At 37.3% G+C, this 57,671-nt stretch carries 48 protein-coding genes and 1 other annotated feature (2 of these 49 cut by a window edge); of the genes, 16 read left to right on the top strand and 32 right to left on the bottom strand.

Features of this window, described 5'->3' with window-relative positions; all coding sequences use genetic code 11:
- Positions 1-1,257, bottom strand: the 5' portion of a protein-coding gene (gene acsA, locus C9J29_RS15080; protein ID WP_371861904.1) for an acetate--CoA ligase. Its footprint begins 471 nt before the window's first position; only the first 1,257 of its 1,728 coding nucleotides appear in the window; its start codon is at positions 1,255-1,257; the stop codon falls past the left edge of the window.
- A 329-nt stretch (positions 1,258-1,586) separates the two neighbouring features.
- Between acsA and C9J29_RS15075 the strand changes: the two genes are divergently transcribed.
- From C9J29_RS15075 to C9J29_RS15065, 3 genes are read left to right on the top strand one after another with little or no spacing between them, the layout of a single operon-like run.
- Positions 1,587-2,219: a GNAT family N-acetyltransferase gene (locus tag C9J29_RS15075; protein ID WP_008176754.1), complete on the top strand. Its 633-nt coding sequence runs from the start codon at positions 1,587-1,589 to the stop codon at positions 2,217-2,219.
- Positions 2,220-2,243: 24 nt separating this feature from the next.
- On the top strand, positions 2,244-2,891 hold the full coding sequence (locus C9J29_RS15070) for an acetoin utilization AcuB family protein (protein WP_043990206.1): 648 nt from the start codon (positions 2,244-2,246) through the stop codon (positions 2,889-2,891).
- Positions 2,891-4,051 carry an acetoin utilization protein AcuC gene (locus C9J29_RS15065; protein ID WP_008176750.1) on the top strand — a complete coding sequence of 387 codons (1,161 nt, stop codon included), beginning with the start codon at positions 2,891-2,893 and terminating at the stop codon, positions 4,049-4,051. The genes C9J29_RS15070 and C9J29_RS15065 overlap by 1 nt, the downstream gene beginning before the upstream one ends.
- A 118-nt stretch (positions 4,052-4,169) precedes the next feature.
- On the opposite strand, the gene ccpA is transcribed toward C9J29_RS15065, so the two are convergent.
- Positions 4,170-5,174, bottom strand: coding sequence for a catabolite control protein A (gene ccpA, locus C9J29_RS15060; protein ID WP_008176748.1), 1,005 nt, complete (start codon positions 5,172-5,174; stop codon positions 4,170-4,172).
- 174 nt (positions 5,175-5,348) lie between these two features.
- Positions 5,349-6,434: a bifunctional 3-deoxy-7-phosphoheptulonate synthase/chorismate mutase gene (locus tag C9J29_RS15055; protein ID WP_025116991.1), complete on the bottom strand. Its 1,086-nt coding sequence runs from the start codon at positions 6,432-6,434 to the stop codon at positions 5,349-5,351.
- A 174-nt stretch (positions 6,435-6,608) separates the two neighbouring features.
- On the opposite strand from C9J29_RS15055, the gene pilM reads away from it, so the two are divergent.
- The gene (gene pilM / locus C9J29_RS15050; protein ID WP_008176744.1) at positions 6,609-8,762 is read left to right on the top strand and encodes a pilus assembly protein PilM; all 2,154 of its coding nucleotides are present in this window, start codon (positions 6,609-6,611) and stop codon (positions 8,760-8,762) included.
- Positions 8,763-8,815: 53 nt separating this feature from the next.
- On the opposite strand, the gene C9J29_RS15045 is transcribed toward pilM, so the two are convergent.
- The 9 genes from C9J29_RS15045 to C9J29_RS15005 form a co-directional block, all read right to left on the bottom strand.
- Positions 8,816-9,307 carry a YtxH domain-containing protein gene (locus C9J29_RS15045; protein WP_089985654.1) on the bottom strand — a complete coding sequence of 164 codons (492 nt, stop codon included), beginning with the start codon at positions 9,305-9,307 and terminating at the stop codon, positions 8,816-8,818.
- Positions 9,308-9,444: 137 nt separating this feature from the next.
- Positions 9,445-9,942, bottom strand: a complete 498-nt coding sequence (locus C9J29_RS15040; protein WP_043990204.1) for a DUF948 domain-containing protein — start codon at positions 9,940-9,942, stop codon at positions 9,445-9,447.
- Positions 9,943-10,050: 108 nt separating this feature from the next.
- Positions 10,051-11,364: a UDP-N-acetylmuramate--L-alanine ligase gene (gene murC / locus C9J29_RS15035; protein WP_008176739.1), complete on the bottom strand. Its 1,314-nt coding sequence runs from the start codon at positions 11,362-11,364 to the stop codon at positions 10,051-10,053.
- 229 nt (positions 11,365-11,593) lie between these two features.
- Positions 11,594-14,731 carry a DNA translocase FtsK gene (locus tag C9J29_RS15030; protein WP_107922386.1) on the bottom strand — a complete coding sequence of 1,046 codons (3,138 nt, stop codon included), beginning with the start codon at positions 14,729-14,731 and terminating at the stop codon, positions 11,594-11,596.
- Positions 14,732-14,992: 261 nt separating this feature from the next.
- Positions 14,993-15,607, bottom strand: coding sequence for a YtpR family tRNA-binding protein (gene ytpR, locus C9J29_RS15025; RefSeq protein ID WP_008176735.1), 615 nt, complete (start codon positions 15,605-15,607; stop codon positions 14,993-14,995).
- Positions 15,604-16,428, bottom strand: a complete 825-nt coding sequence (locus C9J29_RS15020; protein ID WP_089985647.1) for a DUF1444 domain-containing protein — start codon at positions 16,426-16,428, stop codon at positions 15,604-15,606. Before C9J29_RS15020 ends, ytpR begins: the two co-directional genes overlap by 4 nt.
- A 72-nt stretch (positions 16,429-16,500) precedes the next feature.
- Positions 16,501-17,019 carry a hypothetical protein gene (locus C9J29_RS15015; protein WP_008176731.1) on the bottom strand — a complete coding sequence of 173 codons (519 nt, stop codon included), beginning with the start codon at positions 17,017-17,019 and terminating at the stop codon, positions 16,501-16,503.
- Between the two features lie 105 nt (positions 17,020-17,124).
- Entirely contained in the window at positions 17,125-17,646 is a 522-nt protein-coding gene (locus C9J29_RS15010) for a DUF84 family protein (RefSeq protein WP_089985645.1), read from the bottom strand.
- A gap of 60 nt (positions 17,647-17,706) precedes the next feature.
- Positions 17,707-18,783, bottom strand: coding sequence for a M42 family metallopeptidase (locus C9J29_RS15005; RefSeq protein ID WP_025116982.1), 1,077 nt, complete (start codon positions 18,781-18,783; stop codon positions 17,707-17,709).
- A 164-nt stretch (positions 18,784-18,947) separates the two neighbouring features.
- Here C9J29_RS15005 and C9J29_RS15000 point away from each other — a divergent pair, with 164 nt between their 5' ends.
- Complete coding sequence (locus C9J29_RS15000) at positions 18,948-19,262, top strand: hypothetical protein (protein WP_008176726.1); 315 nt, start codon at positions 18,948-18,950, stop codon at positions 19,260-19,262.
- A gap of 59 nt (positions 19,263-19,321) precedes the next feature.
- On the opposite strand, the gene C9J29_RS14995 is transcribed toward C9J29_RS15000, so the two are convergent.
- The 7 genes from C9J29_RS14995 to pepV all read right to left on the bottom strand — a co-directional run bounded on the left by C9J29_RS14995 (position 19,322) and on the right by pepV (position 26,748).
- Complete coding sequence (locus C9J29_RS14995) at positions 19,322-20,548, bottom strand: carboxylate--amine ligase (protein ID WP_008176723.1); 1,227 nt, start codon at positions 20,546-20,548, stop codon at positions 19,322-19,324.
- Positions 20,549-20,665: 117 nt separating this feature from the next.
- Complete coding sequence (locus tag C9J29_RS14990) at positions 20,666-21,529, bottom strand: YtnP family quorum-quenching lactonase (protein WP_107922385.1); 864 nt, start codon at positions 21,527-21,529, stop codon at positions 20,666-20,668.
- A gap of 11 nt (positions 21,530-21,540) precedes the next feature.
- Positions 21,541-22,191 (bottom strand): tRNA (guanosine(46)-N7)-methyltransferase TrmB, encoded by a 651-nt coding sequence (gene trmB / locus C9J29_RS14985; protein ID WP_008176719.1) that lies wholly within the window; start codon positions 22,189-22,191, stop codon positions 21,541-21,543.
- 97 nt (positions 22,192-22,288) lie between these two features.
- On the bottom strand, positions 22,289-23,224 hold the full coding sequence (locus C9J29_RS14980) for a diacylglycerol/lipid kinase family protein (RefSeq protein WP_107922384.1): 936 nt from the start codon (positions 23,222-23,224) through the stop codon (positions 22,289-22,291).
- Between the two features lie 2 nt (positions 23,225-23,226).
- Positions 23,227-24,231 (bottom strand): NERD domain-containing protein, encoded by a 1,005-nt coding sequence (locus C9J29_RS14975; RefSeq protein WP_008176716.1) that lies wholly within the window; start codon positions 24,229-24,231, stop codon positions 23,227-23,229.
- A 228-nt stretch (positions 24,232-24,459) separates the two neighbouring features.
- The gene (gene dat / locus C9J29_RS14970; RefSeq protein ID WP_107922383.1) at positions 24,460-25,314 is read right to left on the bottom strand and encodes a D-amino-acid transaminase; all 855 of its coding nucleotides are present in this window, start codon (positions 25,312-25,314) and stop codon (positions 24,460-24,462) included.
- A 27-nt stretch (positions 25,315-25,341) separates the two neighbouring features.
- Positions 25,342-26,748 carry a dipeptidase PepV gene (gene pepV, locus C9J29_RS14965; RefSeq protein ID WP_107922382.1) on the bottom strand — a complete coding sequence of 469 codons (1,407 nt, stop codon included), beginning with the start codon at positions 26,746-26,748 and terminating at the stop codon, positions 25,342-25,344.
- Between the two features lie 357 nt (positions 26,749-27,105).
- On the opposite strand from pepV, the gene C9J29_RS14960 reads away from it, so the two are divergent.
- Positions 27,106-27,327, top strand: a complete 222-nt coding sequence (locus C9J29_RS14960; RefSeq protein ID WP_004226074.1) for a DeoR family transcriptional regulator — start codon at positions 27,106-27,108, stop codon at positions 27,325-27,327.
- 327 nt (positions 27,328-27,654) lie between these two features.
- Positions 27,655-28,824: an MDR family MFS transporter gene (locus C9J29_RS14955; protein WP_008176697.1), complete on the top strand. Its 1,170-nt coding sequence runs from the start codon at positions 27,655-27,657 to the stop codon at positions 28,822-28,824.
- 57 nt (positions 28,825-28,881) lie between these two features.
- On the opposite strand, the gene C9J29_RS14950 is transcribed toward C9J29_RS14955, so the two are convergent.
- The 4 genes from C9J29_RS14950 to asnB all read right to left on the bottom strand — a co-directional run bounded on the left by C9J29_RS14950 (position 28,882) and on the right by asnB (position 35,016).
- Entirely contained in the window at positions 28,882-30,399 is a 1,518-nt protein-coding gene (locus tag C9J29_RS14950; RefSeq protein WP_089985633.1) for a GGDEF domain-containing protein, read from the bottom strand.
- A 161-nt stretch (positions 30,400-30,560) separates the two neighbouring features.
- Positions 30,561-31,274: a pseudouridine synthase gene (locus C9J29_RS14945; protein WP_008176694.1), complete on the bottom strand. Its 714-nt coding sequence runs from the start codon at positions 31,272-31,274 to the stop codon at positions 30,561-30,563.
- A 10-nt stretch (positions 31,275-31,284) separates the two neighbouring features.
- A complete protein-coding gene (locus C9J29_RS14940) occupies positions 31,285-32,898 on the bottom strand; it encodes a putative polysaccharide biosynthesis protein (RefSeq protein ID WP_025117504.1) in 1,614 nt (537 codons plus the stop codon).
- A 270-nt stretch (positions 32,899-33,168) separates the two neighbouring features.
- Positions 33,169-35,016 (bottom strand): asparagine synthase (glutamine-hydrolyzing), encoded by a 1,848-nt coding sequence (asnB, locus tag C9J29_RS14935; RefSeq protein WP_089985632.1) that lies wholly within the window; start codon positions 35,014-35,016, stop codon positions 33,169-33,171.
- Between the two features lie 287 nt (positions 35,017-35,303).
- Between asnB and C9J29_RS14930 the strand changes: the two genes are divergently transcribed.
- A complete protein-coding gene (locus tag C9J29_RS14930; protein ID WP_008176688.1) occupies positions 35,304-36,554 on the top strand; it encodes a BaiN/RdsA family NAD(P)/FAD-dependent oxidoreductase in 1,251 nt (416 codons plus the stop codon).
- A 43-nt stretch (positions 36,555-36,597) separates the two neighbouring features.
- Here the strand turns inward: C9J29_RS14930 and C9J29_RS14925 are convergent, their stop codons facing one another.
- The 6 genes from C9J29_RS14925 to C9J29_RS14900 all read right to left on the bottom strand — a co-directional run bounded on the left by C9J29_RS14925 (position 36,598) and on the right by C9J29_RS14900 (position 44,724).
- The gene (locus C9J29_RS14925; RefSeq protein WP_008176687.1) at positions 36,598-37,290 is read right to left on the bottom strand and encodes an AIM24 family protein; all 693 of its coding nucleotides are present in this window, start codon (positions 37,288-37,290) and stop codon (positions 36,598-36,600) included.
- A gap of 268 nt (positions 37,291-37,558) precedes the next feature.
- The gene (locus C9J29_RS14920) at positions 37,559-38,827 is read right to left on the bottom strand and encodes an L-lactate MFS transporter (RefSeq protein ID WP_008176685.1); all 1,269 of its coding nucleotides are present in this window, start codon (positions 38,825-38,827) and stop codon (positions 37,559-37,561) included.
- A gap of 762 nt (positions 38,828-39,589) precedes the next feature.
- Positions 39,590-40,495: a DMT family transporter gene (locus C9J29_RS14915; RefSeq protein ID WP_107922381.1), complete on the bottom strand. Its 906-nt coding sequence runs from the start codon at positions 40,493-40,495 to the stop codon at positions 39,590-39,592.
- A gap of 168 nt (positions 40,496-40,663) precedes the next feature.
- Entirely contained in the window at positions 40,664-41,875 is a 1,212-nt protein-coding gene (locus C9J29_RS14910) for an amidohydrolase (RefSeq protein ID WP_107922380.1), read from the bottom strand.
- A complete protein-coding gene (locus C9J29_RS14905; protein WP_043990197.1) occupies positions 41,872-43,122 on the bottom strand; it encodes an amidohydrolase family protein in 1,251 nt (416 codons plus the stop codon). The genes C9J29_RS14910 and C9J29_RS14905 overlap by 4 nt, the downstream gene beginning before the upstream one ends.
- A 42-nt stretch (positions 43,123-43,164) precedes the next feature.
- Complete coding sequence (locus C9J29_RS14900) at positions 43,165-44,724, bottom strand: glutathione ABC transporter substrate-binding protein (protein WP_107922379.1); 1,560 nt, start codon at positions 44,722-44,724, stop codon at positions 43,165-43,167.
- A 181-nt stretch (positions 44,725-44,905) separates the two neighbouring features.
- Between C9J29_RS14900 and C9J29_RS14895 the strand changes: the two genes are divergently transcribed.
- From C9J29_RS14895 to C9J29_RS14865, 7 genes are read left to right on the top strand one after another with little or no spacing between them, the layout of a single operon-like run.
- Entirely contained in the window at positions 44,906-45,808 is a 903-nt protein-coding gene (locus C9J29_RS14895) for an ABC transporter permease (protein WP_008176675.1), read from the top strand.
- A 14-nt stretch (positions 45,809-45,822) separates the two neighbouring features.
- On the top strand, positions 45,823-46,743 hold the full coding sequence (gene nikB, locus C9J29_RS14890; protein WP_107922378.1) for a nickel ABC transporter permease: 921 nt from the start codon (positions 45,823-45,825) through the stop codon (positions 46,741-46,743).
- 15 nt (positions 46,744-46,758) lie between these two features.
- The gene (locus C9J29_RS14885; RefSeq protein WP_107922377.1) at positions 46,759-47,772 is read left to right on the top strand and encodes an ABC transporter ATP-binding protein; all 1,014 of its coding nucleotides are present in this window, start codon (positions 46,759-46,761) and stop codon (positions 47,770-47,772) included.
- Positions 47,769-48,761 (top strand): ABC transporter ATP-binding protein, encoded by a 993-nt coding sequence (locus C9J29_RS14880; protein ID WP_107922376.1) that lies wholly within the window; start codon positions 47,769-47,771, stop codon positions 48,759-48,761. The genes C9J29_RS14885 and C9J29_RS14880 overlap by 4 nt, the downstream gene beginning before the upstream one ends.
- 37 nt (positions 48,762-48,798) lie before the next feature.
- Entirely contained in the window at positions 48,799-49,551 is a 753-nt protein-coding gene (locus C9J29_RS14875; RefSeq protein WP_008176667.1) for a sensor histidine kinase, read from the top strand.
- Positions 49,552-49,589: 38 nt separating this feature from the next.
- Positions 49,590-50,288: a response regulator transcription factor gene (locus C9J29_RS14870; protein WP_008176665.1), complete on the top strand. Its 699-nt coding sequence runs from the start codon at positions 49,590-49,592 to the stop codon at positions 50,286-50,288.
- A 4-nt stretch (positions 50,289-50,292) separates the two neighbouring features.
- A complete protein-coding gene (locus C9J29_RS14865) occupies positions 50,293-51,549 on the top strand; it encodes a permease (protein WP_107922375.1) in 1,257 nt (418 codons plus the stop codon).
- On the opposite strand, the gene C9J29_RS14860 is transcribed toward C9J29_RS14865, so the two are convergent.
- A complete protein-coding gene (locus C9J29_RS14860) occupies positions 51,507-51,767 on the bottom strand; it encodes a sigma factor (RefSeq protein ID WP_237068849.1) in 261 nt (86 codons plus the stop codon). The genes C9J29_RS14865 and C9J29_RS14860 overlap by 43 nt on opposite strands.
- A 491-nt stretch (positions 51,768-52,258) precedes the next feature.
- On the opposite strand from C9J29_RS14860, the gene C9J29_RS14855 reads away from it, so the two are divergent.
- Positions 52,259-53,440 carry a NupC/NupG family nucleoside CNT transporter gene (locus tag C9J29_RS14855; protein ID WP_043990191.1) on the top strand — a complete coding sequence of 394 codons (1,182 nt, stop codon included), beginning with the start codon at positions 52,259-52,261 and terminating at the stop codon, positions 53,438-53,440.
- A 450-nt stretch (positions 53,441-53,890) separates the two neighbouring features.
- Here the strand turns inward: C9J29_RS14855 and leuS are convergent, their stop codons facing one another.
- Positions 53,891-56,308, bottom strand: coding sequence for a leucine--tRNA ligase (gene leuS, locus C9J29_RS14850; RefSeq protein ID WP_107922374.1), 2,418 nt, complete (start codon positions 56,306-56,308; stop codon positions 53,891-53,893).
- An 86-nt stretch (positions 56,309-56,394) separates the two neighbouring features.
- Positions 56,395-56,605: a binding site (T-box leader), on the bottom strand.
- Positions 56,606-56,670: 65 nt separating this feature from the next.
- A protein-coding gene (locus C9J29_RS14845) for a SulP family inorganic anion transporter (RefSeq protein WP_107922373.1) crosses the window boundary here: on the bottom strand, positions 56,671-57,671 show its 3' portion. It continues 742 nt past the right edge of the window; 1,001 of the gene's 1,743 nt are visible here — the last part of the coding sequence; its start codon lies beyond the right edge, outside the window; it ends in the stop codon at positions 56,671-56,673.

Below are 57,671 nucleotides of genomic sequence, written 5' to 3'. Positions count from 1 at the left end.
CATCATAGCTGGCCAACCCCGTTGAATAGCTAAATTCCCCATTGTAAACGGCGGTACTTCGTTACCAGCATCATCTACAATCGTCGCATGAATACCTGGAAGTGGTTTTCCCATTGATCCTGGCTTAATATCCATCGAAGGGTAATTACAAATCATATGTGCTCCTGTTTCTGTCATCCACCATGTATCATGGATTCGATGACCTAATTCTTCTACTCCCCAACGAATCACTTCCGGGTTCAATGGTTCACCGACAGATAGCACATGACGTAAAGATGATAGGTCATAGCTTTCAAGCAAGCCGCTCCCTGCCCCCATCAGCATCCTGAATGCAGTTGGTGCACTATACCATACCGTAACACCATAATCTTCAATGGCTTGATACCATGCTTGCGGTGAGAATCTTCCTCCAACAATCACCATTGTCACCCCATTTAGCCAAGGACCAAAAATACCATAGGCTGTTCCTGTCACCCATCCTGGATCAGCAGTACACCAATAAATATCATCCTCACGTAAATCAAGAACCCATTGCGTAGATTGGTATTGTTGAAGCATTGCATTATGAACATGTAGCACTCCTTTTGGAGCACCAGTTGATCCAGAGGTATAGTGAAGAATCATCCCATCTTCTCGATCTACCCATTCCATATCAAACTGAGCTGAAGCTTCTTTCAATCGTTGATTAAAGTCTAGAATTTGGGATGTTTCTTCAATATTTTCCCCTATTAAAAAGATATGCTCGAGATGCGGTAATTTAGCGATAGGTACACGTTCAAGTAATGCCGGTGTAGTAACTAATACTTTCGCCTCACTATCTGCTAACCGATCATACACAGCGGCTTCCATAAATGCTTCAAATAATGGTCCAACAATAACCCCCATTTTCAACGCACCTAATAATGAAAAATAAAGCTCAGGAGATCGTGGCATAAAAATAAATAAACGATCACCTTTTTGTAGACTAGTAGCTGTTTTAAGAACGTTGGCAGCCTTGTTCGTTAACCTTTTCATTTCATTAAATGAATACGCCTCTTTACGTTTTCCATCATTAAAATAAAGGGCAACTTTATTTTTACGATGTGTATCTGTATGGCGATCAATTGCCTCATACGCCATATTCACTAAACCTGTTTCGTACCAGCTAAATGCTTTTTCCGTATCAGCCCAATTATGAGACTTTGCCACTTCTTCATAATTCATTAAATGGTGCTGACCAGCAAAAGCCGTTAACTTCTCCTTCATTTTCATCCCCATGAAACTACCCCTTTCTTTGCTTTCACTTGAAACTGTTCATTTGCTATTTTCAACAATCCCCTCTGCTGAAATAATAAATTTACGTTCTAAGTAAAATATAGATGAGCTTTTGTTATATAACAGTTTATTACATTACAAATGATAGAATTCTTAATTACACTACTTTTATCTGTTAAATAACAGAAGCAATATATTATATTTTACACGAATTTAAAGAGATTGTCTTAATATTTTCACTTTTCCGAAAATACAGGTATATTTTGCAAAAATAAGCGTTTTTACGCATGAAATCAGCTATAATGGAATTATTAAACTCAGGTGGTGGCATTATGGAACATAAAAAAACTTTTTTTTCTGTCAAAAGGGAAACTAAGCATGGTACTGTGTATGTGGAAGGACCTGTTCCTCCAGAAAAATTAGCTACATATTCTTTCCATGAGGGCTTGGTTGCCTTTAGACCTCCAAAACAGCAACAACAAGCTATTATTGAAATTGCGGGGCTTCCTGAAGGGCGTATTGTTATTATTCGAAACGAAGATATCGTTGTAGGCTATGTGACCTATCTTTATCCTGATCCACTTGAACGGTGGGCAGAGGACCGAATTGATGACATGATTGAATTAGGTGCCATTGAAGTGATTCCCGACTATCGGGGAACCGGTTCAGGAAAGGCATTACTAGCCGTTTCATTTATGGGTGATGAAATGGAGGATTATCTGGTGATAACTACCGAATATTATTGGCATTGGGATTTAAAGGGGACTGGCTTAAATGTTTGGGACTATCGTAAAATGATGGAGAAGATGATGAGCTCTGTCGGATTCGAATATTTTGCTACGGATGATCCAGAAATTACATCACACCCAGCAAATTGTTTAATGGCGCGTGAAGGTAAACGCGTGCCTCCTGAAACAATTGAAAGATTCGATAGGCTTCGTTTTAGAAATCGTTTCATGTATTAAAACCAATACAAAGGGGATATGTATATGATCGTAGAAGAAATTATGAATGAGGAACCTTACACATTAGCTCCTACCAATACCGTGTTGGAAGCACTAAAGCTAATGCGTGACAAAAAAGTTCGCCATTTACCAGTTATAGATGAGGAACGTCACGTTCTAGGAGTGATAACAGAACGGGACATTAAAGAAGTTTTGCCATCATCTTTACAAGATGAACCCAATTCTCCTGTTTTTCAAGCAAAAGTAGAAGAAATAATGGTTAAGGATCCGCTTGTTGGTCATCCACTTGATTTTGTTGAAGAGGTCGCTCTTACCTTCTATGAATCTAAAGTAGGTTGTTTACCTATAGTCTCTGGAGAAAAATTAGTAGGAATAGTTACTACAACGGATTTACTCTATACATATATAGAGCTAACCGGTGCTACGGAACCTGGCTCAAAAATTGAAATTCGAGTAGCTGACACGCCAGGTGTTTTATTTGAAATAACAAAGATATTTCATCATCATCATGCCAATGTTCAAAGCGTCTTAGTGTATCCTGATTCTGAAAATACGCAAAATAAAATTTTAAGTGTCCGAGTAAAAACACTGAATCCTTTAGCTATGATTAAAGACCTTCGCAAAGAAGGCTTTGATGTACTATGGCCCAATTTACCAGGTGTTTCATTATAATGAAAAAGGCAGTATTCGTTTACTCGCCAGAACAACTCGGATATAAATTTTCAGATACACATCCATTTAATCATAAACGCTTGACGCTAACGATGGATTTACTAAAAAATATAGATGCTCTCAATGATGTAGATATTATTCCAGCACGTGTTGCAACAGAAGAGGAGCTACTGCTTGCCCATGACCCTAAGTATATTGATATCGTGAAGAGGGCAGGACATGGTGAATTATCGGTAGCCCAATGTGAAAGCTATGGTATCGGCACAGAAGACACACCGATTTTTGAAAATATGCATGAAGCAAGTGCCCAATTAGTCGGCGGAACATTAACGGCCGTTGATTATGTAATGGAAGGTAAGGCTGAGCATGCCCTCAATCTTGGAGGAGGGCTACACCACGGTTTTCGTGGTCGCGCATCAGGATTTTGTATTTACAATGATAGTACGGTTGCCATTCGGTACTTACAGGAAAAATATAACGCCCGTGTACTATATGTCGATACAGACGCACATCATGGAGACGGTGTACAATGGAGCTTTTATGAGGACCCGAATGTTTGTACATTGTCTATTCACGAAACAGGGCGCTACCTATTTCCTGGAACAGGCAATATTACTGAGCGAGGCAACGGACAAGGGTATGGTACCTCCTTTAATTTCCCTATGGATGCTTTTACAGAGGATGAAAGTTTCCTAGAAATCTATGAACGATCTATGAGAGAGGTTTTCGAATATTTCAAGCCAGATGTTGTGCTCACACAAAATGGAGCAGATGCCCATTATTTTGATCCTTTGACACATCTTCATGGCACTATGAATATATATCGGGAAATTCCAAAGCTCGCACACCAATTAGCCCATGAATATTGCGATGGTAAGTGGATTGCGGTGGGTGGAGGTGGCTATGATATATGGCGAGTTGTTCCACGTGCTTGGTCCATGCTCTGGTTAGAAATGACTGATCAAGCGTTACCAACGGGACCTCTTCCACAGGCATGGCTTGACCGCTGGCAACCTGAAGCTCCCGTTCCTTTTATTCCAACTTGGGAGGACCCAAATCCTTTATATGAACCCATTCCACGTAAGACAGAAATAGAAGAAAAAAATGCTCAAATGTTAGCAAAAGCACTACACCTTATTCGCAATGAAAAACGAGATTAACACCTTTCCTCACGATTTTTCGTGGGGTTTTTTTCATTGGTTTAAAGCCACATTCCCTGCACTCCATTTTAAATAAAAAACACGCAAATCCTCGATAAGATTTACGTGTTCCTGAATATTATTTACTTTTGACTGATTGTCGATGTTCAATACGATGGGGTAAAATTACCGCCTCATCCTCGACTGGCTCCTTACTCATCAATTTAGTAAGTAAGCGCATAGCAACAGCACCAATGTCGTACAGCGGTAATGCAACACTTGTTAGTTGCGGACGAACCATTCGTGCTAGCTTAGAGTTCTCAAAGCTAATCACTTCGATATCCTCTGGAACATTTTTACCGGCGTCTTGTGCACCATGAATTAAACCAATTGCCAATTCATCACTGCCCGCAAAATAGGCTGTAGGTGGCTGTTCAAGCGCTGATAAAATCTCCCAAGCTTCTAAGCCCATGTCATAGCTAGATTCCTCAGCAGCAATTAATGCTTCATCTATTGGCAAGCCAGCATCCTGTAATGCTTTCTTATAGGCTGCTAGCTTGAATTTTCCGTTAATTGTATACGAAAGTGGGCCCGTTACGAAACCAATGCGTGTATGTCCATTTTGAATCAGTAAAGATATCGCTTCATAAGCCGCTTGGAAATAGTCAATATTGACAGTAGCTATTGTTTGCGATTCATCTACAGAGCCTGCTAATACAATTGGGACCGGTGAATGATCCATTGTTTGTTGCATCTTTTCTGTTACTTCATCACTCATCATCACAATACCATCTACTTGTTTGCCAAGCATAGTATCAAGTAACTGTAACTCTTTATCTTCATGTTGATCTGAGTTGGCTAAAATAATATTATAACGGTACATTGTGGCTATATCCTCTACACCACGAGCCAGCTCTGCATAAACATTGTTTGCAATATCTGGGATAATCACGCCAACTGTTGTTGTTTTCTTACTTGCTAATCCACGCGCTACTGCGTTTGGACGGTATTCTAATCGTTCAATTACTTCTAGTACTTTTTTTCGTGTTGCTGGTTTTACGTTTTGATTACCATTGACTACACGAGAGACCGTTGCCATAGAAACATTTGCTTCTCTTGCAACATCATAAATTGTAACAGTCATCGTACGTGCCTCCCTTTTTTCCTATTATAGCCTTATCATACGATAATTTTCATATTATTTTCAAGAAGAACTACGTAAAAACCAAGTACTAATAGTCCTATTCTAGACATTATTTTGTCACGATATAACAAACACCGCCTGCCAAAGTAAGCAAGCGGTGTTAGCTGTTAACAATTAAGCATGGATTTCATGATTTTTCATGAATTTTTGTAGTGTTTCATAGAATGCGTCGAATGTTGGGATGTCCATTTGTTGTTGTGAATCAGAAAGTGCTACAGATGGATCTGGATGCACTTCTGCCATAACACCATCAGCACCGATTGCAATGGCTGCTTTGGCACATGGTAACAATAAGTCACGACGTCCTGTTGAGTGTGTAACATCTACAAATACTGGTAAATGCGTTTCTTGTTTTAACACGGGTACGGCAGAAATATCTAATGTATTACGAGTTGCTTTTTCATAAGTACGAATACCACGCTCACAAAGGATAATATTTTCATTTCCTTTAGACATAATGTATTCCGCTGCATGGATGAACTCATCAATCGTTGCAGCTAAGCCTCGTTTTAGTAGGACAGGTTTATTAGTTGCACCTGCTGCTTTTAATAATTCAAAGTTTTGCATATTTCGTGCACCGATTTGAATCACATCAATATAATCTAATGCTTCCTCTAAATGACCTGGCGTCACAATTTCAGTAATAACACCTAAACCATATTCCTCAGACACACGTTTTAAGATTTTTAAACCTTCTAATCCAAGACCTTGGAAGTCGTATGGAGAAGTACGTGGCTTATAAGCACCACCACGGATTAGCTTTTCACCTTTTGCCTTAATAGAAGCAGCTACTGCAGCTACTTGCTCATAAGATTCAACGGCACAAGGACCAAATACGAAAGATGGCTTCCCTTGTCCAATTAATTCACCATTAATATTAATGACTGTATCTTCGGATTTTTTCTTACGAGATACAAGTAATTCTTTCTTCTTATCAGCTTCAAGTTGTTTTAAAGCTGTTTTAAAGATTTGTTTAAATATATAATCTACCGTCATTTGGTTTAATGGACCTTGGTTGTTTTCTTTAATAAGATCAAGCATGTGTCTTTCACGCAGTGGGTCATAGCGATTTACACCTTGTTTTTCTTTAATTTTACCGATTTCATCAACTACAGCTGCACGTTCGTTAATAAGACGAAGAATTTCTAAGTTTAATCCGTCGATTTGACTACGTAAGCTTTCTAAATCTTTTTGGCTCATGCTTTCTTGCTCCTCTCCTCATGACAGACACTTTCAGAACTCTGAAATGTATGTTACATTTTTAGATAATAGCAATATTATAATCAATGTTGTTCAGAATGTCACGCATTTTTAATTTAGCGCTTCAACTCGCTAAATTGAAATTGAGATATAACGCGAAAGGAAGCGATTACATTGAGTTCTAAATTATTTGCACTTGATATTGGTACACGCTCAGTGGTCGGCATTATTCTTCAAGAAGAAAATGACCATTATCATGTAGAAGATATTGTAGTGAAAGAGCATAAAGAACGTGCCATGGTGGATGGTCAAATACATAATGTCATGTATGTGGCAGAATTAATTAATACAATAAAATATGAACTTGAAGAGAAACACGGTCCTCTGACGAAAGTAAGTGTTGCAGCAGCGGGCCGATCCTTGAAAACTGAACAAGCTAGCGTGACGATCAATATACGTAATCGTCCTATTTTTACAGAAGAAGATATAAGTCGCTTAGAGCTCCAAGCAGTTCAACAAGCCCAACAGCAACTTTTACAACATAAAGAAGATGCCAAAATAAGCCATTATTACTGCGTAGGCTACTCAGTCCTCTACTATCGCTTGGATGGTGAAGAAATTGGCAGCCTCTTGGATCAACAAGGAGACGAGGCACAAATCGAAGTCATTGCTACGTTCCTACCTCGTGTTGTAGTCGAATCACTAATTGCCGCTTTAAAACGAGCTGATTTAGAAATGGAAGCATTGACATTAGAACCTATTGCAGCTATTAATGTCCTTATCCCTTCAACGATGCGTCGTTTAAATGTGGCTCTTGTCGATATAGGCGCGGGTACTTCTGATATTGCCATAACCGATAAAAGTACTGTTGTAGCCTATGGTATGGTTCCAACAGCAGGCGATGAAATAACAGAGGCTTTAAGTGACCATTATTTACTAGACTTTCCTGTTGCCGAAATAGCAAAGCGTCAGCTTCAAACGGCAGAAGAAATATTAATTCAAGACATTCTTGGTTTTGATCAGTATTACCCAAAAGCTGAAGTTTTATTAGCAATTGAACCTGCTGTCAAGCAGCTTGCAAAGTCCATTGGAGAAGAAATTTTACGACTCAATAACCGTGTGGCTCCAAAGGCTGTTATGCTAGTTGGCGGAGGTAGCTTAACACCTAACTTAACAACAGAACTTGGACTAGTCCTTGATTTACCAGCAAACCGTATAGCTGTTCGAGGCATTGATGCTATTCAAAACCTTACTAAGGAAGAGCATATCAAAGCATCGCCAGAGTTAGTTACACCAATCGGTATTGCCATAGCAGCGAAAAAAATGCCTATCCAATATATGAGTTTAACGGTAAATAATCAGGTGGTTCGTCTTTTTGAGCTAAAAGAAATGACGGTTGCAGATGCTTTTTTAGCGGCTAATATCCGTGCTAAACAATTGTATGGAAAACCTGGCCACGGCTTATCTATTAGTGTTAACGGACAAGATATATTCATTCCAGGTGGTCATGGACAGCCAGCTGAAATAATAGTCAACGGACAACAAGCATCAACGAAAACACTAATTAAAACAGGCGATGAAATTCAGCTAGTGGAGGGACAAGATGGACAGCCAGCCACAGTAACGGTGAGAGATCTTATTGATGATGCTGCAATCAAAACCATTACTATCCAAAATACAAAATATGTCATTGAGCCGAAAATTTCAGTCAATCACTCCCCCGCATCGCTGGATACAGTTTTGAATGATCGGGATAGTGTCGTTTTTGAGATAGCTGAAACCATTGAGGAAATTTTTAAAGTCACAAACAACTGGCATTTATTGAAGCAATTTGAGTCTTATACAATACATGTCGATGGACAGCCATTATTTTTACCTGAGTTTTCTTCCCAATTAACGATTAATGGGAAAACTACTAAATTGAGCTATGCTGTGCAAGATGGTGACATGATTAACTTTCAGCAGCAATCATTGCCAACTGTTCAGCGCATTGCAGACCAAATGAATCTTTTGCTGGAAGATAAAATCATCATTCATTTCCAAAATGAAGTAGTGGAGCTTTCCAAAACAGTACATGAAGCACTGGTCAATCAAATGATTGTAGCTCCTCTTTCAACTGTGCCCAATGGAGCCACTGTATTATTTACAGAGAAGGATCGCAGTCGTTGGATTTATCAAGATGTATTTCGCTTTTCTAATTGGCAGCTCCCAAGCACATTCAAAGGAAATTTCACGATTTTAAGAAACGGCCAACCTGCAAGTTTTGATATGGAAATTTTCGGTGGCGATCGACTTGAAATATTATTAGCTGAAACCCCTATCGCATAAAAAAAGGGATACGTTACACGATGATCATGTAACGTATCCCTTTTCGTTATGCATTATGCACGTACTTCTTCATTGGAGCCTTTTGTTTCGTCTTTTTTCTCTTCTGCTTTTACTTCTTCGTTAGGAATAAAATCCTCAAGTGGTTCTTCACCCTCAAAGGAAACCGTCCCATCATCAAAAACTGTAGGAGCCTTTGCTGTTTTTAAAGTTTTTACTTTCTCCACTAATTGTGTAGATTGTTCTTGAATTTGTTTAGAAAGTTGAACCGTTTTATCTTTTGCAGTTGTCGAGAAGTCTGCACTCTTATCTTTTAAATGAACAGCTTGTACAGCCACATCACTACGTAAATCTTTTCCTGATTTTGGAGCCAACAGTAGACCTGCTGCAGCACCTACAATTCCACCTACTAATGCGCCAATCACAAAATCTTTCATGTTTACACGCTCCTCTTCATAAATCGAATCTTGCGAATGATAAAGCTGAGGCAATGAACTTTCAAGCTGTTTTTCCTTTACTTCATTAAAATTTGGCTTTTGAGTTGTCATGCAACAATTCCTCCCCATCATATTATCAAATTTGTCTAGACAGGTTGTCCATCTACTTTTTACAGATGCATGTTCAACTTATGTCCAAGACTTTATATTTATTCAGACCGTACCATGTACTTACTGAATAATTTTTACTATTTACGACCCCATTTTCTTTTCGGCTTTTCTACTTGAACTGTTTCAAAGCCATACACATCCTCAGATACAGTTTCTTGCTCTATGATTTTGCGCTTTTTCCATTTATCAGCAATGCCCATTGCAACATTGCTCCACTGTACTACTTGCGCAATTTTTTCCTCATTTTGTTCTACACTTTTAGAAACAGAAGAAGTAATTTGCTGTACAGAATTATTTAAACCATTGACAGAATCTCCAATACCTTTAACAGCTTGAACCACTGAATTTAACTGTTCAGATTTATGTTGAATATCCTCTGCTAAGCTATTTGTTTTGGATAATAAAGAAGTTGTTTCTCGTGTGACCCCTTCCATTTGTCCCTCAATACCTGATAAAGTGCCAGATAAACTGCTTAAGATGGACTTGAGCGAGAATAATGTCATTCCTACACTCACGCATAAAATTAAAAACCCGATTGCAGCGATAATGGCTGCAATATACAAAATCACTTCCATAAGTTGACCTCCTGCTAGTAAATTCTCTTTACTATTACTTTCCCTATCTTCGACAAAAAAAACGGAATTCCTGCTCAAATTTTAAAAAAACAGCTTAACCCCTACGGACTAAGCTGTTTCATCGTTTTTAAGCACGGCTTCAAAAGCATCTTGGAATTTAGGAACATCTCCAGCACCCATAAATAAGAATACTGCGCCTTGATGTTTTGTTAGTATATCAATTCCTTCAGTGGTAATCACTGCACTGCCCTCGATTAATGACGCCAAATCTTGAATAGAAAGTGCGCCTTGCGTTTCTCTTGCAGAGCCAAAAATATCACATAAATAGGCTGTATCTGCAAGGCTTAGACTATCTGCGAAATCTTGTAAAAAAGCTTGTGTACGTGTAAATGTATGTGGTTGGAATATAGCAACTAGCTCACGATCTGGGAACTTTTGGCGCGCTGATTGAATGGTAGCACGAATTTCCGTTGGATGGTGGGCATAGTCATCTATTAATACATTATCCCCTATATCTGTTTCAGTAAAACGTCTTTTTACACCTTTATACGTGTGCAAACGATCCTGAATAATATCAGGTGAAATTCCTTCATATTCGCATAGAGTAATGACCGCTAATGTATTCAAAATGGCATGATCCCCAAATAATGGAATGAAGAAAGTGCTATAAAATTCATTACGAACAAAAACATCGAATTTTGTACCTTCTGTCGTTTTTTCAACATTACGAGCTTCAAAATCATTCTCAGATCCAAATCCATAATAAACAACCGGAACCTTTGCTTGGATACGTTGAAGCTGTTCATCATCACCACATGCAATAATAGCTTTCTTTACTTGTAAAGCTAATGATTGAAAAGCAGAATAGACATCATCTATATTTGCAAAGTAGTCTGGGTGATCAAAATCAATATTTGTCATCACCGCATAGTCAGGATTATATGCTAAAAAGTGTCGGCGGTATTCACACGCTTCCATCACAAAGAAGTCAGCATTTGCATGACCAGCACCAGTACCATCACCAATTAAATAGGATGTTGGTTTATAACCACCTACCACATGTGCCATTAAACCTGTAGTTGAAGTTTTACCATGTGCACCTGTTATGGCAATGGATATATAGTTACCAATATATTCTCCTAAAAATTTATGGTAACGAATAATCTCTACGCCGATTTCTCGGGCACGAATTAATTCTGGATGATCATCAGGAAAAGCATTACCTGCAATTACAGTCATGCCTTCTTTAATATTATCTGCATTAAATGTAAAAATTGGAATATTACGTTCACGTAACGGCTGCTCCGTGAAGAAATATTTATCGACATCTGAGCCCTGTACTTGTTCACCAGCATCAAATAAGATTTGAGCAAGTGAACTCATGCCAGAACCTTTAATGCCTGTGAAATGAAAAACTGTCATTAATTAAACCCCCCGGGAATTTCAATATCCCATCTATCATCTATTAGGTGTAACGTATTATTTCACGATTGATTAGGTATTAATACCTTCACAAGTATTAAAAAATACGTACTATTCAACACATCTTGTCTATTATAGCACTTTTTATGCATAAGGATAGATGTGTAACTTTTCTAAAAAAACTAATTTCGACGTAAATTAGATAATGTAGACGAAAACAAGGCAATTCTTATTCAAACATAGTAATTAAATCTTCTTCCGTAATGAAACTTTCACGCGGCTTACTACCTCTTGCCTCTGAGATAAAGCCATGTGATTCCAACATATCAATTAAACGAGCAGCACGATTATAGCCAATATGATATTTTCGTTGAATCAAGGACGTAGAAGCTCCACCTTGTTCAAAAACAAAACGGCAAACATCTTCAAACAAATCATCCTGTTCTGCGGATACCTCTGTTTTCTTCAATAGCTCCTCTTGATCAAAAATATAATCAGGCTCTCCTTGTTCACGAACATGCTCGATGATCGCTTCAATTTCATCATCTGTAACAAATGTACCTTGGAGACGTACTGGCGCTGACATACCGTTACCTAAATATAGCATATCGCCTCTTCCAAGTAACCTTTCTGCTCCCTGCCCATCCAAAATTGTACGAGAATCAATTTGTGAAGATACTGCAAAGGCAATACGTGTAGGAATATTGGATTTAATTAATCCTGTTATAACGTCTACAGATGGTCTTTGTGTTGCAACAATTAAATGGATTCCACATGCACGTGCCTTTTGAGCAATACGGCAAATTGCCTCCTCTACATCTGCTGGAGACATCATCATTAAATCGGCTAACTCATCAATAACAATTAAAATATATGGCAATTTCAAACTATGTTCATTATTTTTATCTGCTATTGCATTATAGCGCGTAATATCCCTTGCCCCTGCATGCGCAAACAGTTGATATCGACGTTCCATTTCCTCCACTGCCCATTTAAGAGCTGCAGTTGCAGCCTTCACATCTGTGATCACAGGGCTAACTAAGTGTGGGATATGGTTAAATGGTGCCAGTTCCACCATTTTAGGGTCAATCAACATTAGTTTTAACTCATGTGGTGCAGCTTTATATAATAAACTAACCAAAATAGAATTGATACAAACGGATTTACCTGAACCTGTCGCACCAGCAATTAAACCATGAGGCATTTTTCGTAAATCCAGTGTCACAGGCTTACCTGTTAAATCAAGACCTAATGCTGCCTCTAATGGCGAATCTGATTCAAGGAATGATGCACTATTCGTCACTTCTGATAATCGTACAGCTCTTGATACGCGGTTTGGAATCTCAATACCAATCGAGCTTTTCCCAGGGATCGGTGCTTGAATACGAATATCCTTTGCTGCTAAAGCAAGCTTTAAATCATCTGCTAAATTTCTGATTTTGCTTACCTTCGTACCATGACTCACAGTAATTTCGAATTGAGTAACTGCAGGTCCCTGCATAATCGATTCGATTTGGGCAGAAACCTGGAAATAAGAAAGTGCTTCCACCAATGTATCCCCTTGTTGCTCCATCCAATCTGTATCCTGTGTTTTTTCCTCTGGTAGCTCTAAATATTCGTCAGTTGGCTTCTGATAAACGTGCACAGGTATTGCTTTTTCCTCAACTGCTAGCTCCTGTTCAGCTTCTAAAACCTGTTCTAGATTTTCCACAGGTTTTACTGGAAAATCCTCTACAATTTCAGGATGAACTTCAGTTACTGAAATGATCTCTGATTCTAGCTCTGTTGTTGCAGCAACTTCATCAGCACTAATTCTTGCAATCTCTGCTTCTTCATTCGAGGATACACGAGTCATAGTTGTAACAGGAGCCATTGTAATAACCTCTACTGGATTTTCTGATTGGGCTTCTGTAATGAGATCTTGTCTTTCATTTTCGTGCCGATTGTAATCAACATCTCCTTGAATTTGACTGAATAAAGCAGATTGTGAATCACTTTCTTCCTCTAGCTGTGGTTCAACTAGCTGTATAGCATCTGTATCTATGCTCACCGAAGGCAGGGATTGTTCCACTTCTTTAGCTTCCGTCACATCCATCAGCACATCTTCTACTGCTTCCGGATTACTTTCCACACGAATAGGCTGCGCCATTTTGATTTGTTGTTGAATCCGCCATTTTTCTTTATCCGTTTTTAACATGAGGACATTGAATGGAATACGACTTTTTTCTTCCTTTGGCATAGCATCAGATGATTGTTCATCCATACCCATCTGATAGTCCTCTTCATTACTCGAAGGCTGTACGACAGTTACCTCTCCAATATGAATGGTAGAATTTTCAATTTGAACTTGTTCCACAATCAATTCTTTCACATGAATCTCAGACTGATCTGCAGAAAGCTGCTGTAAGGTTTGATCTTGCATAGCAGCTTCCTTCACTTGATCTTCAAATGCCCTGGCAAAAGGTGTGGTTGGTGGCACCACGATATCTGTTGGCGCACTGTCAGGTACACCCTTTTCTTCATCCAACACATCCGCATTAAATGTAATAGGTTCGACAGTAGGTTCATGGAATTCTTGTTCAATTTCAACATGATGACCTGTACTAGGCGGCTCTTTTTCTTCTAGTATATTTTCATTAGCCTCATTTGTTGTCGCTTCTTTTAATGGCTGATGAATTGTCCATACATCAGAGGTTGTCCTAGCCGTTTCTTGTAGCTCATGTTCTTCTTTTCTTTTATCCAATAATTCATTGATAGGACTTGGTTTTGCAAATCCATAAACGGGTGAAGGTACATCCGTTGGGATAAAGCGTTTCCGATTTTCAAGAAAATCGCTATCTACTTTTTGAGCTTTTTGTTCTTGCCACTGTGGTTTATCTTTTGGTGCAGATGTTGTCTTAGGTATAATTGACTCTTCACGATCTTGTGCATCTCGAAAAACTAAACTCGCTCTTGAACGGTGTTCCTGTTCGACCGGCTGACTTTTCACAGTTGTTTTTCTACCAGTGCGTTTTGAACGACTCGCTAATAAATCTCGAATCCCTGATACATCTACATCATAAACGCTTGAATCAACAATATGATGATTTAAATGCTTGGGTAAGGATAAATCCTCGATTTGCCCATAATAATCATCATTCTCTACCTGATTGAACATTTCTTTTGGGGGCGCTTGTGATACAACGCCTTCCTCATCATCGTCAATCAATGGGAAACGGAAAGTTTTTTGCTTAGTCATTGGCGCATCTTGCTGAGTATGTAACTGTTCTGCTTGTTCCTCTCCGTAGTCCTCATAAAATTCTTCATACTCGTATTCATATTCATCTTTATTTAAAATTTTATTTATTTGTTTTTTAAACCAGTTCACTTCGTTTCACTCATTTCTCTTACACTTCATTTATAGCATTGTCTAGTATTGCTCAAATCAATAGCTCAATGTCTATATCAAAAGCATACCATAAAAACGCTCGCGAAACTTGCATTTAGAGGCTCATTCTACACAAAAAAATCGTTATGTTACTAGCATATTAGTAACATAACGATTTAGGGAATTTCACCTTGATACATTGGATAATATCATGATAAAATTGTTGAATTTTAATAATTTTATTATAAAAAAACGAGTTTATTATTTACTCGGCGATTCAAATGCACTACCTACGATAGCATCTTCAGGCAAAACTAAAATTCCTTTTTCAGATGGAGCATTAGGAACAGCTAGCTCACGTGCTGAACAAAGCATGCCAAATGAATCTACACCTCTTAAATTTCCTTCTTTTATAAGCATTCCTGAAGGCATAACCGCACCAATCTTTGCAACTACTACCTTTTGCCCTGCTTCTACATTAGGTGCGCCACAAACAATTTGTAAAGTCTCATCTCCAACGTTTACTGAACAGATACTTAATTTATCAGCATTTGGATGCTTTTCTTTCGTTGCTACAAAACCTACGACAAATTTCGGAGAGAAATCAACATCTAGACTAATGTTAGCACCGTTCTTTTCGATTGCTGCTGCTAATTGTTCAACTAACTCTGGAGTAACCTCAACTAATCCTCTTGCATCTGTTTGTACATATTGGCTCGCATTAAATAAATTAAATGCTTTAATTTCACCCGTTTGAGCTTCTTTTAATATAGCAATATCCCCAGCACGCTCTACTACTGTGTTAACGATAGACTCCGTTGCTAGTTGAACTAGTAATACATCTCCTACATGCTCTTTGTTGTAAAATACGTTCATTGTTTTTCTTGCTCCTTTTTCACTCTGTTTTTTGCTAAAATAAAGATCGGTTCTAATTCCCCGTCTTCATAGATAAAAGATAATGACGTGATCGGTACTGTACCGACTGCAAAGAAATGCATCGTCATCTGTGCTAATACATCATACCCTGTTTCATTCCGAATATCACCTATAATTAGCACATCTTGATGGGGCACAGATAATGTCATATCCCCCTCCACTTGCGTACGCATTTCTTTTAAAAAGCTCTCATTTAAAATTCGGCTTGCATCATAACCATCATTCATATTAACAAAATAAAAGAAGTTATTGGCGACCTCATCCTTTTTATAAGAGGTTGGTAATTGTTTAACTGAAAAACGTGCCATTTCACGAATTTGCTCTACACTTAATTGTAAAGCTTCCAGCATAGATTCATCGATAAAACGATAGGTTTTGCCTAAATCAAGCGCATAAAAGATGCGTGTTTCCGCTGTATGGTCTGTTGTAATAAACGCATGTCCCTCTTTTGATGCTTGAGGATAGGATGTCGCACGAATAATAGGATAAATTTGTCTAGCCGTTTGGAAACCCTTTTCTTTTTCTTGTTCCATCGCATTAAAAGTTTGCGTAATCGTATACACAACCTCATCAATAGCTGCTTCTTGCTTATCATTGTATTTTGCTAAAATCCCAGGTAACGAAAGCTCCATACCTTTTTCAATCGTCTTATGATTCAATCTTAATTTATCGTGCTTTTTATCGAAATGAAAATCGTATTTCTCTTCGTTTAATCGTTTTCTTAATAGCTCTACAAGCTGCTCTGATTTCAATTGCTTCATATTTTCTCACATCCTATCTTCAAAATGAAACGGCTCACATGTTTGTGAACCGTCTTGTTCAATCTTGTTTATTTACTTCATCTTAACCGAATGAACGATTTTCGTCATCTCACGCAAATTATCTTCTATATGTTTGGCCGGAGAAATCGTGGTCATTTTCACACCACCACTACTCACAATGAGCTCCATTTCATTCTCATCATCTGTTTTTAGTACGGCTGTAAAGCCAAAGCGACCATCTTTATCATAAGTAGTCTCCTCAATGATTTTATCAGCTTCATTGTCTTTTAAAAGATGATAATAAAGTTTACTATCTTGTGCTTCTTTATCGTTAATGAAGAGGATATAGCTTTCTTTTCCTTTTGAAATAACAATATTGTAAGCATCTGAACTATCTTCAACTTTAAAATTTGAAGGTAAGTATAAATTAATATTCCCAATTTCCTCGGTATGTTCTTCAGGCTCTTCTGCAAAAACCGTTTCTGTGATTTGAAGTCCGTTGGCAATTTGCTCATCGATCGATTGATTGCAGCCAGAAAGCATCAGAAGTAACAGCGTCAGGCCAATAACTTGTAGCCATTTATATGACATGTCTCTCTTCCTTTCTCTTGCACTACTAACTAACTTTTTTTCTATTTTAAAAAAATTATTAGGAAGATGCAACCTCTCCGCATGCGCATTACTAATTCCATTTAACTATTTTTCGGAAAATGTGAACAAATATTGACCAACCAATAGTGATACAATATGCTCAAACATCATTTGTCTGCTTACTAAACCTTGTGTAAAAATCCCTACTGCTCCAGTGCCCTGACGAATATCCCTGCGCTGTGTATATTGCTCCATGAGTGGACCAAGCTCTCCGCCAGATCTGATTTCCTGGGCAATTTCTTTTGGTAAAATAATTTGTGCACCTGCCGCTGTAAATATTGTCCCATCGGATGCTGTTAATGCACCCCAATTACACACATACATTTCGCCTTCTATTTCAGTTACACCACCTTCTAAACCAAAGGATAGTGATGCATCGGTTTTTATCATGGCATTTTTCGCACGGTTCATCGCACCTAATCTCGTTTCTTCATTCGACATAGGCTGATCTGATACTTTTGAAGCAGCTTTCACATAGGTAAAGGTTGTATCCTCAAAATATTTTTGAGCTACAGCTTCAACTGCTTCAGTTTTCGCTTTATTAGTTGTTCCAATTGCTATTTTCATCAAACCCCTACTTTCTTTCCATAGAAAAAGATGCCTTTTTACAGGCATCTTTCCAACTTCTTATACATTAGCGCGAATAGACTCTAAAGTCGAACGATCTGCTTTTTTCACTAATTCAACAATTAATGCTTTAGCAGCAGCGTAATCATCAATGTGAATGATAGACGCAGATGTGTGAATATAACGTGAGCAAACACCAATTACTGCACTTGGTACACCGTCGTTAGCTGTATGTACTCGTCCAGCGTCAGTTCCACCCTGTGATACAAAGTATTGGTAAGGAATATGGTTGGATTCAGCTGTATCTAAAATGAATTCTCGCATACCACGATGTGTCACCATTGTACGGTCAAGAATACGAAGTAATGTTCCTTTACCAAGCTGTCCAAATTGATCTTTTTTACCTGATGTATCATTTGCTGGTGAAGCATCTAATGCAAAGAATAAATCCGGTTTAATCATGTTTGCTGACACTTGAGCACCACGTAAACCAACCTCTTCCATTACATTTGCCCCTGAATATAAATGAGATCCAAGCTTATCATTTTTGACTTCTTTCATTAATTCAATTGCTAAACCACAGCCATAGCGGTTATCCCAAGCCTTGGCCATAATTTTTTTCGGATTGGCCATTGGTGTAAATGGACAAACAGGAATGATGGATTGTCCTGGACGAACTCCCAATGCTACCGCATCCTCCTTGCTGTCAGCGCCAATATCGATTAACATATTTTTTATATCCATAGGCTTAGAGCGTTCTGCATCCGTTAATAAATGTGGTGGGATAGATGCGATAACACCAGGAATAGCCCCATTTTTCGTATAGACTTCTACACGTTGTGCAAGCATAACCTGGTTCCACCAGCCACCTAACGTCTGAAAACGGATCATGCCATTATCAGTAATAGAAGTAACCATAAATGCTACTTCATCCATATGACCTGCAACTAAAATTTTTGGTGCATCCGCAACATCACTATGCTTTACACCAAAAATCCCCCCCAAATTGTCTTGAACGATTTCATCTGAATACTTTTCCAACTCAGATCGCATGAACGCGCGAACAGCGTGCTCATTACCAGGAGCACCTGGTAACTCTGTTAATGTTTTAAATAATTGCAATGTTTCCTCATTCATGTTGACTCTCTCCCCACGAAGTAGAATATTCTTCCTCGCCTATTGTAACATATTTATTTCCGAATTCGAAATATTGATACATTTCCTAAAACTGTTATCATGTGAACGTGCATTCACTCTATAGGCTATGCTAAAATATAGGTACAGAAAAAGGAGGAAGATGTATGAAATTACGTGATTTTTTAATTGGTGTTGCAACTGGCTTAGCTGCCGCAGTCATTATTAAAGAAGCTAGTGAAAAAGTTTCTCCGTTCGTACCTGCAGGACAAGTACTTGAAAACATAAAAAAAGAATTTAAAAAGGATGCACCGATTGACGGTTCCTGGATTTTTATGAAAACAGAAGATTATACAAATGGTATCATTACTATTCCTGTCTATCGTGGAGGCATTTCACGCATGCATGAGGGTGACATGCAAACATTTGAATTTGCAGCTGATGCACGCTCGGGCGTTGTAGTGGAATTAACAGAGGTTTAGCCCTAAAAAAGAAGCAAAAGAAGCCCTCTCATTTTTTTAATTGAGATGGCTTCTCTTTATTATTCTGATAAACCTTTATTATTAAAGTATTTTTTATATTTGCGATAATAATTTAAGTTATTGAGTGTTAGCTTCACCCAACGCTTTGTATTCATATCTTCATTATAGTAAAGGGAGTTTGTGTATTTACCTTCACTAATTAATTTTTTCGCCTCTAATTTCAGCTTTTCGTTCGATGCATATTTGAATAATACACCTTTTGGAATAACCATCCACAGATGTTTATCCTCCACATAAGTAACTTCTTGCTCGATGTTTAACATATGATCATCAGCAACGTACTTCATTAAATTATGGCCACTTGCCGTAACATAATAGCTAGAACGTCCATTACGTAAATTAATTTCAAACAGCTTGTACTGTTTATCACGAATATCGTATTTCATATCGAAATTGGCAAAGCCTGTATAGCCGATGTCCTCTAAGAAGAAACGTACTTGATCCATTAATTCTTTATCATATGTTGTTACGATTGCTGCATAACTTCCGATTCCTTCAGGTGAATGCTCTTCTAGAATAGGATTCCCTAGACACATCAGCTTCACTTTCCCATCTTTGCCCACATAAGCGTTAAGCACACGCATATATGAATCATCACCAGGGATAAATTCTTGAATAATCATTGTATCTTGATAGCTTGAGCTATAAATCGCTTTTAAAATAGCTGTTTTTTCTGCCTCATCATGCGCAACAAAAACTTTTTTCTTCCCTGGGAATTTACATGCCCAGTATTCAACAGAATTTGACGCCTTTAAAATAATTGGATACTCAAATGGAGGTGTAAAATTGTCATAATTGTCTGCTGTTACAGTCGTTGTTCCTGGATATTTAAAATCGTATTTATCACACATTTTATAGAAATTTTCTTTGAGTAAAATTTCATCCATTAGAGACTCATCGATGTAAGGTACTGTGAAATGCTCCTGTAGCGCTGGCTTATTTTTAATAATAAGCTTGGCATAATCGTCACCACACGCTAAGAGCAATAGTTTTTTATCCGCATATTGTTTTGCAACTTGTGCAAGGGCAGGAGCAAATACATCCTGTTCATTTAAACGGTCGATTTCTTGAAATTGTAAGATATGGCTATCTTGTGTAGCTGTTAAATGAGAACGTCCTAAGACAAGTGGTTTTATTCCATATGCTTCGTAAAATGCACGGGCCATCCCATATGCATTCATATCTGATCCTAGTAAAACTGGTAAAAATGGTTGTTCAGTTGCCATGTTTATTTCAACTCTCTTTTATAATTTAGTTTCGTGTTTAGTGTATCATATTTTCCATCATCATCACGAACAAAAAAGCGAGGTATCGACATTTTACATGTCACTACCTCGTCATTGTTAGAATGTAATTACAGCTTGTCTACTACGCTCGAGCTTAGCCTTGATTTCTTTCCCCGTTTCATCCCATTTAATCATACGGTAATAGGCATCATGGTAGAAAATAAAGCCATAGTTATTGGCAAGAGCTTCTTTCATAAGACGCTCTTTGGCAAAAACACTTGTCATTGGATAGTCATCATAAGCTAAAACCCATAATGGATTTTGATGAGCATGAGTAGGCATAATGTCTGCCATATGCAAAAGTACTTCACCTTGTTGAGTAAGTTTAATGACAGCATGTCCTTCACTATGACCACCTGTATGAATCATCTCGATTCCTGGTGCTACTTCCCACATATCTTCATAGGTTTCAACTAAGTGCTGCACAGGCTCCCAATTTTCTTTCCAGTACGTATTTTTCGAGCGAATATTTGGGTTACGCATCTCATCCCATTCAATTTTTGTTACAAAAATTTTAGCATTCGGGAAAGTAGGTACAAGCACATCATCTTGCCACTGAGTTAAGCCACCAGCATGATCAAAATGTAAATGTGTCATTAGCACCGCATCAATATCTGCTGTCGTTAAGCCAAGCTCTTGTAAACTATCCGCTAACGAAGATTCCTCTGTTACCCCAAAGTTTCTTAGCTGTTTTTCATTTAATTTGTTAAAGCCAACACCCGTATCAATAAGATAGTTTTTTCCCTCATATTGAATAAGAATTGGTTCTGTTGGTAATTCAATTTGGTTTTTTTCATTGACTGGATATTTACGTGACCAAAGTGGTTTCGGTACAACTCCAAACATCGCACCACCATCTAGGCACGTAACACCCCCGTTAAGCCATGATAATGACATATTGTGAAACTGTAACTGATCCATCCATATTCCCCCTACAATTTAGTGATAAATTGCGACTCTAAGCGATAAATCGGCTGTCCTTTTGCAGAAAATTTCTGCTCATATTCAGTCATCACATTATCCTCAGGCATATTTGCATGTAAGTCGAGTGATACATACTTTAGTAACATACCATATTCAGATATACTGATTAACGAAAATTCAAACAAACCACGGTTATCCGTTTTAAAATGGATTTCCCCATTATCCACCAAAATCGACTCATATAATTTCAAAAAACCCCCATGCGTCAAACGTCTTTTGGCATGACGTGTTTTTGGCCAAGGATCTGAGAAATTCAAATATACACGTGCTACATCATTTTTGTTAAAGAATTTATTTAAATCCGCGCCATTTACTTTAAGCAAACGTAAATTGGCTGGAGATTTTGCTTCTAGAATTTTCTCTAATGCACAAACAATTACACTATCATAAAGCTCAATGCCAATATAATTAATATCTGGATTTTGTAAAGCCATTCCTGTAACAAATTGTCCCTTTCCAGTACCAACTTCTATATGAATTGGGTTGTCATTTCCGAAAACAGCCTGCCAATTTCCTTTAAAGTCTTCAGGATTCGGAACGATTACCTCTGGATGATTTGTAATCATTTCCTCTGCCCAAGGCTTATTTCTTAATCTCACTGTTGTTCCTCATTTCTTTCTTATAAAATTATTGATTTTTTTATAGTATAACGTATTCCTCTTACATTCGCATAAAATTATTGCGCAATGATATTATTTAAGAACTCTTTGTCATAATGTTCCATGCATTCTGTTGCACTGTACAGTGAATGGTAGAACCCTGATGGACACTTCCACTATAATTACCATCCATATGACAATCAACCTGGTGATCATTCACGATAATATCAAAATGTTGTCCTTGTAAAAATGTGATTTCTTTAAATTTCGTATGCTTTTCAAAAAAAACAGTCGCAAAAATAAGTAATAATTTCAGACGGGAAATATCATGGACGATTGTAATATCGACTCGGCCATCATCTGCTTTTGCAGCTGGTGATATTTTCATCCCTCCGCCAAAATAAGGCTGATTGCACATGGCGACAAACCATGCTCGTTGGAATTGCCACTCTTGATGATCAGAACGTATCGTGACGTTAAAACATTCAAAGCTAAATAAGCCTCTAATGACAGCAATAGCATACGACAGCTTACCCAATCCTATTTTATTGAGGTAAAATTTAAGGCGAGATGTATTAATCGATTTTGTGACATAAGCATCAAAGCCTATGCCAGCATTGTTGACAAAGAGTTCATCCCATCTATTGCTGAGCTGAATACTTCCCGCATCTATTTTTGTATAGGCCGTGGAAGCATTCAATACATAGTCCTCGATTTGCTGAGCATTGTAAAATGTGGGAAACGAACGCGCAAAATCATTACCAGAGCCTGCACGAACCACACCTAGCACTAAAAATTTATTATGTACAACACCACTAAACACCTCATGGATGGTTCCATCTCCACCAACAACTATTAGTAATTTTTGATCCTGCCGTTGTCGAGCCCATTGTTTGGCAAGTTCGCGTCCATGTCCTTCATATTTCGTAAAAGCCACTTCATAATCTATCGTTAGCTGCTTACGAAGTTGAGACCATACTTTCTTCCCTTTTCCATTTCCTGCAGCTTTATTGACAATAAATAGAATTTGCATACTCAATCCTCTGTTGTTTGTGAAGCTTGCTGCCAAATATCTCTATTAAACGAAGTAGTTTGTACAGTATTTAGAATCGCTTGAGACGCACGTATTTGCATATGCTTCATTGGAGAGGAGACCTTTCGCAAATGCTCCATCCATTCTCCGTAATTTCGTCGATCAACAAAACGAATCCCATACGGTGAACCCGGATAATCAAAATAACCATTTCGAGTTAATACCACTTTTCGAATAGGCATATCTATATTTTCTTCTTTAAACAATTGGAATAGTACCGACTCCATACGGGCTAAGTTTATCGTTGGATTCAGAACTTTAGAGTCCTTTGTCCCCACCTTTTTCATCCAAAAGCGATCACTTCCACCAACATATACAGCTTGATTATCTGCTTCCAAAACGGTAATACAAATACACTCGGTCGGAGACATTAACACAACATCAAGCTCAATCGGTGCTTTTCTTATTTGTAGAATAGGATAATAAAACAACAAGAAATTATCTGGTAATGTTTGTAATAAAGTACGTAGTAACGAGTCACGCATGAAGCGAGGATCTACATATGATTTTTCACGTAATGTTGAACTAGCCCATTTCATTTGGAAATGGAAGAATTGATCAATAAACATTCGCTTCAATTCATGGATGGATTGCGGAGCATACACAATCTTAGGTTCAAATGTTAGTGTTGTTTCTTCTTCTGGAATGGTATCCTCACTACTTATGAGTTCGTTTGATATTTCTATATCTTCAACGTCTTCTGCTGCTTCTTTTTGTCGTCCTGTAAATATTTTTTTAATAAAGGAAAATCGCTCTTTCTCCTCGAAAGTATCCGCTTCTGTCTCATTATCAATATGTTGCCACTCGCTTATATCTTCTCCCAATTCCCATTGACGCTTAATGCGATCCCATTGGCTTTTCTTCAAGCGTACAAATTGTGTAGGATATCTTGCTAAGTCAATTTGATAGCGAGAAATATAATCTTGTATTTTCACTAATTGTGCCATGTAAAGGTCACTCCATTCTTCCTTACCATCTCGTTAGTTCTCTCTTTTCTTGATTGCTTAAGATAAAAGAGTCTATGCATTCTTATGTATTCATTACATCGACATTTGTTCTACAAATTTCAATCTGTAAGATTATGCTACTATCCTTTTCATTTTACATGACAAGACCCAACATTACACCATAAATAAAGAGAACTATCCATACAGATAGTTCCCTACAAGGTTCTTTTATTTTGTATTGACTGAAAGTGGTAATTTCGCTTCAAATGTTTGCTGTAATTGACGAGTCCATTCACCTGGAACTCCAGCACCAATTTGGTTGCCGTCCACATCAATGACTGGCGTAACCTCAGAAGATACAGACGACACAATGATTTCATCCATTGTTAGTAAATCCGCTTTCGTCATTGGCTCTTCGATCACTGGCAAATTAATTTCTTCCGCACATTTTAAAATGACTTGACGTGTAATACCATTTAAGATGAAATTATTAGCTGGATGTGTATAAAGTTTACCATCTTTAATGCCATAAACATTTGCTGAAGAGCATTCTGTCACGATATCTCCGCGATGTAAAATCGCTTCATAGCAACCTTTTTCAGCAGCTTCTTGTTTTGCTAAAACTGCCCCAAGCAGGTTTAAAGATTTAATGTCACAACGTAACCAACGAATATCCTCAACAAAAGTGGCTTTAACACCTTTTTCAAAGTTTTCATATGCACGTTCACCCGCTTTTACATTACCAGTTAATACTGCTGGAATACTTGCATCCGGGAAAACGTGATTACGGGAATTAGCTCCACGAGTGATTTGAAAATAAATATGTCCTGTTTCCAAATTATTCTTTTCAATTAACTCATGTAGTAATTTGTGTAAAACGTCTTTTGTATAAGGAATAACAAGGCGAATTTTTTCGGCGCTCGCATAGAAACGATCAATGTGCTCTTGTGCTGTAAACATATTTCCGTTATATACTTTGATTACTTCATAAATACCGTCACCGAACTGATAACCTCTGTCTTCTGGTGAGATTGCAATAGATCCTTCTTCAACAATTTGATCATTCCATAATGAATATGCCATTTTCCGTTCATCCTTTTCGTCTTTATGTTATTTTTTTCCCGCAAGCTCAACAATTGCTTCCGCATAAATAGCCGCTGCTTGTACAAGATTTTCAACCACTACAAACTCATCCGCCCGATGCGCCACATCCTGCTCCCCAGGGAATAACATGCCAAATGCCACGCCCTTTTTCAGCACACGTGCATACGTCCCACCACCTGTAGATAATAGCGGTGTTTCTGTATCACCTGACTGACGTCTATAAATGGACGCTAATGTTTGGATAAATGGGTCATCTTCACTGACATAATGAGGCTTGGAGTCGTCTTGAATATCTAATGAAAATCCTCTTTTTACAACTAAACGTTGAGCCTCTGTAATTTTTTCATCGAATGGATAGGACACAGAATAGCGCATACTAATTACTAAACTGCCACCTTTACTAACATCATAGCTAACAATGCCTGGATTTAACGTTGTATGACCAGACATGGCATCTTCAAATTGTAATTCAAGCTGATGGCCATAATGATCCTGATAAAAAACATCTGCGATAAAGTCGACAAATTGTTTACTTGACTCAGTCGTCAACTCTTGTTGTAAAAACGCAGCAAGATAAACAGCTGCATTGACACCTTTTTCTGGTTCCATTGCATGGGCTGCTTTACCTTTGATAGTTATTATATAGCGAGAGTCCTCCATTAATAAAGAGCCATCTAGCTGATTTTTGCTTAAAAATGTTTGAAAATTCTGTTCGAATTGCGCTGATGCATGCTGAACTGTTGCTTTGGCCAAATCTGGTACCATATTTGGGCGCTTTCCTGCATTAAATAGTAGTAGCTGTTCTTTCGTTGCATCACCCACTTTATTTTGAGAGAACACAAGCTCTGCAATGCCTTTCTCAGCATTAATGAGCGGGAAATCTGCATCGGGTGCAAAACCGATTGATGGCATTTCCTCCTGTTTGAAATAGTGGTCGACACAGCGGAACCCTGTTTCTTCATCCGTACCAACGATCATTCGCACTCTTTTATCTAATTGAATACCTGCATCTTTGACAAGTTTCATGGCCATCCATGCAGCAACTGTAGGGCCTTTATCATCAATTGCACCACGTGCATACAGCTTACCATCAGCTACAGTGCCGCTAAATGGTGGGTATGTCCAATCAGCATCATCTCCAATTGGAACCACATCAACGTGACATAAAATACCTAATAATTCTTCACCTGCACCCATTTCGATATGTCCAGCATAGTTATCAACATTTTTCGTTAGTAGCCCTTCTTTTTGTCCCTTTGCTAGTAACCATTCAAGCGCTTGAAGTGGACCATTACCAAAAGGTATCTCAGTAGTTCTTGTATCCTCATCAAGAATACTATTAATTTGCACAAGCTCCTGTAACTCTTGTACTAATTCATCTTGCCTTTCTTTTGCAGCCTGTAACCAATTCATACCATGTACCTCCTTCAAGTATTAACATTATTCTACACCTTACAACATAAACGACAATCTTCTTTCTGACAACTATTTTCAGCAACTTCTACTGACACTACCACATATAGCATGTTTTTCAGGTATTCCCACAAAATACAGTGAAAATTTTATGTTTCTATTGTAAATTTCTATTGCATTCACTAGAAAATCATGTAGTTTTTCTATATAATGAAGTTATCAGAATAATTCTTCTGACTATAAAAATTAGAAAAGGGGATGTCTAAGGCAGCTACTTAATAGCCTAAGTGCACTCCGCACATATTGTCGTCCGCTAGTCTTTGCCAAGAGAATTAAGATGAAGGAGTGGTTCATTTAATGAAACCAACTACTGATCGAATGCTTAATCGTATTAAAGACGTGTACATGTTTATTTTAGACAAAGGAACCGTGTCTACACAGGATTTAGTCGAAGAGTTTAGTATCACTCCTCGCACCGTTCAAAGAGATTTGAACGTGTTAGCCTTTAACGATTTGGTGACGAGTCCAAGTCGAGGCAGATGGACAACGACGAAGAAAAAAGTAAAATTGACGTCTTAGTTTTACGTAGAATGCGTAAAGCATTGTGTATGGAAAAGAATGACCTTTCGTCGGGGTCATTCTTTTTTTGCTGTTAAAAGATTATTAGATATTGTTGATCTTCTTGGATCAATCGAAGACAATCATTATTTTGCTGTTTCATTGGCAGTAGGAATAAGAAAATAAATTAAAAACTCATCTTGCTCCTTTAAATAAAATGAAGCTCGTTCAGTCATTTCTCGTTTAACTTTACTGAAGCGTATCTCTCGAGAGTATTTTGACTATTTACAGTTGCTTAACAATCCGTTAAACTCGAAACATTCTAAATTGTTGAGAGGAGGATTTTATATGAAACTGTCAAATTTGTTTCATCCATTAGTTTGGATTATTTTAGGTGGAACAGTTTTCACACGTATTGCAAGCTTTATGGCAATGCCTTTTTTAGCTATTTATTTACATAATGAAATTGAAGCCTCTCCTTTACAAATTGGATTGACTATTGGGATTGCACCCCTTATATCTACAGTTGGGGGGTTTTTTGGTGGATATTTAACGGATCGTTTCGGAAGGAAAAGTGTCATTTTATTAACGATCATTGTATGGAGCCTCGTATTCTTTGGCTTTGCCACTGTCCATACAGTTTGGTTATTTATTCTATTCAACGCCTTGAACGGTCTTTGTCGCTCATTTTTTGAACCTTCCACTCAGGCATTAATGATTGATTTTACACCTTCTGATAAACGGAAAAGACTTTTTTCACTACGGTACACTGCCATTAATATTGCCGCAGTCATTGGTCCAATAATAGGTGTCTATATCTCGCAGTTAGCAAGCCCAAGTATACCTTTTATGCTAACAGGTATTATGTATATTATTTACGCCATATTTTTATTTTTCGTGTTAAATCGTTATCAAATGCAACAACAAAAAGCTGTTATGCAAACAAAAATTTTGCACACCTTCACAATCCTTTTAACAAATCGTGTGTTGCTTAGCTTTATTTTTGGGGCCATCCTTATCAATATCGGGTACTCTCAATTTGATTCGACATTGCCACAATTCATTGAATTAACTGTTGAAAATGGAACAAAACTGTATTCCCTATTGATTTCACTTAATGCAGCGGTCGTCTTATTATTACAATTACCTATTAGTATTGTGTCTGAACGATTTTCCTCATCCGCCACTTTATTAATCGGTATTCTATTTTTTGCAATCGGCCTATTCATGTTCGGGCTCTCCGACAACTATACGCTCTATATCATCGCCATGATTATTTTTACGATTGGAGAAATCTTTGCCTTCCCTACAATGAATGTCATGATTGATGAAATTGCGCCTGACACTCAAAAAGCGACCTACCTTGGCGCTGCACAGTTTAAAAATTTAGGGGGCTTTATCGGACCCATTATAGGAGGTTGGCTATTAACGCACTATATGGATGCCATGTTTGCAATTATAGCTGTCCTAGTATTGTGTAGTTGTATCTTTTATCGATCTAAAACATCAACACATTAAAAAACGCTCCATATCTATCAAATAGCTTAATTTGCTATTTATAGTATGGGGCGTTTTTTAAAGTTTGGCATCTTCGACAGCAGCGGCTTCAGCATAGCTAGAGTATTGGTCTTTACCAGCATTTTTCGATTGATATAGTGCTTGGTCCGCTCGCTCAAATAAGCTCATTTCTGAATCTTCGGGATGATGATAAATAGCCCCTCCCATACTCACCGATAGTACCGACCATTTCTCTATGTCTTGACCTTCGAATTTGAGAGTTCTTATTTGCGCCAAGATGGCATCTGCTAGCTGTTGCATATGATGCTCTGTTGTATCATACAAAACAATGGCAAATTCATCTCCACCAAACCTTACGACAAAACCATCTTTTTTCACTACTTTTTTTAAGATTTTGGCCGTTCCAATTAAGATATGATCCCCTTCCGCATGGCCAAACTGATCATTTACTTGTTTAAAATTATCTAAATCGATTAACAATAATCCAGGCCTATTTATTTTTCGTTTCTTTAGTAAGCTATCCATTTTTCGAATATAGGTTGCACGATTATAGACACCTGTTAACGGATCAAAAGTGGCGAGATGGATTGTTTTAGAGAGTATTTTATTAATAACTAACAGCATGACAAAGGCGGTTACTAAAGCAATGACTAGTAAAACCCAAAACTGTTTTGTGTTTTTTTGAAGCGCTTCCATTTTTGTGAAATTAGTATATTTCACATAAACAATTCTTTTGGAAGACTCCCCTCTGACCGTCTCTGCTTCATAAGGTAAAAAAAGATGCGTTTCAATCTGCCCCTGATTAAATGCTTGTTGATACTCGACAGGCTGCATCTTCTTCCTTGCTAGCTCAAAATATTTCTGAAACTGTTCGGATTGTTCTTGTACGGTTATCCGCTTCGATCTTGAATCATTAAAGAAAACCCCACCAGCACTAATCGTTTGCACTTCTACTAAATCAACGTATTTTGCTACCAAATATTCTGAAGTTTTCTCAAAGTTAAAAGTTTGAAAGACTGGATTTTTCAATAAGTCTATACTTAGTTCAAGTAGATATTTCTTATCATGTGTAGCAAGGTAGGCAAATTTTCGGTATTCTCCTGTCGTTGTGGAAATGTCTATCCCGTCTGTGAAAAACTCTCCACTCGCACGTCGTTCATCCAATAATGCAGAAAAACGCTGACAGCACTTAGAAAAATTGAAACCAAGATCTTTATCAAATGTTGTGTATATTACTGTATTAGACTGATCTACTATGTATATATCCATATTATGTTTATTTTTCATTTGTTGTAAATCCCATGTAGCAACATTTGGATTCTCACGATAATAGTTTTTTAAAGCTCTCAGTCCCTGCTCCATTTCGTCTGACATGTTTTCATCAAAATATAAATGAGCATTATCTACTGTTCGCATATCTGTAAGAATATGATTTTCTATTAACACTCTATTCCTGGCAACTTGTTCTTCTATATCATCAACTAATATTTGCCTATTCACACTTGAAATTACAGCAACCAGGATAACTGCAAAAGCTATTAAAGATAGTAATAATTTAATTCGCAGGTTCTTCATTTATTGGCCCTCTACTTATTTTCACCATCATTTTTTGGAAATATTTTAGACAATAATACGCTTCCTCACTATATTAAGATAACTCATTACGTATTATACAGTTACTGTCATAAGGCTGTATATAATAAATCCCCGATGCTAAGTTAGCACCGAGGAACATGTTAAGGGTTATTTTGTAAGCAGTTTAATTCTTCTGCAGTTAGCTCACGATATTCTCCTAACGCCAGGTGATCGTCTAATTTTAGATTCCCCATAGATATACGCTTTAAATAGGTTACACGTTTACCTACAGACTCAAACATTCGCTTCACCTGATGAAATTTGCCCTCCTGAATGGTTAGCTCAATTTCAGATTGTGGCGCAGATTTTAGAATAACAAGCTTGCCAGGCTTTGTCATATACCCATCATCTAGCTCCACGCCTTCTGCAAATTTCTCTACGTCCTCTTCCGTTACAACACCTTCAATATGTGCGTAATAAACCTTTGGCACGTGTTTTTTAGGAGACAATAATTTATGAGCTAATATACCATCATTCGTTAATACCAGTAGGCCTTCTGTATCTTTATCGAGTCGGCCAACCGGAAAAGGTTGAAAATGCTGGTCTAATGGCTCCAATAGGTCAATAACTGTTTCATCTCTTAAATCTTCTGTTGCAGAAATAACACCTGGTGGTTTATTCATCATAAAATAGACAAATTCTGTATAAACGACACGCTCTCCATAGACGGACACATTTTGCTGTTCTGGGTCAACATGCATAGCAGCATCTTTGACAGAAGCACCATCTACTGTGACAGCTTTTTGCTTTAATAGCTGTTTAACTTCCTTGCGAGAGCCATATCCCATATTTGCAAGTAATTTATCTAACCGCATCTTACCACTCCTATTTCATTCCCAGCTTGCTCATAATACGAGTTAATCGTTCACCTAATAGCTTTTGTGCCAAACCTATACGGAGTGACAAGAAGCCATAGACAGCTACGCCAACAACTGCACAAATAACAGAGAACAGTAATGCTGAGAATTTACTATCAACTGGACCCATTAGTAATTCCAGTAGCTTATGGACAATCAACACACTGACCGCCATTGCCATAGTCAATAATGCAATTAACATGACACGTCGAACGACCATCTCTGATCGATAATTTAATGTTTTACGTAACACAAGAATATTAATAATAATGGATACACTATAACCGATTGCAGTTGCTACAATAGCGCCATCTGCCTCCAATAAACGAATTAATGGGATATTTAGCGCTAGTTTAACGAAAATTCCTGATAATAAGCTGAAGACAATCCATTTTTGAAAATCTATTCCTTGTAATAGGGCAGCTGTCACTTGGAATAACGCAAATAAAATGGCAACAGGCGCATAATGGGCTAAAATCATCGAACCCATTTCACTTTCAGAATACAGCATAAAGTAAATTTCATTTGCTAATAGAGAAATACCAACTACGGCTGGCAATGTAATGAAAATTAAAATTTGATAGGTTTTATCCATCGCATGACGTAGCGATAAATATTCCCCCTGTGTGTAATATTTTGTAATCGTCGGGACAAGCGCCATCGAAAAACCTGTTGCTAGCATGACAGGAATGATGACAACCTTATGTGTCATAAAGTTAATCATCGATAGATAGGTATCTGTCACCTCAGCTAAGCCAATGGATGTCATAGCCCCATTAAATGTAAGCATATCGACTAATTGGAATAGTGGATTGGCTACACCTACGAACACCATTGGTATGGAGTAGGTAATAACTTCTTTATAAATATTGGACATGGGCAGTTGTGTAGAGGTTACACTTTGACTGCGTAATAAGTTAAATTCAGGCTGATATTTTTTCCAATAATAATAAAGAACACCTAAGCCACCGATCGCTCCGATAAAGGCTGCAAATACTGCAAAGGAAATGGCAGTCTCTGGTTTACCTTTGAACACAACCACCACGATAAAGGAACCGCCTAGTAACACGACAATTCGCACAATTTGCTCGACTAATTGTGAAACAGCGGTAGGCTCCATTTTGTCATAGCCTTGGAAGAAACCTCGCCAAAGACTCATAAAAGGTACAACAATTAAGGCAAAGCTAACCCATCTTATGACCGAAGCAATCTGATCTACTGTAAAAACTTGTTCTTCACTTTTAATCACCAATCCTGCTATAGGTGTAGCAAGGAAAAAGAGGGCAATAAATGCTGCAAAACCAGTCATCATCATAATGAGTATGCCCGATTTCATCAGCTTTCGACCTGATTGATAATCCCCCATTGCATTGTATTTAGAAACAAATTTGGAGACAGCAATGGGCGCACCTGATATGGCGATTGCCAGCATAATAGAGTAAGGGATGTATGCATATTGATAGAGTGCGATATTTTTCTCTCCGACAATTGCATAAAACGGAAAAATATAAATTAATCCGAGCACCTTCGATAAAAACATCCCCAATGTTAATATCGCAGTACCTTTCATTAAATTGGACATCATACCCATCCATTCATTGTAAAATCAATATTATAGTTATACTTCCAAGCATACTTATAAAAATCTTTTCGTTTTTTTATAGTCACAACATGCAAGCGCTGTCACTCGAAAGTTTCATAAGTAAACCAACTGTAATCTTAACATATTTATAGGAAATGAGACGCATAAAATCATCAAAAAGTTCATTTAAAAGTATACTTGATGAAAAAAGACCTGAAAATAATCGGTGAGGATTACAAAAAACCCCACCGATTAAAGCCCATTTCTTTATTACATGTCCACAAAGAACTTTTTATACCACACTAGGAATACATAGGCTGTCCAAATATAACGACCTCGGTTTGCTTTTCCTTCATAGTGTTCATCTAAATAGCCAACTAATTGTTTTGTATCAAAAAATTCATTGGCAAAGTCAGTAGTAAACATTTCTTTTACCATGTTGTAATACTTTTCTTCACGTAACCAGTGACGAATTGGTACTGGGAAGCCTAACTTCGGACGTTTAGCCCATTCTTCTGGTAATTCTTGATGTGCAGCTTGGCGCAGAACATATTTTGTATCAATGTCGTTGACGCGATATTGAGAAGGAATATTTTTAGCTAATTCCATTACTTCTTTATCTAAGAATGGTACACGTAATTCAATCGAATGCGCCATACTCATCTTGTCAGCTTTTAATAAAATATCGCCTGGCATCCAAAGATTTAAATCTAAATACTGCATTTTCGTCACATCATCTTCGCCTGGTACTTCGTCATAAATACGTTTTGTAATAGATTTTACAGATGGTGCATTTTTATAGTCAGGTTTTAGAACATTAATTGCATCTACTTCATCCCAAACTACTGCTTCCCCTATAAAGCGTTCCTCTACCGTTTGACCACCTTTTATAAGGAAGTTCGTATATTGGCTTTTAGGTAGAGCTTCCGCGATTCCACGTAACGTTTTACGAACACCCAATGGAAGTTTTTCATATTTTTGCATTCTTCCTGAGTTTTGATACCAAGAGTAGCCACCGAAAATTTCATCCGCACCTTCACCTGATAGTACAACTGTTACATCTTTAGAGGCTAGCTCTGAAAGGAAGTACAGAGGTACAGAAGAAGGATTCGATTGTGGCTCATCCATATGCCATTGGATTTTTGGAAGAGCTTCAAAACACTCATCTGCCGTAATATATTTACGTTCATTTTGAATATTTAACGTATCAGATAAATCTTTAGCTAGGTTCGTTTCATTAAACATATCTTCATAATCAGCAAACCCAACTGAGAATGATTTATCTGGACGTAATAAGGACGTAATATAACTTGAGTCAATACCACCTGATAAGAATGAACCAACTTTTACATCACTGATTTTATGAGCTTCTACTGATTCTTTAACAGTTGAACGAATTTCTTCAATGTATTTTTCAATGGATGCTTCTTTAGCATGGAATTTTTTATCCCAATATTGCACAATTTGCTTTTTGCCATTTTGAATGAGCATATAGTGTGCTGGTGGTAATTTAAAGACCCCTTTAAAGAATGTCTCATCCATCGAAGAATATTGGAATGTTAAATAAGGACGTAATGCCTTTTTATTTAATTCTTTAATAAATGAAGGATGTGGTAAAAATGATTTAATTTCAGAGCCAAAAATAAACGTACCATCTGTTGTATGTTCAGAGTAATACAATGGTTTAATACCAAAACCATCACGAGCAATGAATTGTAAATCATTCTTTTTATCCCAAATACAGAAAGCAAACATACCACGTAGCTTTTTCACAAAGTCTACACCATACTCTACATAGCCATAAATAATAACTTCACTATCTGATTGCGTTTTAAAAGTATGTCCTTTTTCAATAAGATCTGCACGCAGCTCTTGGAAGTTAAAAATCTCTCCATTGAATACAAGCACAATATTGCCGTCTTCACTATATAATGGCTGATTCGCTACATCTGATAAATCAATAATACTTAATCGTCTAAATCCTAACGTTACTGTATCGTCACTGTGAATACCACCACTATCTGGCCCGCGGTGAATAATTGTATTCATCATATTTTCAATTGTTTGATGATGATCAATCACATTTGTTCCATTAATATAACCTATAAATCCGCACATTCTATTTTTCACCTCATAATTTAGTGCATAACCTTTACCATAATAGCATGAAAAGACATTCATTTCATGCTGACTATGCTAATAAAGGAAACTTTCATCGATATAATTGTATAACAAAATTTATTGTGTTTCATTCTACTATAAAATACCCTTCAATACGAAGGAAGGGATAAAGAATTATAAAACACTTTGCTATTATTTTCAATGTCAAAGAAGCCCCTACTCTATATAGACTTCATGTATAATAGGAAAGATTCCTAAATTGAAAAGAAAGTGAGTTTCTAACTATGTATGATGTAATCGTGATCGGTGGTGGCCCATCTGGTTTAATGGCGGCGATTGCTGCTGGAGAGCGGAAAAAGAAAGTTTTATTGTTAGAAAAAGGTGCAAAACTTGGAAAAAAATTAGCCATTTCTGGTGGCGGGCGCTGTAATGTGACCAATCGTTTGCCTGTTGAAGAAATCGTGAAGCATATACCTGGTAATGGTCGTTTTCTTTATAGTCCTTTTACCGTTTATAATAATGAAGATATTATCGCATTTTTTGAAGGGCTTGGTGTTGCTCTAAAAGAAGAGGATCATGGTAGAATGTTTCCTGTATCTAACCGTGCACAAGATGTTGTCGATGCGCTAATTCGTCAGCTTCAACGTTTACATGTTGAAGTTCGTTTACACACAGCCGTTAACAAGCTTGTCATGGATGAAGAAAAAATTCTCGGTGTCCGTCTTACAGATGGCTCCGAAATTCGTAGCCAAGCCGTCATTGTAGCCGTTGGTGGCAAGGCTGTCCCACAAACGGGATCGACAGGCGATGGCTATCCATGGGCAGAGCGAGCTGGCCATACAATTACAACTTTATTCCCAACAGAAGTCCCTGTTATCTCGAAAGAGGACTTCATTCAAGCACGTGAACTACAGGGTCTAGCCTTACGTGATGTTGCTGTCTCTGTGCTAAACAAAAAAGGTAAGGTACTCGTTACCCATCAAATGGACATGCTCTTTACACACTTTGGCTTAAGCGGTCCTGCCGTTTTACGCTGTAGCCAATTCGTTGTGAAAGAATTAATGAAAACAGGCTATGAGCCCGTAACAATGCGTATACAAACTTTAACTAATTATAATGAAGAAACATGTCTACAATATTTAAATAAGTTGATCAAAGAGGATCCGAAAAAAGCTGTGAAAAATATTTGGAAAGGCATCGCCCCAGAACGTTGGCTATTATTTTTATGTGAACAGGCAAATATCGATGTACAAGTAACGGGTGCCGAATTATCCCAAGATAAAATTCGTCAGCTAGCTCGTTTACTCGTTAACTTCACTTTGACAGTAAGTGGCACACAATCACTTGATAAAGCATTCGTTACAGGTGGTGGTGTCTCCGTAAAAGAAATTGAGCCAAAAACAATGGCTTCCAAGAGAAAAGAAGGCCTATTCTTCTGTGGTGAAATCCTAGATATTCACGGCTATACAGGAGGTTATAATATTACCTCTGCCCTTGTAACGGGACGTATTGCAGGAATGAATGCGGCATTATAATAATAGAAGAAAAAGCGTGTCCGGACAAAGCGGACACGCTTTTTTAGCTTTCACTAGACATATATACTTCTTCAAATGGCTGGATAATGACAAAGCCCTCACCCGAAAACGCCATCTGGATTGATTCGCCACTTCCACGACCAATAAATGTACGGAAGCTAATATCTGTTTTAAACTCAGGTGTTAAATTCCCTGACCACGCGACAGTGGCATGTGGGTCAGTATAAACCGTTTCACCTGGTTTTACTAATAATGTTAATGGTTCGAAGTGTGTTGTAATCGCTACTTTCCCTGTCCCTTGTAACGTTACATTAAATAAACCACCTGACATGATGCCAGCCATTTTTCGCATTAACCGTATATCCCAGTTGATGCTAGGCTCAAAAGCAAGTAGATCATTACCATTTACACAAAGACTGTCGTTTTTCAAATCAAAGACGGTTACTTTCTTACCTTGATCGGCTAAATAAAGTCTGCCCTTTCCACTTGCTTTCATCAATTGTGTACCTTCACCTGTTAAAGCCTTTTTAAACATCTTACCAAGTCCGTGCTCCAACACGCGCTCACGTTCAAATTTAATGTCTCCTGTATAGGAAATCATTGCGCCCATTTTGGACCATACTTCACCGTTTAAATTAACCTCTAATACACGCTCAGTTTCCAATTCAAAATAATCATTTTCTTGATCATCCTGCTGTGTTTTATGAACAAATTCATCTAAAGAAAATTTCCCCATAGTAGATCCCTCCCTAATTACTTTATATACGATTACTTTTGAGAAAAGATTCAAATTTTAGCGCTTTATCCCTTACCCCATCTTTCGTTACAAATTTTCTCTTTTAATAACGAAATTTTTTCATTTCCAGTAATGGTATTGACATCAGGTATGCACTGTTATACATTAAACGAGGAACCGATAATTGTTATATAACAATCAATGCAAAAAAATAACTATATAAGTGCCATGTGCGAAATGACACCTATACAGTTATCGCAAAAATAGATTATTGAGTAGCGGAAACGTCTCCAACATTTTGTGCCGCTTTTAAAGCAGTTTGTTTACGTACATCAGCACGTAATGTGATTGAAATGATTAATGAAGCAGCGATTAACCCTGCAAATACATAGAATACAGGAATATAGCTTCCATAAGCATTTTTGATAGTGCTTACTAACAACGGTCCGAAAATACCACCCAATGACCAAGTTGTTAATAAATAACCATGGATCACACCAAGTTGTTTCGTTCCAAATAAATCACTTGCAAAAGCAGGTAAATTTGAGAATCCTCCACCATAGCAACTAACGACTAAGAAAATAAGTGCTTGGAAAATAATCACGTTCGTTGTATGTGGTAAAACGATAAATGTAATTAGCTGTGCTGTAAAGAAAATAACAAATACATTTGAACGTCCAATATAATCAGATACAGCGGCCCAAATTAAACGACCACCACCATTAAATAACCCCATGATTCCTACCATCGCTGCAGCTCCTGCAACTGATAGCCCGACAATTTCCTGCGCCATAGGTGAGGCAACAGAAATCATCATAATTCCTGCAGTAACATTCACTAAATGCATAGACCATAGCATCCAGAAATGCTTTGTTTTGACAGCCTCACGTGCTGACATAACTGCTAAATCTTTCTTTACTACTTCTTTGCCGTTATCGGCTGCTGCCTTCATATTAGCTGGCATATAACCAGGCTTAGGCGGCGCTATATATGAAGCCCCTAAAATCATTAACGTGAAATAACTTGCCCCTAAAATAAAGTATGTTGTAGAGATGCCAACTGCCTCCATTAAGTTGGCTGCGACTGGCGCTGTAATTAGTGCACCAGATCCAAAACCAAGTACGGCCATCCCTGTTGCTAGACCTCGTCGATCTGGGAACCATTTTACAAGCGTTGATACTGGCGCAATATAACCAATCCCCATACCTAATCCACTAAGTACGCCATATGTTAACCAGTACAACACGACCGAATCCATTGAAATTGCAACTCCTGCACCAGCTTGTCCTGCTCCAAATAAGACCGCTGCTACCATCGCCGATTTACGTGGTCCCATCTTCTCTACTAAACTACCAAATAATGCAGCTGAAAACCCAGCAAGCCCCATCATAATGGTAAAGGCAACCGTTACCTTTGTTTCACTCCATCCCATTTCTGTGACAATCGGTATCTTGTATACACTGTATGCATAGGCTCCACCGATTGAAAGGTGAATAGCGATTGCAGATAATGCAATTAACCATCTATTTTTATTCATAAATTCTCATTTCTCCCCTCTTTTGCTACCTGTGAAAATTCTATGAACGTCCATGTTAAACAATTTACCACTTAGAATTATTCAAATGCAAGATGTTTTTCTAAAAAATATTATTTCTCCAAAAAGTATTTTGTTTTTCCATTAATATTTTTCATTAAATAAACCCTACATTTTCTAAGCAAAACAGCGTTTATACTACAAAAAGCATAACACCTTTTAGCTATTATTACTTTTCTACTCTATTTTACAAATAACCATTAATTATATCAAAATAATTATTTTTGTGCATAATTTCACATTCAACAGATACATACGTCTCTTTTTACCATTTTTAACAGGAGGCAACAACACTTGAAATACAGCAAATGCATTACACATAATATAGAAATTTTTAGAATAAGAGAGAATTTCACAATAGAAAAAGACAAATTTTTTATTTTTAAAAATATCCTTAAAAATGGTATAACACCTCTTTTTTTACTTTAAATTGTAAAATAATATTTTTATAACAATACAGTGAATGTATAATTTTCAAACCACTTTCAATTTTCCTTCATTTTTATTATTCAAATATATATTTTTTTCAACTAAAATTGAACGTTCAACACTCTGAGTCACAATGAATTGCTTCTATCAGGTTATAAATATGCTAGAACAAGTCCATTTTTCGTGAAATATTATTTTTGTAAAAAAACAAAACATATACAAAAAAAACAGCATGCTAGAAATATTTCCAACATACTGTACAAAATAATAGATTTTTTAAGTTGTTTTTCTTTTCATAAAAAGCAAAGTTCTTATTTCCTTATAGTAAATACATAGCAGAATTCCTAGTAAAATCAATAAGGAGCCATATACTTGGACACTTGTAGGAAATTGCTTTAAAAAAATCGCACTTAATAGCATAGCGATAGCTGGCTCAAAATTCAATAATAGCGAAGCATTCGTTGAGCCAATCTCCTTCATTTTTTGATTCCAAAGTAAATTACTAATCCCATGAATAATAACCGCTGATAAAATGAGCAGCATCCAATAAGAGTATGTTACTTGCCAATTTATTCGTGTCCACATCGTAAACGAAAATGGGACAAGCACCAGCAAACCGATTAGATTTGTATAAAAGGTGATGGACTGGGCTGATAATTTCAGACTGAGATGATTCACAATAATAAGAAATAAGGCAAAGCTTAGCATCGTAATTAAACTTAGCACCTCTCCCTTTCCAATAGAAATGGTGATGAGGGCTCCTTTAGTAATGATGAGGCCAACTCCTATAAATGAAATGATTGCCCCTAACCAAAATATACCGTTTCGTGATTCATGATAAATCATTTTATTTAGTAAAGATGTGACAATCGGTGCGCAGGCTAAAATTAATGCCGCGGTAATAGGAGAGGTATGCTGGAGACTTGCATAGAAGCTATAGTGATTGACGGAAACACCTAGTATTCCTGCAATGATCAGCAACAGTAGGTCATTGCGTGTAAACGTTGTACGAATAATTGCCTTCCAACTAATGCAGCCTAAAAATAGAACAATGACCATTAATCTAAAATTAGCAACCATGATCGGAGACCAATGTTCAATTAAAATAGAGCCAATAATAAAGTTACTGGCCCAAAAAAATACACAGCTAAATAAAATCATATAGATCGTTAGTTGCTTCATATTTATCGCACCTGTATATAAGAGACTTCTACATAGTTCATGATCAACTCTTTTAAAAATCTACTTCCCTTTCTTGTATTTCTTCCTATCTATTAAAACATAAGTATAGCAAACTAGAAAATTTCTAGTTTGCTATAGTATCTAAATAAGGGGGATTTAGATTGATACTTAATGGATAAACTTGCCTTTTGACATTACCACCCGTTTTGATGGCTTACGTGCAATGACTTCAGCGCTAGAAACGGCGTCAAAGAAAACAAAGCTTGCTTCATCTTGCACGCTTGGCCAAACCTTTTGACCATTGGCATCCAATGGTGTGACACCATTTGTAATGTATTTTAATGTTTGTCGAATAGAACACTCATCTAGCTTACGGGTATTGTCCGCAAAAGTCGTTGCTTTTTCTAAAATATCTCCAGAGCCATATGGACTCCATGAATCATAAAAACCATCACAACCAAAGTGAACATCTACTCCATGCTCTGTTAGTAAATCAATGGGTGGGATTAATCGTCTTAAATCAAATGGCACCGTTGACATAATTTTTACTTGCTGCTGCGCTAGACGATCTGCAATTTTATGCTGTTCCAAAGCTGTTACATCCCCAAGAGAAAAGGCATGACTAATAGCCGTTCTCCCTTGATAGTTTGCATCCTCTACAATATCGATCCATTTATCGATTGTATAATAGCCAACATGACCACCATCATGTAGGTGAATATCAACATCTACGTTAAATTCTTGTGCGATATTCATGACTTCATAAAGAGAAGGCTCTATTGAATTATCAATACCAGCAGGATCTAGCCCACCAATCATCGTTGCCCCATTGCGCAAGGCTTCACGTAATAATTTAGGCACATCGTCTTTTAGTAAGCCATGCTGTGGAAAGGCAATGACTTCTGATGTCACAACATCTTTATAATCTTCCAATGCTTCTAGCACACCCTCTAAGTTTTTTAAGCCAATGTACGGATCGATATTGACATGTGTACGGATATGATTGGCACCATTATGGAGGATTTTCTCAATCATGGCTGCAGCTCGTTGTTTCCCAGTCGTTGCAAGGACCGATAATTCTTGTGCTTCACGACCCAAGCGTTCTTTCAAGTTTTTTACAGGCACACATGCTTTCCACGGTAAAGATAAGTATGTCTTATCTAAGTGATTATGCATTTCTTTAAAGGCTGGTAATAGCAGCTTCCCTTTCATATCTGTTACTTCATCTAGAGAGTCAATTGTTTGTGTTGCTGGTACAATTTGAGAAATAAAGCCATCCGTAATTTCAAGGTGAAAAAGCTCCACCTTTGTACCGATAGTATCATTTTCTTTTAGATATTCTCCTGTTTCAAGTAGAACATTTGTAAGCCAGTGCTTCATCTGTATTCTCCTTTCAACTCTCCAACTTCCTGTTGGTGAATAATATGTCCTTGTGAAATAACTGTAGAAATAGGGCATCTTCTTGCTACAACATGCGCAGTACTAATTCCATCTACTAAAAGCATATTGGCTTTATCACCAACCCGTGGCCAAACACGTTCTCCTGCATCATTCAATGGAGTAATGCCACCCGAAGCATATTTCCAAGCGCGACTTAATGAATATTCATCAATAAAACGGAATCTCTCCGCCATTACATTTAACTTCATAATGGTGTTTCCTGTACCATAAGGAGACCAATGATCTGTTAAACTATCATGTCCAACAGAAACTTTTACACCATTGTTATAAAGGTATGGAATAGGTATCGTCGAGCGATTAATATCCGTTGGTACCGTTGTTGTAACATCCATTTGAACAGCAGCCATCGCCTGAACTAAGTTTTCTAATCTTGATTGTTCTAAATCCGCAAGCGCCATTGCATGACTAATTGTAACTTGTCCTTCTTTTTTCGCCTGTTTGGTTAATTCGATTAGTTTATAAAATTCAAATTCACCTAAAGTATTAGCTGTATGAATATGAATATCAATCCCAGCCTGATAGTCTTGAGCAATAGCCATCGTTGTTTGCAATGACTTCTCAATATTTCTATCTACAATGGATGGGTCAACTCCTCCAACAAGCGTTGCCCCCATTGCCATCGCCTCACGGATCAGTCCTTCCACATTAGAGCGCAGTAAACCATGCTGTGGGAAAGCCACAATATCATAAGTAATTTGATCTTGATATGTTTCTAATACTTGCTTTGTAATTTCAATATGCTTGGTCCCAATTTGTGGGTCCACATTACAATGCGACCGTATATGTGTATGTCCTTGTGAAATTAACCACTTAACCATTTCCTCAGCCCGATAAGCCGCGGTCGGTAATTGTTTAGGAAGCAACGTTTGTTCTTCCTCGATGCGCGTTAATATCCCTTTTGTAATAGGTCTTGGCGCCTGCCACTCTCCACCAAAATAAGTTTTATCTATATGAATATGCATTTCTCGGAAAGATGGTACTAATAATTGCTTCTGAGCATCTACTATCTCTACATCGCCATCGACTACTATATTCTTATCTATTTGTTGAACATATCCATCTACAATTAGAACATCATAAATAGCAGTACGCGTTGCAACAATGCGTTCATTTTCATGCTCAAATGCCTCTTCTAATCTCACATTTTTCAGCAGTAATTTATTCATAGTTTCCTCCTCATTGGTATTTGTAGGTTTCACCAAGTTTGATTATTCTACAATTTCAACGCCACTGATCATCGTATAGTTAGATGCATCTAACCAGAACCCTTTAACAGCATTACTGTAAACAGCTAAATGCTCGTAGTTACGAACTGGAATATACACAGCATCATCTAACTCCATTTGCATTGCTTTTTTGTAGATTTCATTACGTGCCTCTTGATTTGATTCAGAACGTCCTTGCTCAATTAGCTTGTCTATTTCTGGATTTGAATAGTAGAAATGGTTTCCTGGAGGTCCCATAGAAGCCGTATGGAATAGATTAAATTGGTTATAATCAGCATCTCCAGTTGCATTACCCCAGCCACTAATAAATATTTGGTGTTGTTCTTTCGTAATTTCAGAAATAAATGCGCCGTATTCCATTACTTGAATATCAACGTCTAGACCAATGCCCTTCAATTGAGATTGAATAACCTCTGCCATATTAATACGCTCTTTACGGTCGCTCGTTAGTAATTTAACTTTTGTTCCTTCTTTAACACCCGCTTCTTTTAGTAGTTCTTTTGCTTTTACTACATCATAATCATATGGCTTTGTTTCACTAGAATAACCGATAATTTTTGGACTCATTGCGGAATTGGCAAGTGTGCCTACATTATCATAAATACCGCTAATAATTGCTTCACGGTCCACTGCATAACTAATTGCTTGACGCACTTTAACATCTGATAACAGTTCATCCTTCACATTGAAACCAATGAATTCTACTGCCAATCCTTCTGCACGGAATAGATTCATAGTTGACGAATTTTCAATACGATCAATTTCAGTTACTGGTACTTGCTCAGCGATATGCGCTTCTCCGCTTTCAATCATCGCTAAACGTGTAGAATCCTCGGGTACTACTTTAAATGTTACTTTATCTACTTTTGGTACCGTACCCCAATAGTCTTTGTTTGAATTTAATGTAATTTCTTGACCCGATTTCCAAGCATCAAATACAAATGGACCTGTCCCTACTGGATGTGTTGCTAATTCATCTGCCGCTTCTGCAATAGCTTTCGGGCTAATCATACTACCTTCCTGACTTGCTAAAATTGATAAAAGTGGTGCATATGGCTCCTTTAATTTCATCGTGACAACATACGTATCATCGACTACTACTTCACTAATCATTGATAATTTATCACGCTGTGGTGAACCAGTCTCTGGATCTAAAATGCGATCGAATGTAGCTTTTACAGCTTCCGCATTAAAATCAGCTCCATCATGGAATTTAATGCCTTCATTTAAATTAAACGTCCATGTGACATCATCTTTTTGTTCCCACTCTTTTGCAAGTAATGGAGCAATTTTACGATCTCTATCAAAAGCAACAAGTGTTTCATATACTTTGCCATGAATTATATTCGCTGAAGGGATATCAGTAATAAAGTGAGGATCCAGGCTTGTTGCATCTGATGCTCTTAAAACAACTAATTCCCCTCCTACACTTTTCGATCCCTCATTGGAACCTTCAGCACTCTTATTACTAGCAGTTGAGCATGCCTGCAAAACTAGAACAGTAATTAGTGTCATCAATAAAAAAACCTTCATTCTCTTCATAAACATTTCCTCCTTTTATGTTTTCGTCCTTACATTTCGAATTATAAAGAAATAAAATTCACTTGTTTTTTAAAATCTTTACTTGTTTTTTAAATTTTCTGACTAATACCTTCTAAAATATTTACATTCTTTACGCTTTTCACTAAATTGAAATCAAATCAAATAGAAAAGGAGTTTCATTATGGATAAAGTAACTACTACTATAGACCATGCTGTTTTAGTGAATGCACGTAAAGCTTCTAGAAAAAAGAATCTTGTCTCGTTCCTAAACAAAATCAAAAAAAATAAGGCCGCTGTCGCAGGGGGTATCATCATTCTTCTCTATATATTGATGTTTCTTATCGGGCCAATTATAGCTCCTTATGATCCATTCGATGTTCAGTTAGATCAAAAATTACAAGGACCCAGTTTAGATCATTTAATGGGGACAGATGACAAAGGACGAGATATTTTAAGTCGAATATTATATGGCTCCCGTTTATCTCTTGGTGTTGGTATTTCAGCCGTGTTATTTGGTGGAACAATTGGGACAATCCTCGGCCTTATCTCTGGCTACTATGGAAGATGGATTGATTCGATTATTAGTCGTATTTTAGATATCATGCTTGCCTTTCCAGGTATATTACTAGCTTTAGCGATTGTCAGCGCATTAGGACCAAGTCTTATTAATGTAACTATTGCTGTTGGATTCTTTTCCATCCCTATGTTTGCCCGTATTGTACGTGGATCGACAATGGAAGTAAAAAAATTAGAATATATCGATGCTGTTAAAACACTCGGTGCGAATGATATGACCATATTAATCAAGCATATCTTCCCGAATATTTTATCACCTATTATTGTCCAAGCATCTATGCGTTTAGCAACAGCCATTTTATCTGCTGCAGGTCTGTCATTCTTAGGATTAGGTGCACAACCGCCATCTCCTGAATGGGGTGCCATGCTATCCAATGGGAGGGATTTTCTTTTTACGGCCCCATATATGGCCCTTTTCCCAGGTATTATGATTTCCATCCTTGTTCTAGGATTTAACCTATTCGGAGATGGTTTACGAGATGCTTTAGATCCAAGAATGAAAAATTAAAGGAGAGAAGTTATATGACATTATTTATCCTAAAACGACTTGCTCAAATTATCCCCGTGACGCTCGGTGTAACGCTTGTTGTTTTTCTAATTATGCAAATGATTCCAGGCGATCCGGCCATCATTTTAGCTGGTGAAGGAGCTTCACAAGAAACCGTTAATGAATTGCGTGAAAATTTAGGACTGAATAAGCCTTTAGCTACTCAATATACAGATTACATTAAAAATCTTTTACAAGGTGACATGGGTCATTCTTTAAAAAATAATCAACCTGTATTTGAAGAAATTACGGCTCGTTTACCAATTACAATTGAGCTGGCCTTTTATAGTATTTTAATTACTATTGTTCTCGGGCTGATTGCCGGCATCATCTCAGCAATCCGCCCTTATTCCTTCATGGATGTTGGTTTAATGATTGTGGCATTATTAGGAATCTCGCTCCCTAGTTTCTGGTTAGGTATTTTATTAATGTACGTTTTCTCCGTTCAGTTACATTGGCTACCTGTTGCAGGCTGGGACAGTGCTAAACATATTATTCTACCTGCGGTTACACTCGGCGCAGGTGGTGCTGCCATCGTTGCACGTATGACACGTTCAAGTATGTTAGAAGTCGTCAATCAAGATTATATTCGAACGGCTAAAGCTAAAGGCTTAAAAGGTTATATTATCATTTTAAAGCATGCATTAAGGAATGCTTTAATTCCAGTTATTACAGTAGTAGGCTTACAGTTTGGTAGTTTACTTGGCGGCACAGTATTAGTAGAATCTGTTTTCGCCGTGAACGGATTAGGTCGAATGATTGTCGATGCAATTCGTACACGAGATATACCAATCGTTCAAGGAGGCGTGCTAGTCGCTTCATTAATATTCGTATTCATTAATCTTTTCGTCGATATTTTGTATCGAATCTTTAATAAACGGATGGATTTAAACTAGGGAGGGAAAAAACAGATGAAACAAGATACAGTGTTAGAAGTTAAGAATTTACAAACTTTTTTTTATTCGAGTGAGGGAGTCGCTAAAGCTGTGGACGGTGTTTCCTTTACACTTCAAAAAGGAGAAACACTGGGCATTGTCGGAGAATCTGGTTGTGGGAAATCCATGACTTCCCTATCACTACTTCGATTAGTCCCTTCACCCCCTGGCAAAATTGTTAATGGTGAAATTCTTTTAAACAATACAGACATCTTGAAATTATCAGATGAAGAATTACGTAAAATTCGAGGCAATAAAATATCAATGATTTTCCAAGAGCCTATGACAAGCTTAAATCCTGTGCTATCCGTTGGTGAACAAATCGCTGAATCCATTCGTTTACACCAAGGTTTATCACGTAAAGAAGCATGGCAAAAAGCGGTGGATATGATTCGCCTAGTTGGCATTCCAGCCCCTGAAAAAAGAGCGAAACAAGAGCCGTATCAGCTAAGTGGCGGGATGCGTCAACGTATTATGATAGCGATGGCACTTGCTTGTACGCCAGATGTTTTAATTGCTGACGAACCGACGACTGCCTTAGATGTAACCATTCAAGCTCAAATTATTGATATTATTCAAAATTTGCAAAAGCAGTTAGGAATGAGCATTATCTTCATTACCCATGATCTTGGTGTTGTAGCTGAGATTTGCGATAAAATCGCCGTTATGTATGCAGGGCAGGTTGTAGAGGAAGGCACAACTGATAGCCTTTTTGAAAAACCATTACATCCTTATACTAATGGTTTAATTCAATCCTTGCCAAAACTATATGAGGATCAAGAGGAATTATCTACTATTCATGGAACCGTTCCAAGTCCATATCATTATCCAATTGGCTGCCGCTATGCAGAACGCTGTCCATTTGCTACAGACTTATGCCTTGAAAAACAGCCTGAACTTCTTACGATTGAGCCAGGGAAAAAGGTAAGATGCTGGATGTACAGTAAGGAATGGCAGGGAGCAACACTTATGGAGGAGATGACCTTATGATAAAAGAGCAGCAAGCACAGCCACTATTACAAGTAAATAATTTAAAACAACATTTTTCCTTAAAAAAAGAAAAACTCTTCGGTCCACAGCAGGTGGTTAAAGCGGTGGACGGTGTTTCCTTTGAGATTATGCCTGGTGAAACACTTAGTATTGTTGGAGAATCTGGCTGCGGTAAATCAACGACAGGTCGCTCTATTTTAAGATTAGATGAGCCTACATCTGGAGAAGTGTTATTATTCGGCAAAAATTTAGTAACGATGAATAAAAAAGAGCTGCGAGTAGCGCGCAAGGACATTCAAATAATTTTCCAAGATCCTTATGCATCTCTGAACCCAAGACGCACCATTCGCAAAATGTTAACAGAGGCCATGTCTATTCAAAAAATAGTTCCTCCAGAGCAGCAAGAGGCACGCATGATTGAATTAATGTCACTTGTTGGACTGCGACCAGAATATTTAGAGCGTTATCCACATGAATTTTCTGGTGGGCAACGTCAACGTATTGGGATCGCAAGAGCACTTGCGGTCAATCCCAAAATTATTATTTGTGATGAATCAGTTTCTGCCCTGGACGTATCTATCCAAGCACAAATTTTAAATTTACTGAAACAGCTACAAAAAGATTTAGATTTAACCTTTTTATTTATCTCACATGATTTAAGTGTGGTGCGCCATATATCAGACCGGATAATGGTTATGTATCTTGGAAAAGTCGTAGAAATTGCTGATAAGCAATCCCTTTTCACCCAGCCGCATCACCCTTATACAAAAGCACTGTTTTCGTCGATTCCAGTCATTGATAAGGAGCATCGTAAGGAGCGTATTATTTTAAAGGGAGATCTACCATCACCGTTAAATCCCCCCACAGGCTGTAGCTTCCATACACGTTGTCCGTTCGCTACAGATAAATGTAAAGCAGAGGTGCCCGCTTTACGGGAAATTACGGCAACCCATAAGGTAGCTTGCCATTTTGCAGAAAATTTAGTTTAATGTAACTTACACTTATAAATTCAATGGAGAGGTCATTATGTTACAACTAGAAACCTTCAACATATATATTCTCCTATGTGTAATCGCTCCAATTATTGGAGCTTTTCTGCTTACTTTTATATTTATTTTCGAAAAACAAATTGATAGCCTAGAGGAAGAAAAAAGAAATTTAGAGCTAAAGCAAGATTTACAAAGAGCCAATATTCTTCAGCTAAATCAGCAAATACAGCCCCATTTCTTTTTTAACGCATTAAATTCATTACTGAGCCTAGCCCGTATCAATCGAAAGGAAGATTTGGTAGCGGGCATTGAGGCCTTAGCAACGTTTTTTAAATTTAAATATAATAATCATGAGGTGTTAATTGCTTTAAAAAACGAGGTGCTATTTGTCGATAGCTATTTAAATATTCAACAGCTACGCTTTGGACATCGTTTGACGGTCCATAAGTATGTTGATGATGCAGCATTATCTGTACAAATACCACCATTTATTCTCCAGACCATTATTGAAAATGCATATAAACATGGCTTTGAAAAGCATATAGGACCTGCTGAACTTTTCATTTATATAAAGAAAATGGACAAGTTTTTATTAATAGAAATAAAAAATACACAACCATCAGAAAAGATAGAATCGGCTATTGAGCAAGTAGAAGATGAATTGCAGCAAGGTTATGGTCTTGAAAATATTAAAAAACGTCTCGAGCTTATTTATGGACTCGAAAGTATTTTATTTTCAATTCAAAACGATCAACATTTTTACACTGTAACGATCCATGTTCCCGCTTAGGCTTTCTACTAATTTGAATATGAAAGGAGAACCTCAACATGAATATATTAATCGCAGATGATGAGCCTTTAGAGCTTGAGCAAATGATTTATTTATTAAAGCCACATTTCCCTAATTGGACATTCCATACTGCTCAGGACGCTTCACAAGCTCTGCAATTAGCTAAAAAGCACCGTATGACTATCGCCTTTTTGGATATTCAAATGCCTGGGAAAGATGGAATCACTTTAAGTAAAGAGTTAAAAGAACTTTATGATGTAGACATTATAATGGTAACAGCCTATCAAACCTTTGAATATGCGCAGCAAGCGTTACGTATTGGAGTAAAGGACTATCTAACAAAGCCTGTTATTGCTAGTGAATTAAATGCTATTGTGGAGAAATATAAAGTATGGAGCTCTAACCATGATGCGATCCAAAGCGCCCTTTCCTATATTCATGAAAACTATCATGAAAAACTGAGTTTAAATATTATTGCTGAAAAAATCCATTTAAACCCTAGTTATTTAAGTCGTAAGTTTTTGGAGGAGCAATCCATCGGCATTAATGAATATATTAATAATTATCGCCTAGAGATGGCCGTGAAGAAAATAAGTGAAAATCTAGATGCTAGTATGTCAGCAATTGCGGAGAGCTGTGGTTTTAATAGCCAACACTATTTTAGTGTAGCTTTTAAGAAAAAATATAATCAATCACCTCGTCAATATAAATCGTCTAAAACGAGTAAAGGTAATTGAAGATATGCTAAAGAAATTTTCATTGCTCGTACCATTTGCAAGTTTAAGCACAGCAGCAGGTGTCATCATACTTTTAGCGAGATGGATTAATGGTAATTTACTATTGTCCTCTCCTTCTGCCCTTATTTCGTATGGCTTTATGGCGGGCATTTGTTATACATTAGCGACAGCCATTTCATTTGTCATACTGGGCTCATTATTAAAAAAGAGTGATTACACACAAAACCAGCATACACAAAGCTTTTTACTCTTTACGATACAGAAAAAATTGAGTGGTATGAATTTAAAAGTCATACGATTTTTTTACCTTTTAACAGGCATTGAACTTTGGTTAATACAATTAATAAGCATTAGTGTGTTATCTGAAATTATGTTAACCATACCAGTCCCCGTCACAATTTTGTTATTTTTGGTGGGCATGCTCCTCCTGGATCGCATGATGTCTGTGAAAAGTATATTGTGGCTAGAAATATTATTTATCATCGCTTTATTTTCTTTACTTATTTTTATCCCTATTTATTATTTTGTACAAAATGGTGCTAGCACCGTTTATGAAGGTATTCGCTTGTATCACCCTTATTTATTTTATTTTAAAAATAGTGAAATCCTGCTGTTCTATGTCATTATTCAACTAGCCGTTTTAGGACAAGTTCTCTTTGATAAATCAACATGGTATTTAATCGCCTTTATTAAGCCAAAAAAAGTAGGTCGCAGCCTGTTTTCTTCAGGTGTGATTTTAGCTTTATTAACGCTATCCTTTACAGCTATTTTAATGATTGCTTTATATAGTGGCTCATTTGGTCAGTTTCAAATTCTAATTTTTACGTTTTTATATGAAGTACAGCCTGGGTTTCTGACATTTGCTTTCCTTGTCATTGTACTGTTGGCCATTATCACAACCTTACTTGTGGATTTGCGGGCAACCAAACGATTTTTTGTGAAGAAAAGGCCCTATTACTTTTATCTAATTGGTCTACTCATCCTTTTATTTACCTTTTTCTTATCTATCGATTTAACGATTTTAGGAGTTATTTATTCTTTCGCATTTCTTCACATTACCATGCTACCGTTTATGTTTATTCTTTTATTTACGAATCGTCATATTCATAAACATAACTGGCTTGTCATACTGTTTTCCATCATCATAGGGATCGGTGTTGGTTTAAGCTTCAATGCTCTTTACGGATTAGCAGCTAGCTTTATGATATCTAGTATTTATCAATTAATGCTACAGACTGAAACGGAAGATAAAAACGCCTGAATTCGCAAAATAGCGGGTTCAGGCGTTTGTCTTCTGTAAAAAACGTTTTTTAAAGAATATCTTTGTTCGAAGCGATCCGGTTGACGATAATAGGCAAAAAATACATCTTGAACAATTTCCTCAGCTATCGTCCAGTCCTTTACATATAAATACGCCACTCGCACTCGTAAACAATATTCTCCATGCTCCTCCATGACCGCCTCTAAATGCTCACTCACCGTAACACCTCCAATGTATATTCACTTTATAGTCGTAATGATGGGTCATTTGGTTTCCAAAAAAAGAAATAATCTTTTCAAAAACTATGTTTCATTTAAACGATGGACATAATATTTCAAAAACATCACACAATAAAATATGTTTCCACATTTGAAGGTGATGTTATTTTGAATGGATGTGAACAACTTTATGCAAGAAGTAGTTTTGAGTTCCCCCATTCAGGGAAATCATCCTGTAAGTATGTCATATAAAGAAATGATTTAGTTGTTTTGATACTGGATTCGTCCTTTTCGTATGCCAAGTCGCATACTTTTTTTCTTTTAACTCTTGAATAGCTAGTTAAAAAACTGTTATAGTGAGATTGTTTGTCTGACGTCTGACAAATTAAGTTCTTTGGTTGTTCTGCAAATTTTTAGATGGAACATTTTGAGCAAAAGAATATTTGTTGTCTTGGATTCAAACGCCCTAAATTATACTTATGGAGGAATTTATGAAATACTTAATATCCCTTTGTGGATTGCTACTTGTTTTTGGTTTAGCTCTGTTAATGAGTAAAAACAAAAAAGAAATAAAATATAAATATATATTGATTATGTTAATCATTCAATTTATATTAGCGGCTTTACTTCTAAATACAACGATTGGTTATGTTCTAATCAAAGGAATAACAAATGTATTTGATCATTTATTATCCTACGCAAATACAGGTATATCATTTGTTTTTGGTGGTATAGCGAATGAAGGAGAATCTCCATTCTTCTTAGGTGTCTTATTACCAATTGTCTTTATATCTGTGTTAATCGGGATTTTACAGCATTTCAAAATCCTTCCTTTCCTCATGAGATGGATCGGTTATTTTTTAAGTAAAGTAAGTGGCATGGGAAAATTGGAGTCCTATAATGCTGTTGCTTCAGCAATGGTAGGTCAATCTGAGGTATTCATTACAGTCAAAAAACAATTAGACAAGGTCACTCCTCAGCGTATGTATACATTATGTGCATCCGCGATGTCGACCGTCTCTATGTCAGTTGTTGGCGCGTACATGACGATGATTGAACCAAAATATGTCGTAACGGCGATTGTTTTAAACTTATTTGGTGGTTTTATAATTGTTTCCATCATTAATCCGTATACCGTAAAAGAAGAGGAAGATATCTTAACCATTGAAGATGAGCAGAAGCAAGCTTTCTTCCAAATGCTTGGTGAATATATTATGGATGGCTTTAAGGTAGCCATCATTGTTGGAGCCATGCTGATTGGCTTCGTAGCATTAATGGATTTAATCAATTCATTGTTTGATATGATTATCGGTGTTTCTTTCCAAGAAATATTAGGCTATATCTTTGCACCAATTGCTTTCCTAATGGGTATCCCATGGGCAGATGCTGTTTCAGCTGGAGGAATAATGGCCACTAAATTAGTAACGAATGAATTTGTTGCTATGATCAACCTTGGAGAAATTGAGAACACAATGAGCGAACGTACGCTAGGTATTATTTCTGTATTCCTAGTATCCTTTGCTAACTTTTCATCCATTGGTATTATTTCTGGGGCAGTCAAAGGGTTAAATGAAAGACAAGGAAATGTTGTTGCACGTTTCGGCTTAAAGTTGCTTTATGGAGCGACACTTGTAAGTATTTTAACGGCAATAATTGTTGGCTTGATTATTTAAATTGAATATGGGACTATTTTTTAAACTGCACTCGATGGTTGGGTGCAGTTTTTCTGTATTGTAACTTCCTATCATCTCACTTTGGCAAGACAAAATAGATATGTGGACACGAGTATGCATTTCATTGTAATTTTATGACAAAGGAAATTTACTTGTAGTATAAGTAAAGGTGTGGGCACACGTGAACTGGAATAGCATAAAAAAGAACACTCATTTGTTTTAACTCTTAAACAAATGAGTGTTCTTTCAGCTTTTCAACGTTCTGAATAATAGTTTAAAGAGGTTCTGCTCTTGAATGGGATCTATCCATTCCTTCACTTCAAATACTAATTTAAAAAGGACAAAACATATTAGATATAAAATATGTTTTGTCCTTTGATTTATTTATCTTTTTTTAATTTAGGTTTTGATAACTAAGTTTTAGTAATGCACATTTGAAATTATGTCTCTTTATTTAACGACAATATTTACAAGTTTGCCTGGAATAACGATAACTTTTACTAAGCTCTTTCCTGCCATATATTCTTGTACTTTTTCATCTGCAAGCGCTATTTTTTCAATGTCTTCTTTTGAAGCATCTTTAGCTACGACAATTTTGGCACGAACTTTACCAGCGACTTGCACCGCTACTTCCACTTCATCATCTACAAGTTTTAACTCATCGTATGTTGGCCATTGCTCATAAGAAAGTGTTCCTTCATGACCTAATAGCTTCCAAAGCTCTTCTGCGATATGAGGAGCCATTGGTGCCAACATTTTAACAAAGCCTTCCGCATAAGCTGTTGGGATTACTTCAGCTTTATAGCAATCGTTGATAAATACCATCATTTGTGAAATAGCAGTATTAAAGCGGATACCTTCATAATCCTCTGTCACTTTTTTCACTGTTTGGTGGTATGATTTTTCTAATGTTGCATCATTAGACACTTGAATTTTCGCTGAAATCGTTCCATCCTCTTCATTGACAAGTAGACGCCAAATACGATCTAAGAAGCGACGTGCCCCATCTAAACCATTTGTAGACCAAGCTACAGAAGCCTCAAGTGGCCCCATGAACATTTCATAAAGACGCAATGTATCTGCACCATGTGACTCAATGATTTCGTCTGGGTTCACAACATTCCCTTTAGATTTAGACATTTTTTCATTACCTTCACCAAGAATCATACCTTGGTTAAATAATTTCTGGAATGGCTCTTTCGTATGAACAACGCCTAAATCATATAACACTTTATGCCAGAAGCGTGCGTATAGTAAATGCAATACAGCATGCTCTGCTCCACCAATATAAATATCAACTGGTAACCAGCGTTTTAGTAATTCTGGGTCTGCAATTGCTTCTGTATTGGTAGGATCGATATAGCGTAAGAAGTACCAGCTAGATCCTGCCCATTGCGGCATTGTATTTGTTTCACGGCGTCCCTTTTTACCTGTCTCTGGATCTACAACATTGACCCATTCTGCAATGTTAGCTAATGGTGATTCACCAGTTCCTGAAGGACGGATATTATCTGTTTTCGGTAGCATTAACGGTAATTCCGATTCTGGAACTGCTGTTATCGTACCATCTTCCCAATGGATCATTGGAATAGGCTCTCCCCAGTAACGCTGACGAGAGAATAGCCAGTCGCGCAGACGATAAGATATCTTCTTCTCTCCAACGCCTTTTTGCTCTAACCATTCAATTGCTTTAGCAATACCCTCTACTTTATTTAAGCCATTTAGGAAATCAGAGTTAATATGTTGCCCATCACCTGTAAATGCTTCTTTACTAATGTCCCCACCTTCAAGAACAGGAACAATGTCTAAATTGAATGCTGATGCAAATTCATAGTCACGCTCATCATGTGCAGGAACCGCCATAATAGCACCTGTTCCATAAGACACTAATACATAGTCTGCAATCCAAATTGGCACTTTTTTACCGTTAATCGGATTTACTGCATAGGCACCTGTAAATACGCCAGTTTTTTCTTTTGCTAAATCTGTACGCTCTAAATCAGACTTCATTTTAACTTTTTCTAAATAAGTTTCAACCGCTTGACGTTGATCAGCTGTCGTTATTTGTTCCACTAATTTATGCTCAGGTGCAAGCACACAATATGTAGCGCCAAATAGTGTATCAGGGCGAGTTGTGAACACGGTAAAGTTCTCATCAGTCCCATCGATACCAAATGTTACCTCTGCTCCTTCTGAACGTCCAATCCAGTTACGCTGCATATCTTTAATAGACTCTGGCCAATCAACTTCCTCTAAGTCATCAATTAAACGATCTGCATAGGCAGTAATTTTAAGCATCCATTGCTTCATTGGTCGACGTTCTACTGGATGTCCACCACGCTCTGATTTGCCATCAATTACTTCTTCATTCGCCAATACCGTACCAAGTGCTGGACACCAGTTAACAGCTACTTCATCCACATAAGCTAAACCTTTGTTATAAAGCTGGATAAAAATCCATTGTGTCCATTTATAATACTCTGGATCAGTCGTGTTAATTTCACGATCCCAATCATAGCTGAAACCTAGCTCTTGAATTTGACGTTTGAATGTCGCAATATTTTTCGCTGTAAATTCTGCCGGATCATTCCCCGTATCAAGTGCATATTGCTCCGCTGGTAAACCAAACGCATCCCAGCCCATTGGATGTAATACATTATAGCCTTGCATACGTTTAAAGCGTGATAGAATATCTGTCGCCGTATATCCTTCTGGATGTCCTACGTGTAGTCCAGCGCCAGATGGATATGGGAACATATCTAATGCAAAGAATTTAGGCTTTTCTGTTTCATTTTCAGTTTTGAATGTTTTGTTATCAGCCCAATATTGCTGCCACTTTTTTTCAATTTGTTGATGATTAAAACTCATTTTTTTTCCTCCTTCAATGAATCTTGCTGCTCTTCATTAGAATTGACAAAATATTTAAAAAATAAAAAAACTCGCCCCTTCCTTATAGAAGGGACGAGAGAATTTGCACTCCCGCGGTACCACCCAAATTAGTGATTACACTCGGCTCAAGCTTCCTTAACGCGGAAGAAACGACACACGCTATTTCACGCGGGCAGACTCAGTAGGCGAGTTCGATTTGCTTTCCTACTAGCTTTCACCAGCCGCTAGCTCTCTAAAAAGAACCACAAATCTACTATTCCTCATCACAGTCTTTACATGATATTGCATTTATTCTAATGGAAAGTATTGAAAAGCACAAGCCTTTGTTTACAGCTTACCCATTACTGAACAATTAATTCCTTTTTTTCCTCAGATTTAGAGAATTCTTTGCATTCATGAAAAGCAAAATGCTGACATCCAATACATCGATTTCTGTCCAAATAGCTGAAGGCTCTTGTAATCGCTTCTCCTGTATGCTGATAAAAATGATGGGCTCCAATTTTATCGTAAAGTCCATTTTGCTGAAGGGCTATCTTTAAGTCATCCTGTACCCCTGTTACCAAAATGTTGCCACCCTGTGCTGTAAAATTGTCAATGATATTGCTAAAATATGCTTCACCCGTAGAGTCCATAAAGGGCACTTTCCCCATGCGTAATATCAAAACTCTAGATTGCTGTTGTAAAGTGCTTGCTATCGTTTGTTCAAATCTTTGTGCTGCACCAAAGAACAGTGGACCTTCGATGGTATACAAGCTTATTTGTGGACAATCATGCTGTTGGTGAACGACATGATGCTGCACCTTCTCGCTTTTATTCGAATGGTCTGGTAGTACCTTTGTCACAACAAGCTTTTCACTCATGCGTTTTGCAAACAATAGCACGGCTAACACAAGCCCTACTTCTACCGCTAATGTAAGGCTAGTAAATACGGTTAATAAAAAGGTAATTAATAAAACGAGCGAATCACCAGATTTCAATTTTATAATATGAGCAAAATGCTTACGTTCACTCATATTCCAAGCAACTACCATTAATACGGGTGCCATACTTGCTAAAGGTATATGGGAAGCATATGGTGCTAATAACAATAAGGTGATTAATACAAACACACCATGGATGATACCCGACATTGGGGATACTGCCCCTGTTTTAATGTTAGTTGCAGTACGAGCAATCGCTCCTGTCGCAGGTATTCCTCCAAACATCGGCGTTACGATATTGGCAATTCCTTGACCGATTAGCTCTCGATTACTATTATGCTTGCTATTCGTCATCCCGTCTGCCACGACTGCAGATAACAACGACTCGATACCTCCAAGCATCGCGATGACAAATGCAGGTC

It is taken from the genome of Lysinibacillus fusiformis, assembly GCF_003049525.1.
In the GTDB taxonomy this organism is placed as follows: Bacteria; Bacillota; Bacilli; order Bacillales_A; family Planococcaceae; genus Lysinibacillus; species Lysinibacillus fusiformis.
The sequence above is the reverse complement of the archived record's forward strand: the minus strand, read 5'-3'. Positions and strand labels throughout refer to the sequence as shown.

Coding starts and splice junctions, on each gene's coding strand:
- C9J29_RS15005 (WP_025116982.1), bottom strand. CDS start 18,783: ATGAATGAGGAAACATTGCAATTATTTAAAACATTAACAGAGTTACCA.
- C9J29_RS14880 (WP_107922376.1), top strand. CDS start 47,769: ATGATAAAAGAGCAGCAAGCACAGCCACTATTACAAGTAAATAATTTA.
- nikB (WP_107922378.1), top strand. CDS start 45,823: ATGACATTATTTATCCTAAAACGACTTGCTCAAATTATCCCCGTGACG.
- asnB (WP_089985632.1), bottom strand. CDS start 35,016: ATGTGCGGATTTATAGGTTATATTAATGGAACAAATGTGATTGATCAT.
- C9J29_RS14870 (WP_008176665.1), top strand. CDS start 49,590: ATGAATATATTAATCGCAGATGATGAGCCTTTAGAGCTTGAGCAAATG.
- pepV (WP_107922382.1), bottom strand. CDS start 26,748: ATGAATTGGTTACAGGCTGCAAAAGAAAGGCAAGATGAATTAGTACAA.
- C9J29_RS14995 (WP_008176723.1), bottom strand. CDS start 20,548: ATGGCAACTGAACAACCATTTTTACCAGTTTTACTAGGATCAGATATG.
- C9J29_RS14945 (WP_008176694.1), bottom strand. CDS start 31,274: ATGCGGTTAGATAAATTACTTGCAAATATGGGATATGGCTCTCGCAAG.
- C9J29_RS14975 (WP_008176716.1), bottom strand. CDS start 24,231: ATGGCACAATTAGTGAAAATACAAGATTATATTTCTCGCTATCAAATT.
- C9J29_RS15070 (WP_043990206.1), top strand. CDS start 2,244: ATGATCGTAGAAGAAATTATGAATGAGGAACCTTACACATTAGCTCCT.
- C9J29_RS14930 (WP_008176688.1), top strand. CDS start 35,304: ATGTATGATGTAATCGTGATCGGTGGTGGCCCATCTGGTTTAATGGCG.
- C9J29_RS14910 (WP_107922380.1), bottom strand. CDS start 41,875: ATGAAGCACTGGCTTACAAATGTTCTACTTGAAACAGGAGAATATCTA.
- C9J29_RS14875 (WP_008176667.1), top strand. CDS start 48,799: ATGTTACAACTAGAAACCTTCAACATATATATTCTCCTATGTGTAATC.
- C9J29_RS14855 (WP_043990191.1), top strand. CDS start 52,259: ATGAAATACTTAATATCCCTTTGTGGATTGCTACTTGTTTTTGGTTTA.
- C9J29_RS14980 (WP_107922384.1), bottom strand. CDS start 23,224: ATGCAAATTCTATTTATTGTCAATAAAGCTGCAGGAAATGGAAAAGGG.
- C9J29_RS14955 (WP_008176697.1), top strand. CDS start 27,655: ATGAAACTGTCAAATTTGTTTCATCCATTAGTTTGGATTATTTTAGGT.
- C9J29_RS14990 (WP_107922385.1), bottom strand. CDS start 21,529: ATGGATCAGTTACAGTTTCACAATATGTCATTATCATGGCTTAACGGG.
- C9J29_RS15045 (WP_089985654.1), bottom strand. CDS start 9,307: ATGACAACTCAAAAGCCAAATTTTAATGAAGTAAAGGAAAAACAGCTT.
- C9J29_RS15040 (WP_043990204.1), bottom strand. CDS start 9,942: ATGGAAGTGATTTTGTATATTGCAGCCATTATCGCTGCAATCGGGTTT.
- C9J29_RS15055 (WP_025116991.1), bottom strand. CDS start 6,434: ATGAGCCAAAAAGATTTAGAAAGCTTACGTAGTCAAATCGACGGATTA.
- C9J29_RS15010 (WP_089985645.1), bottom strand. CDS start 17,646: ATGAAAATAGCAATTGGAACAACTAATAAAGCGAAAACTGAAGCAGTT.
- C9J29_RS15020 (WP_089985647.1), bottom strand. CDS start 16,428: ATGAAGCAATTGAAATCAGAGCAGCTTGTAGAGCTATTAAGAAAACGA.
- ccpA (WP_008176748.1), bottom strand. CDS start 5,174: ATGACTGTTACAATTTATGATGTTGCAAGAGAAGCAAATGTTTCTATG.
- C9J29_RS14960 (WP_004226074.1), top strand. CDS start 27,106: ATGAAACCAACTACTGATCGAATGCTTAATCGTATTAAAGACGTGTAC.
- C9J29_RS14885 (WP_107922377.1), top strand. CDS start 46,759: ATGAAACAAGATACAGTGTTAGAAGTTAAGAATTTACAAACTTTTTTT.
- C9J29_RS15015 (WP_008176731.1), bottom strand. CDS start 17,019: ATGTCATATAAATGGCTACAAGTTATTGGCCTGACGCTGTTACTTCTG.
- C9J29_RS14900 (WP_107922379.1), bottom strand. CDS start 44,724: ATGAAGAGAATGAAGGTTTTTTTATTGATGACACTAATTACTGTTCTA.
- murC (WP_008176739.1), bottom strand. CDS start 11,364: ATGACAGTTTTTCATTTCACAGGCATTAAAGGTTCTGGCATGAGTTCA.
- C9J29_RS14950 (WP_089985633.1), bottom strand. CDS start 30,399: ATGAAGAACCTGCGAATTAAATTATTACTATCTTTAATAGCTTTTGCA.
- C9J29_RS15075 (WP_008176754.1), top strand. CDS start 1,587: ATGGAACATAAAAAAACTTTTTTTTCTGTCAAAAGGGAAACTAAGCAT.
- C9J29_RS14925 (WP_008176687.1), bottom strand. CDS start 37,290: ATGGGGAAATTTTCTTTAGATGAATTTGTTCATAAAACACAGCAGGAT.
- C9J29_RS14915 (WP_107922381.1), bottom strand. CDS start 40,495: ATGAAGCAACTAACGATCTATATGATTTTATTTAGCTGTGTATTTTTT.
- C9J29_RS14905 (WP_043990197.1), bottom strand. CDS start 43,122: ATGAATAAATTACTGCTGAAAAATGTGAGATTAGAAGAGGCATTTGAG.
- leuS (WP_107922374.1), bottom strand. CDS start 56,308: ATGAGTTTTAATCATCAACAAATTGAAAAAAAGTGGCAGCAATATTGG.
- dat (WP_107922383.1), bottom strand. CDS start 25,314: ATGGCATATTCATTATGGAATGATCAAATTGTTGAAGAAGGATCTATT.
- ytpR (WP_008176735.1), bottom strand. CDS start 15,607: ATGAACGTATTTTACAACAAAGAGCATGTAGGAGATGTATTACTAGTT.
- C9J29_RS14920 (WP_008176685.1), bottom strand. CDS start 38,827: ATGAATAAAAATAGATGGTTAATTGCATTATCTGCAATCGCTATTCAC.
- C9J29_RS14865 (WP_107922375.1), top strand. CDS start 50,293: ATGCTAAAGAAATTTTCATTGCTCGTACCATTTGCAAGTTTAAGCACA.
- C9J29_RS15065 (WP_008176750.1), top strand. CDS start 2,891: ATGAAAAAGGCAGTATTCGTTTACTCGCCAGAACAACTCGGATATAAA.
- C9J29_RS14895 (WP_008176675.1), top strand. CDS start 44,906: ATGGATAAAGTAACTACTACTATAGACCATGCTGTTTTAGTGAATGCA.
- C9J29_RS15000 (WP_008176726.1), top strand. CDS start 18,948: ATGAAATTACGTGATTTTTTAATTGGTGTTGCAACTGGCTTAGCTGCC.
- C9J29_RS14940 (WP_025117504.1), bottom strand. CDS start 32,898: ATGTCCAATTTAATGAAAGGTACTGCGATATTAACATTGGGGATGTTT.